Annotated in this window: 52 protein-coding genes and 1 riboswitch (1 of these 53 cut by a window edge); of the genes, 22 read left to right on the top strand and 30 right to left on the bottom strand. The window is 64.1% G+C overall.

Annotated features, from left to right (window positions below):
- Positions 1–120: 120 nt before the first annotated feature.
- Positions 121–1098 (top strand): Bug family tripartite tricarboxylate transporter substrate binding protein, encoded by a 978-nt coding sequence (locus HV753_RS09615; RefSeq protein WP_175174225.1) that lies wholly within the window; start codon positions 121–123, stop codon positions 1096–1098.
- The gene (locus HV753_RS09610) at positions 1095–2066 is read left to right on the top strand and encodes a BMP family ABC transporter substrate-binding protein (protein ID WP_175174224.1); all 972 of its coding nucleotides are present in this window, start codon (positions 1095–1097) and stop codon (positions 2064–2066) included. The genes HV753_RS09615 and HV753_RS09610 overlap by 4 nt, the downstream gene beginning before the upstream one ends.
- Here the strand turns inward: HV753_RS09610 and HV753_RS09605 are convergent.
- Entirely contained in the window at positions 2039–2536 is a 498-nt protein-coding gene (locus HV753_RS09605; RefSeq protein ID WP_175174223.1) for a GNAT family N-acetyltransferase, read from the bottom strand. The two genes, HV753_RS09610 and HV753_RS09605, sit on opposite strands and share 28 nt — an antisense overlap.
- 171 nt (positions 2537–2707) lie before the next feature.
- Here HV753_RS09605 and HV753_RS09600 point away from each other — a divergent pair, with 171 nt between their 5' ends.
- Entirely contained in the window at positions 2708–3511 is an 804-nt protein-coding gene (locus HV753_RS09600; protein ID WP_175174222.1) for an aspartate dehydrogenase, read from the top strand.
- Between the two features lie 49 nt (positions 3512–3560).
- Here HV753_RS09600 and HV753_RS09595 read toward each other — a convergent pair whose 3' ends face one another.
- Positions 3561–5393, bottom strand: a complete 1833-nt coding sequence (locus tag HV753_RS09595) for an ABC transporter ATP-binding protein/permease (protein WP_175174221.1) — start codon at positions 5391–5393, stop codon at positions 3561–3563.
- Between the two features lie 133 nt (positions 5394–5526).
- The gene (locus tag HV753_RS09590; protein ID WP_175174220.1) at positions 5527–6414 is read right to left on the bottom strand and encodes a LysR family transcriptional regulator; all 888 of its coding nucleotides are present in this window, start codon (positions 6412–6414) and stop codon (positions 5527–5529) included.
- A gap of 120 nt (positions 6415–6534) precedes the next feature.
- Between HV753_RS09590 and HV753_RS09585 the strand changes: the two genes are divergently transcribed.
- The 5 genes from HV753_RS09585 to HV753_RS09565 all read left to right on the top strand — a co-directional run bounded on the left by HV753_RS09585 (position 6535) and on the right by HV753_RS09565 (position 9659).
- Positions 6535–7371, top strand: a complete 837-nt coding sequence (locus HV753_RS09585; protein ID WP_175174219.1) for an amidohydrolase family protein — start codon at positions 6535–6537, stop codon at positions 7369–7371.
- Complete coding sequence (locus HV753_RS09580) at positions 7368–8357, top strand: tripartite tricarboxylate transporter substrate binding protein (RefSeq protein WP_175174218.1); 990 nt, start codon at positions 7368–7370, stop codon at positions 8355–8357. The genes HV753_RS09585 and HV753_RS09580 overlap by 4 nt, the downstream gene beginning before the upstream one ends.
- Positions 8358–8491: 134 nt before the next feature.
- Positions 8492–8872 carry an RNA-binding S4 domain-containing protein gene (locus HV753_RS09575; protein WP_175174217.1) on the top strand — a complete coding sequence of 127 codons (381 nt, stop codon included), beginning with the start codon at positions 8492–8494 and terminating at the stop codon, positions 8870–8872.
- A 57-nt stretch (positions 8873–8929) separates the two neighbouring features.
- Positions 8930–9289 carry a translation initiation factor Sui1 gene (locus tag HV753_RS09570; RefSeq protein ID WP_175174216.1) on the top strand — a complete coding sequence of 120 codons (360 nt, stop codon included), beginning with the start codon at positions 8930–8932 and terminating at the stop codon, positions 9287–9289.
- 16 nt (positions 9290–9305) lie between these two features.
- Positions 9306–9659, top strand: coding sequence for a DOPA 4,5-dioxygenase family protein (locus HV753_RS09565; RefSeq protein WP_175174215.1), 354 nt, complete (start codon positions 9306–9308; stop codon positions 9657–9659).
- 24 nt (positions 9660–9683) lie between these two features.
- Here HV753_RS09565 and ppk2 read toward each other — a convergent pair whose 3' ends face one another.
- Positions 9684–10901: a polyphosphate kinase 2 gene (ppk2, locus tag HV753_RS09560; RefSeq protein ID WP_175174214.1), complete on the bottom strand. Its 1218-nt coding sequence runs from the start codon at positions 10899–10901 to the stop codon at positions 9684–9686.
- A gap of 193 nt (positions 10902–11094) precedes the next feature.
- Between ppk2 and HV753_RS09555 the strand changes: the two genes are divergently transcribed.
- The gene (locus HV753_RS09555; RefSeq protein WP_175174213.1) at positions 11095–11565 is read left to right on the top strand and encodes a hypothetical protein; all 471 of its coding nucleotides are present in this window, start codon (positions 11095–11097) and stop codon (positions 11563–11565) included.
- Here HV753_RS09555 and HV753_RS09550 read toward each other — a convergent pair.
- Positions 11540–12730, bottom strand: a complete 1191-nt coding sequence (locus tag HV753_RS09550) for a trans-sulfuration enzyme family protein (protein WP_175174212.1) — start codon at positions 12728–12730, stop codon at positions 11540–11542. The two genes, HV753_RS09555 and HV753_RS09550, sit on opposite strands and share 26 nt — an antisense overlap.
- Before the next feature lie 95 nt (positions 12731–12825).
- Here HV753_RS09550 and HV753_RS09545 point away from each other — a divergent pair, with 95 nt between their 5' ends.
- Positions 12826–13632, top strand: a complete 807-nt coding sequence (locus tag HV753_RS09545; protein ID WP_175174211.1) for a hypothetical protein — start codon at positions 12826–12828, stop codon at positions 13630–13632.
- 37 nt (positions 13633–13669) lie between these two features.
- Here HV753_RS09545 and HV753_RS09540 read toward each other — a convergent pair whose 3' ends face one another.
- The 6 genes from HV753_RS09540 to HV753_RS09515 all read right to left on the bottom strand — a co-directional run bounded on the left by HV753_RS09540 (position 13670) and on the right by HV753_RS09515 (position 18946).
- Positions 13670–14326, bottom strand: coding sequence for a methionine ABC transporter permease (locus tag HV753_RS09540; protein WP_175174210.1), 657 nt, complete (start codon positions 14324–14326; stop codon positions 13670–13672).
- Positions 14307–15410, bottom strand: a complete 1104-nt coding sequence (locus HV753_RS09535; RefSeq protein WP_175174209.1) for a methionine ABC transporter ATP-binding protein — start codon at positions 15408–15410, stop codon at positions 14307–14309. Before HV753_RS09535 ends, HV753_RS09540 begins: the two co-directional genes overlap by 20 nt.
- A 1-nt stretch (position 15411) precedes the next feature.
- The gene (locus HV753_RS09530) at positions 15412–16173 is read right to left on the bottom strand and encodes a MetQ/NlpA family ABC transporter substrate-binding protein (RefSeq protein WP_246288239.1); all 762 of its coding nucleotides are present in this window, start codon (positions 16171–16173) and stop codon (positions 15412–15414) included.
- 259 nt (positions 16174–16432) lie between these two features.
- Positions 16433–16858, bottom strand: coding sequence for a CopD family protein (locus HV753_RS09525; protein WP_246288209.1), 426 nt, complete (start codon positions 16856–16858; stop codon positions 16433–16435).
- 78 nt (positions 16859–16936) lie between these two features.
- Positions 16937–17815 carry a DUF2242 domain-containing protein gene (locus HV753_RS09520; RefSeq protein WP_175174207.1) on the bottom strand — a complete coding sequence of 293 codons (879 nt, stop codon included), beginning with the start codon at positions 17813–17815 and terminating at the stop codon, positions 16937–16939.
- Between the two features lie 240 nt (positions 17816–18055).
- Complete coding sequence (locus tag HV753_RS09515; RefSeq protein ID WP_175174206.1) at positions 18056–18946, bottom strand: NmrA/HSCARG family protein; 891 nt, start codon at positions 18944–18946, stop codon at positions 18056–18058.
- A 106-nt stretch (positions 18947–19052) separates the two neighbouring features.
- Here HV753_RS09515 and HV753_RS09510 point away from each other — a divergent pair, with 106 nt between their 5' ends.
- Positions 19053–19943 (top strand): LysR family transcriptional regulator, encoded by an 891-nt coding sequence (locus tag HV753_RS09510; protein WP_175174205.1) that lies wholly within the window; start codon positions 19053–19055, stop codon positions 19941–19943.
- Positions 19944–19965: 22 nt separating this feature from the next.
- Here the strand turns inward: HV753_RS09510 and HV753_RS09505 are convergent, their stop codons facing one another.
- Positions 19966–21321: a spinster family MFS transporter gene (locus tag HV753_RS09505; RefSeq protein WP_175174204.1), complete on the bottom strand. Its 1356-nt coding sequence runs from the start codon at positions 21319–21321 to the stop codon at positions 19966–19968.
- 143 nt (positions 21322–21464) lie between these two features.
- Here HV753_RS09505 and HV753_RS09500 point away from each other — a divergent pair, with 143 nt between their 5' ends.
- From HV753_RS09500 to HV753_RS09490, 3 genes are all read left to right on the top strand, one after another.
- Positions 21465–22448, top strand: coding sequence for an AraC-like ligand-binding domain-containing protein (locus HV753_RS09500; RefSeq protein WP_175174203.1), 984 nt, complete (start codon positions 21465–21467; stop codon positions 22446–22448).
- Positions 22449–22552: 104 nt separating this feature from the next.
- Positions 22553–23650, top strand: a complete 1098-nt coding sequence (locus HV753_RS09495) for an NAD/NADP-dependent octopine/nopaline dehydrogenase family protein (protein WP_175174202.1) — start codon at positions 22553–22555, stop codon at positions 23648–23650.
- Positions 23644–24657 (top strand): 3-hydroxybutyryl-CoA dehydrogenase, encoded by a 1014-nt coding sequence (locus HV753_RS09490; protein ID WP_175174201.1) that lies wholly within the window; start codon positions 23644–23646, stop codon positions 24655–24657. The genes HV753_RS09495 and HV753_RS09490 overlap by 7 nt, the downstream gene beginning before the upstream one ends.
- On the opposite strand, the gene ampC is transcribed toward HV753_RS09490, so the two are convergent.
- Entirely contained in the window at positions 24654–25844 is a 1191-nt protein-coding gene (gene ampC / locus HV753_RS09485; RefSeq protein WP_175174200.1) for a class C beta-lactamase, read from the bottom strand. The genes HV753_RS09490 and ampC overlap by 4 nt on opposite strands.
- Before the next feature lie 106 nt (positions 25845–25950).
- Positions 25951–26041, top strand: a riboswitch (glycine riboswitch).
- 140 nt (positions 26042–26181) lie between these two features.
- Between ampC and HV753_RS09480 the strand changes: the two genes are divergently transcribed.
- Positions 26182–27411: a D-amino acid dehydrogenase gene (locus tag HV753_RS09480; protein ID WP_175174199.1), complete on the top strand. Its 1230-nt coding sequence runs from the start codon at positions 26182–26184 to the stop codon at positions 27409–27411.
- Positions 27412–27483: 72 nt separating this feature from the next.
- Here HV753_RS09480 and HV753_RS09475 read toward each other — a convergent pair whose 3' ends face one another.
- From HV753_RS09475 to HV753_RS09465, 3 genes are all read right to left on the bottom strand, one after another.
- Complete coding sequence (locus HV753_RS09475; RefSeq protein ID WP_175174198.1) at positions 27484–32211, bottom strand: autotransporter domain-containing protein; 4728 nt, start codon at positions 32209–32211, stop codon at positions 27484–27486.
- Between the two features lie 420 nt (positions 32212–32631).
- Positions 32632–34023, bottom strand: a complete 1392-nt coding sequence (locus tag HV753_RS09470) for a heavy metal sensor histidine kinase (protein WP_246288208.1) — start codon at positions 34021–34023, stop codon at positions 32632–32634.
- A 3-nt stretch (positions 34024–34026) separates the two neighbouring features.
- Positions 34027–34731 (bottom strand): heavy metal response regulator transcription factor, encoded by a 705-nt coding sequence (locus HV753_RS09465; protein WP_175174196.1) that lies wholly within the window; start codon positions 34729–34731, stop codon positions 34027–34029.
- A gap of 293 nt (positions 34732–35024) precedes the next feature.
- Between HV753_RS09465 and HV753_RS09460 the strand changes: the two genes are divergently transcribed.
- Complete coding sequence (locus HV753_RS09460) at positions 35025–36140, top strand: glycosyltransferase family 4 protein (RefSeq protein WP_175174195.1); 1116 nt, start codon at positions 35025–35027, stop codon at positions 36138–36140.
- 19 nt (positions 36141–36159) lie between these two features.
- Here HV753_RS09460 and HV753_RS09455 read toward each other — a convergent pair whose 3' ends face one another.
- The 3 genes from HV753_RS09455 to HV753_RS09445 are packed head-to-tail and all read right to left on the bottom strand — an operon-like array spanning position 36160 to position 41814.
- The gene (locus tag HV753_RS09455) at positions 36160–37512 is read right to left on the bottom strand and encodes an efflux transporter outer membrane subunit (RefSeq protein ID WP_175174194.1); all 1353 of its coding nucleotides are present in this window, start codon (positions 37510–37512) and stop codon (positions 36160–36162) included.
- A gap of 8 nt (positions 37513–37520) precedes the next feature.
- Complete coding sequence (locus HV753_RS09450; protein WP_175174193.1) at positions 37521–40622, bottom strand: efflux RND transporter permease subunit; 3102 nt, start codon at positions 40620–40622, stop codon at positions 37521–37523.
- Positions 40609–41814: an efflux RND transporter periplasmic adaptor subunit gene (locus HV753_RS09445; RefSeq protein ID WP_175174192.1), complete on the bottom strand. Its 1206-nt coding sequence runs from the start codon at positions 41812–41814 to the stop codon at positions 40609–40611. The genes HV753_RS09450 and HV753_RS09445 overlap by 14 nt, the downstream gene beginning before the upstream one ends.
- Before the next feature lie 319 nt (positions 41815–42133).
- Between HV753_RS09445 and HV753_RS09440 the strand changes: the two genes are divergently transcribed.
- Entirely contained in the window at positions 42134–42427 is a 294-nt protein-coding gene (locus HV753_RS09440; protein WP_175174191.1) for a DUF4148 domain-containing protein, read from the top strand.
- Positions 42428–42469: 42 nt separating this feature from the next.
- Here HV753_RS09440 and HV753_RS09435 read toward each other — a convergent pair whose 3' ends face one another.
- Positions 42470–43444, bottom strand: a complete 975-nt coding sequence (locus HV753_RS09435; RefSeq protein WP_175174190.1) for a GlxA family transcriptional regulator — start codon at positions 43442–43444, stop codon at positions 42470–42472.
- Positions 43445–43615: 171 nt separating this feature from the next.
- Between HV753_RS09435 and HV753_RS09430 the strand changes: the two genes are divergently transcribed.
- Positions 43616–43972: a DUF1428 domain-containing protein gene (locus HV753_RS09430; RefSeq protein ID WP_175174189.1), complete on the top strand. Its 357-nt coding sequence runs from the start codon at positions 43616–43618 to the stop codon at positions 43970–43972.
- Positions 43973–44098: 126 nt separating this feature from the next.
- A complete protein-coding gene (locus HV753_RS09425) occupies positions 44099–44605 on the top strand; it encodes a VOC family protein (RefSeq protein WP_175174188.1) in 507 nt (168 codons plus the stop codon).
- Between the two features lie 80 nt (positions 44606–44685).
- On the opposite strand, the gene HV753_RS09420 is transcribed toward HV753_RS09425, so the two are convergent.
- Together HV753_RS09420 and HV753_RS09415 are read right to left on the bottom strand one after the other, a co-directional pair.
- Entirely contained in the window at positions 44686–45198 is a 513-nt protein-coding gene (locus tag HV753_RS09420) for a DUF1993 domain-containing protein (protein WP_175174187.1), read from the bottom strand.
- Between the two features lie 142 nt (positions 45199–45340).
- On the bottom strand, positions 45341–46354 hold the full coding sequence (locus HV753_RS09415) for an extracellular catalytic domain type 1 short-chain-length polyhydroxyalkanoate depolymerase (RefSeq protein ID WP_246288207.1): 1014 nt from the start codon (positions 46352–46354) through the stop codon (positions 45341–45343).
- A gap of 265 nt (positions 46355–46619) precedes the next feature.
- Between HV753_RS09415 and HV753_RS09410 the strand changes: the two genes are divergently transcribed.
- Both HV753_RS09410 and trhA read left to right on the top strand, forming a co-directional pair.
- Entirely contained in the window at positions 46620–46949 is a 330-nt protein-coding gene (locus HV753_RS09410) for a hypothetical protein (RefSeq protein ID WP_175174185.1), read from the top strand.
- Between the two features lie 61 nt (positions 46950–47010).
- Positions 47011–47655 (top strand): PAQR family membrane homeostasis protein TrhA, encoded by a 645-nt coding sequence (gene trhA / locus HV753_RS09405; RefSeq protein ID WP_175174184.1) that lies wholly within the window; start codon positions 47011–47013, stop codon positions 47653–47655.
- Between the two features lie 37 nt (positions 47656–47692).
- On the opposite strand, the gene HV753_RS09400 is transcribed toward trhA, so the two are convergent.
- Positions 47693–48880 carry an FAD-dependent oxidoreductase gene (locus HV753_RS09400; protein ID WP_175174183.1) on the bottom strand — a complete coding sequence of 396 codons (1188 nt, stop codon included), beginning with the start codon at positions 48878–48880 and terminating at the stop codon, positions 47693–47695.
- 6 nt (positions 48881–48886) lie between these two features.
- Positions 48887–49654 (bottom strand): AraC family transcriptional regulator, encoded by a 768-nt coding sequence (locus HV753_RS09395; RefSeq protein WP_175174182.1) that lies wholly within the window; start codon positions 49652–49654, stop codon positions 48887–48889.
- A gap of 111 nt (positions 49655–49765) precedes the next feature.
- Between HV753_RS09395 and HV753_RS09390 the strand changes: the two genes are divergently transcribed.
- Positions 49766–50581, top strand: a complete 816-nt coding sequence (locus HV753_RS09390; protein WP_175174644.1) for a sulfite exporter TauE/SafE family protein — start codon at positions 49766–49768, stop codon at positions 50579–50581.
- Between the two features lie 33 nt (positions 50582–50614).
- Here HV753_RS09390 and HV753_RS09385 read toward each other — a convergent pair whose 3' ends face one another.
- From HV753_RS09385 to HV753_RS09360, 6 genes are all read right to left on the bottom strand, one after another.
- Positions 50615–51496: an alpha/beta hydrolase gene (locus tag HV753_RS09385; RefSeq protein WP_175174181.1), complete on the bottom strand. Its 882-nt coding sequence runs from the start codon at positions 51494–51496 to the stop codon at positions 50615–50617.
- Between the two features lie 8 nt (positions 51497–51504).
- On the bottom strand, positions 51505–52116 hold the full coding sequence (locus HV753_RS09380; RefSeq protein ID WP_175174180.1) for a LysE family translocator: 612 nt from the start codon (positions 52114–52116) through the stop codon (positions 51505–51507).
- A 10-nt stretch (positions 52117–52126) separates the two neighbouring features.
- Complete coding sequence (locus tag HV753_RS09375; protein ID WP_175174179.1) at positions 52127–53272, bottom strand: aromatic ring-hydroxylating oxygenase subunit alpha; 1146 nt, start codon at positions 53270–53272, stop codon at positions 52127–52129.
- 82 nt (positions 53273–53354) lie between these two features.
- Positions 53355–54167: an alpha/beta fold hydrolase gene (locus HV753_RS09370; RefSeq protein ID WP_246288206.1), complete on the bottom strand. Its 813-nt coding sequence runs from the start codon at positions 54165–54167 to the stop codon at positions 53355–53357.
- Between the two features lie 2 nt (positions 54168–54169).
- Positions 54170–55501, bottom strand: coding sequence for a hypothetical protein (locus HV753_RS09365; RefSeq protein ID WP_175174177.1), 1332 nt, complete (start codon positions 55499–55501; stop codon positions 54170–54172).
- Between the two features lie 93 nt (positions 55502–55594).
- Positions 55595–56021 carry the 3' end of a polyketide synthase gene (locus tag HV753_RS09360; protein WP_175174176.1) on the bottom strand. 11600 nt of this gene lie beyond the right edge of the window, so the window shows 427 of its 12027 coding nt (coding positions 11601–12027); its start codon lies beyond the right edge, outside the window; its stop codon occupies positions 55595–55597.

Below are 56021 nucleotides of genomic sequence, written 5' to 3'. Positions count from 1 at the left end.
CCCGCCGCGCAACGCGCGGCGGGCATAAGCAAACGGCTACAAATTCTTTGTCAGGCGTTGTCCGGTTTTCTACAGTACGCCCCTTTGCCGCCCGCGCGGCCGTCACGTAGAAGCCACGCCATGCCGCTTTCCCGCCGAAAATTCATGCTTACCAGTGCATTGGCGCTGCCGTTGGCGCGTCCGCGCGCCGCGCGTGCCGCCGCCTGGCCCGAGCGTCCGATCCGCCTGGTCGTCACGTTCCCGCCGGGAGGCGCCAGCGACATCGCCGCCCGCCTCATCGCGCCAGTGCTGGCCGAACGGATCGGTCAGCCGATCGTCATCGAAAACAAGCCTGGCGCGGGGTCCACCATCGGCGCCAGCCTGGTGGCGCACGCGCCGGCTGACGGCTACACCTTGCTGATGTCGAATTCGGCGCCCTTGTCGATTTCCCCCGCATTGATGCCGCAAGGCGGCTATGACGCTTTGGCCAGTTTCAGGCACGTCGCGTACATCGGCGCGGTGCCCACCGTCTTTGTCGTTCACCCATCGGTGCCCGTGTCCAGCTTCGCCGAACTGACCGCCTGGATCCGAGCTCAGGACAAGCCTGTCCAGTACGGCAGCGGCGGGCTGGCTTCCGTGGGCCAGATCGTGGGCGAACTGTATTCCCGGCAGGCTGGCGTCGCCTTGCAGCACATTCCCTACAAAGGGTCGGGCGCCATGCGCAACGACTTGCTGGGCGGACAGATCCGCTTTGCGGTGGATGCCTTGCCGCAGAACCTGCCCTTCCTACGCTCCGGCCAATTGCGCCTGCTGGCCGTCACTACCCAGCAACGGGTATCGCAGGCGCCCGATATTCCCGCCGTGGGCGAACTGGGCTATCCCGGATTGGTCGCCGAGAACTTCATCGGTTTGTCCGGCCCTGCCGGCCTGCCTGATGCGGTATCCCGTCGCTTGAACGACGATATCGCACAGGTGCTAGCAGAGCCGTTGCTGCGCGCCAAGCTGGAGGGACAAGGCTTTGTCCTGGCGCGAAAATCCCCCGCTGAATTCACTGAATTCGTCCGGCTCCAGGCCGAGGCCTGGGGACCGGTCGTGCAAGCCACCGGGGCCAGCCTGTGAACGCCCGCCGCATCCTTGTATTGTTCGGCCATCCTGGTCGGGGCGGCTTCAACGAAGCCGCCGTGCAAGGCGCCGAACGCGCCGCGCAAGCGGGCCACCCCTTGCAGCTGGAATGGATTGCCGCGAACGACGCCATGGCGCGCGCCGAGCGCATTGCGCAGTTGTGCGTCGCGGATCCGGATCTGGTCATCGTGCATGGCGGCCAGGGCGACGCGCCCATCGCCCTGGTGGCGCCGCGCTATCCGCGCACGCAATTCGTCATCACCCAAGGGCACCACACCGCCGCTAACGTCGCCTCATACGAAATCCTGCAAGAACACTCGGCCTTCCTGGCCGGCATCCTGGCTGGGCTGCGCGCCGGCAACGGCCGTGCAGCCCATCTATCTGGCGAACGTGTGCGGCCCGGGTTGAAAGGCCGCGCCGCTTTTGCCGACGGCGTGCGGCGCGTCTCGGGCCAAGATCCGCTGACCGCGTTTTGCGGCAACCAGCACGAACCGGAATTGGCCGCCGCGTGGACGCGGGCGCTGTCCGCCCGCGATGCCCGCGTGTTGTTCGCCATGATGGATGGCGGTCGTGACGGCGTGACGCGGGTATGCCGCGAGACCGGCGTGTGGCAGATCGGCAATGTGCTGGACTGGGTGGCCCGCGATCCGCAGGTTTATCTGGCGTCGGCCCTGGCGGATTCGGGCCTGTGCGTGCAACGCGCCGCCGCCGACCATGCCGCAGGGACGCTGGCCGTGGGCCGCGTCACCCGCTTCGGCCTGGAGGAAGCCGCATCGTTGCGCCTGGTGCTGGGCGCGAAGGTCGGCGTGGAAGAACGCCGCGTGCTGGATGAGTGGGCGGAACGGCTCGCGTCAGGAACCCTGGATATTGCGCCCGATTACGCAGGCGCGGAATTCTCGCTGCCGGAACCTTCCCGTCCTCATGCCGATCACGCCCGTCACGCGATCGCTTCAAACCCCTTGTGATACGCGACCTGGCCTTGCGCCGGCTGCGTGAACACCTGCGCCATGAAGTACTCGGGCGGCACGCCGGGATAAGTCAGCGCCGGCGTCTGGGCGAAACCGAAACGGGTGTAATACGACGGCTCGCCCATCACCACGCAGCCCGCCGCGCCTAGCGCCTTCAACCGTTCCAACCCTTCCTGGATCAGCGCCGCCCCGATGCCCTGGCCTTGCAGGCCGGGCAGCACGGCTACCGGCCCCAGTCCGTACCAATCCGTCGAACCGTCGCTGATCACCACCGGAGAGAACGCGATGTGTCCCGCGGCACGCCCATCAACCCACGCGACCAGCGACAGCGTCAGCGCGCCCGCCTCGCGCAGCGCGTTGTTGATGTAGCCCTCGGTTTGCTGGCTATGCGGGTGGTCCTTGAACGCCGCTTGGGTCAGCGCGAAAATCGCGTCACGGTCGTCGGGGGTTTCGGGAAGAATACGCATACCTGTTCTCCAATCAAATCAGAGGCGAAGTGTAGCGCTGCCCTGCGGCCATTCCGCATTGACGCCTGTCTGCACGGTGGATAAAGTGGCCGGCAGCCTTCTGGCCTTACCATTGACGCCTCTCTCTTTGTGATCTCCCCGCGGCCCCCCGCGACTCAACTCTGGACCCTTATGAACAGCTACCGCGTCGGCATCGCCGGCTTCGGCGCCATCGGCCAGGCCGTGGCGCAATCCCTGGATGCCGGCTTGCCCGGCCTGACCCTGGCCGCCGTCGCCGTGCGCGACCCCAAGGCCCCGCCCGCCTTCGCGTGGACGCAGCCGGCGCCCGCCTTCACCACCATCGATGCCTTGCACGAACATTGCGATGTGGTGGTGGAATGCGCGCCGGCCGCCGTGTTCCGCAACATCGCCGAACCCGTGCTGCGCAGCGGCAAGAAGATGGTGGTGCTGAGCTCTGGCGCCCTGCTGCGCCACGATGACCTGATTGAACTTGCGCGTCAGCATCATGGCCAGATCCTGGTGCCGTCAGGCGCCATCCTGGGCCTGGACGCCATCACGGCCGCCGCCGAAGGCATCATCCATTCCGTCACGATGATCACCCGCAAGCCCGTGCGCGGCCTGCTTGGCGCCCCTTACCTGACCGACAACAACATCGACATCGCTGACATCACCGAACCGCGCCTGATCTTCCGGGGTTCGCCGCGCGAGGCCGCGGTCGGCTTTCCCGCCAATCTGAACGTGGCGGTCAGCGTGTCGCTAGCCGGTATCGGCCCCGACCGCACCACGCTCGAAATCTGGGCCGACCCTTCTCTGGAACGCAATATCCATCGCGTCGAAGTCGTCTCCGATTCCGCGTCTTTCTCGATGGAAATCCAGAACATTCCGTCGGCCAATCCCAAGACCGGCCGCATCACCGCGCAAAGCGTGATCGCCGCGCTGCGCAAGCTGACGGGCCCGCTGCGCGTGGGCACCTGACGTCGTGCAGACACCCGGCGGCCGCCATCGGGCCGCCGGTCTGAATGCCTCAGGCCACGGCGCGCAATGCCGTTCCGGCAGCGGGCGGCGCCATCGGCCCCGCCGTCCAGTTGCCCTCGCCGTCCAACGCCAGCCGGTGCGTATGGAACGGATCCAGCGTGCTGCGATGGCCCACACTGACCAGCATGCAGTCCGGCAAAGCGCCGCGCAACAGGCCGTACAGCATGAATTCCAGCCCTTCATCCACGGCCGACGTGGCTTCGTCCAGGAAGACAATGGCCGGCCGGTTGAACAACACACGCGCAAACGCCACGCGCTGCTGTTCGCCCAGGGACAAGATGCGGGACCAATCCGCCACTTCATCCAGGCGATGGCTCAGGTGTCCAAGATTCACCTGGCGCAACACATCGGCCAGCCTCGCATCGTCTTCCGGCTGCGCCAGCTTTGGATAGGCCACCGCGCCGCGCAAATCGCCCAACGGCAGATAGGGTCGCTGCGACAGGAACAACGCCGACGCGCCCTGCGGCCGACGCACATGGCCTTCCACATAAGGCCACAGCCCGGCCAAGGCACGCAGCAACGTCGTCTTGCCACTGCCCGACGGCCCCTTGATCAACAAGGTCTGGCCGGGACGCATCTGCACATTCAGCTTGCGCAACAACACGCTGCCGTCGGGCCGCATCACGGTGACATCCCGAATCTCCATCGCGTCCGGCAGTGATTCCGTCTGCAAGGCCGGCAAGGCGCGTGCGGCCTCGTTGGCGTCCAGGAATCCGTTCAAGCGGTTCAAGGTGGCGCGGTATTGCGCGAAGGAATCGTAGGACGTGCGGAAGAATGACAGCGCATCCTGCACTTGGCCGAATGCCTGGGATGTCTGCATCACATCCCCCAGCTTGATCGCGCCGCTGAAAAATCGCGGCGCTTGCAGGATGAAGGGAAACACCACTGCCACCTGACTGACCGACAGGTTGAAGCCGTCAAACTTCAGTCCCCGATAGACCCGTGCCCACAGGTTCGCGATATAGGCGGTGAAACGTGTCCACAAGGTGGCGCGCTCCGCCGCTTCGCCCTGATAGAACGCCACGTTCTCGGCGTTTTCACGCAGGCGGACCAACGCATAGCGGAAGTTGGCGGTCAGCCGCTCCGACAGGAAATTCAGCTGAATCAATGGCCGGCCGATCTTGAAGGCGAACCACGTCGCGACGATGACATACAGGAAGACCACGAACACCATGGCGCGCGGAATCTCGAAGCCGGCCACCGACAGGGGGCCGGACAAGCCCCACAAGATGCCCGTGAACGCCACCAGCGACACGATCGCGCTGAGCGCGCCGATGGCCAGCGTGCGTGAACCGGTGACGAACATCGCGATGTCTTGTTCGATACGCTGATCGGGGTTGTCGACGGGCTCGTTCACGAAATGGCCGCGATAATACGCACCCGCGCCCAGCCAATCGCGCGTCAGGCGGTCATTGAGCCAGACGCGCCAATGGATATCAAAGGACTGGCCAACATAGCTATCGGCCAGCGAGCGCACGACATGAATACAGGCCAGCACCGAAAAGATGCCCAGGAAGCGCCAGAACGCGGAGGGGTCCAGCGCTTGCAGCGCGCTGTAGAAACCGTTGTACCAAAACGAGAACAGCACGGTCATGCGCACTGCGGCCATCGCCAGGACCAGCAGCAACAGCAGCGACAACAAGGGTCGCCAACTGCGCCTTGGCGTCAGGTACGGCCAGGCCAGGCGCCAGAATTTGCGGCCCCAATCGGTGGTCCGCGCCAACACGATCGCCGCCACGGCCGTCGTGGCGGCCGTGATCCCCACGGCGCACACAAGCCACAGCGCGCTTTCCGTCAATTGCTGCTGCCAGTTCAAATCCATGGCCAAGCCCCCCGAAAAACCGTTTCTGGTTAGACGGGGTGGGCGAGCCGGGTTCCGAAGAAAATGCCGTTTTAAGCCTGGCTTAAGCGTTCTGAAAGGACTTCTGAATGCGCAGTGAAAGACTGGGCCGAAATCAGCGTGGACCCAGATCCAGATTGGCGAACAGGTCGGCCAGCGTGGGCACGGAACGGGCGGGCCAGATGGCGCTTAAATCAAAACTGGGCAAGGTCTGGCCGTCGCGCACTTCACAAAAGCGCACGCCGCCAAAGTTCATCGTCCGAATCCAGCTGGGCAAGAGCGCCACGCCGCAGCCACCCGCCACGCAGGACAGCACGGTCAGCGTCCGGTTGGCCTCTTGCGCCACCTGGGCGTCGTGGCCGCCCTTGCGCATCGCGTCCAGAATGCCGGCGTAGAATGCCGGCAACTGCGCCTGCGGATACATCACCAGGCCCGCTTGCGCGATTTGCGCCATCGATACTTGCCCGTCTTCCGCCACGACGAATTCGTCCGGCACCGCTGCCACCAGCCGGTCGCGCAGCAATTGCCGTTCTCGCATGCGCCCGCCCACGGCAACCGGTGTGTGCATCAGGCCAATATCGATCTCACCCGTCTGCAAGGCTTCGGCCTGTTCGGCGTTGCTCATTTCACGCAGGATGATGCGCACGCCCGGCGCTTGCCGCCGCATCTCTCGCAACGCGCGCGGCAAGGTGTCGAACAGCGCCGACGACACCAGCCCCACGGTCAATTGCCCCGCGCTGCCCCGGCCGATCTCGCGCGCCCGCTGCGCGGCCGCATCGATGCGTGCAACGCTGGTCCGCACGTCCTCCAGAATGGCAAGCGCCGCTGGCGTGGGCGCGGCGCCCTGGCGCGAACGCTCGAACAGGCGCACGCCCAGGTCTTTCTCCATGCGGCCGAGCGCCTGGCTCAAGGCCGGCTGCGCAATGCCCAGCCATTCCGAAGCGCGGCTGACGCTGCCGTGGTCCACCACGGCCAGGAAATAACGTAGATGCCTGGTTTCCATATTGTTTTGATATATAAAAAGCCATTTTCAACAATAGAAAACTATACCCTGACTTCTTAGAATCCCGCCTTATAGAACAGCGCGGATTGAACGCATCGGCGCACAAGACAGGAGACCGCTTTGCCCCCGTTTGCGACCGCCGCCGCCGTCGACTCCCACGCTCACGTATTCCGGCAAGGCCTGGCGCTTGCGAACTCGCGCCGCCACACCCCCGACTACGACGCCACGCTGGATGACTACCTGGCCCTGTTGGACACGCACGGGCTCAGCCATGGCGTACTGGTGCAACCCAGCTTCCTGGGCACGGACAATAGCCACATGCTCTCCGCCCTGCGTGCTGCCCCCCATCGGCTGCGCGGCGTGGCGGTGGTCGCGCCCGGCATCCGCAATGCCGACTTGCAAACCCTGGCAGATGCCGGTGTGGTGGGCATCCGCTTGAACCTGATCGGGCTGCCCGTTCCCGACCTGGACACCCCGGACTGGCAGCGCCTGCTTGCCCGCGTGAATGCACTGGGCTGGCACGTTGAAGTCCATTTGCAGGCCGCCCGCTTGCCGGAGATCCTGCCTGCGCTGGCAACGGCAGGCTGCCGTGTGGTCGTCGACCACTTCGGCCGCCCCGATCCGGCGCTGGGCATCGCCGACCCTGGCTTTCAGTACCTGCTGCGCCAGGCCGCCAGCGGCCACGTATGGGTCAAGCTATCAGCGCCCTACCGCAACTGGCAACCCGCCGACTGCGCCCCGTCCGGCCGGCTGGCCACGCAACAACTGCTAGCCGCCTTCACCGCCGAACGCCTGATGTGGGGCAGTGACTGGCCCCATACCGAACATCGCCACCTGGCGTCCTACCCCGCCGCGACACAGTGGCTGGACGCCTGGATCGACGACCCCACGCAACGGCACGCCGTGCTTGCCGACACGCCGTTGCAGCTGTTCCAATTCCAAGGAGACAACCCATGACCCATCCGTTCAAACGCCTGGCACGCCGCGGCACCCTGCTCATTGCGGCCGGCCTGCTGGCCGGTGCCGCAGGCGCGGCAGCCGCCGCCTATCCCGAACGTGCCATCACGCTGGTCGTGACCTATCCGCCCGGCGGCACCGTGGATGTGGTGGCCCGCCTGATCGGCCCCAAGCTGGCCGCTGAACTGGGCCAGCCCGTCGTCATTGAAAACCGCGGAGGCGCCGGCGGCATGATCGGTGGCGCGGTCGTGGCCAAGGCGCAGCCTGACGGCTACACGCTGATGCTGGATGCCTCCAATCACGCACAAAACCCCGCGCTGCATCCCAAGATGCAGTTCGACACGCTGACCGCATTTGCGCCGGTCTCGTTGCTGCTGCGCGTGCCGAACGTGCTGGTCGTTACCCCGTCGTATGAAGTCAAGACGGTGGCTGACCTGATCAAGCTGGGCCAACCCGGCGCCAAGGATCACGTGTACTTCGCATCGGCCGGCCCGGGCTCCGCGCAACACCTGGCGGGCGAATTGTTCAACCTGCTGGCCAAGACGCAGTTGCAGCACGTGGCGTACAAGGGCGGCGGCCCGGCCATGATCGACGTCATGTCGGGCCAGGTTCCCGTCATGTTCGCCAGCATGGGCTCGGCGTGGCAGCACGTGAAGAACGGCAAGCTGCGCGCAGTGGCCGTCGGCGGCCTGGAACGCTCCAAGACCGCCCCCGACCTGCCCACCATCGCCGAATCAGGCGTGCCGGGCTACGAAAGCTACGAATGGAACGCCGTGTTCGCGCCCGCGGGCACCCCGCCTGCCATCCTCGACCAGGTGTCGCAAGCGCTGGCCAAGGTACTGAAGGATCCCGCCATCGCCGAACAGCTTGCCGGCATCGGTGCGGAAACGATCGGATCGACGCCCGCTGAATTGGACACTTTCCGTCGCGCCGAGATCGCCAAATGGCAGCGCGTGGTGAAGGAAGCCCATCTGAAACTGGATTGAGTACTGCCGGGCCGCCAGGCCCGGTCACCGGATTGCCGGTCTTGCGGCGCTCGAAAGAGCGCCGTTTTTTTTGGGCGTTCTTCGGGCGCAGCTATCATCACCTCTTGAAGCAGAACTCCGGACAGGCAGGCAAGATGGACAAGATTCGACTCGACAAATGGCTTTGGGCCGCCCGTTTCTACAAAACGCGCAGCCTGGCCGTGCAGGAAATCGGCAAAGGCCGCGTCTTTGTGAATGAGCAGCCCGCCAAGCCCTCGCGCGAAGTTGCCCCGGGGGATCTCGTCACCGTGCGCAAGGAAGATCCGGCGCTGCATGTCCGGGTCGTGGCGGTCAGCGGTGTGCGCGGCCCCGCACCGGTTGCGCGTCTGTTGTACGAAGAAACGCCAGAGAGCATCGCCGCCCGCGAACGCGCGGCGGAAATGCGGCGCCTGGCGCCAGAGCCCGCCTTGGGGATCGAAGCGGGCCGCCCGACCAAGCGTGACAGGCGTCTGATCGACCTGATGCGCGGCAAGTAAGGCCCGCAGGGCTGGCATAATCCCCGGCATACCCTTGATTCCTTCCGCAAGCCCATCATGAAACGCAGTTCAACCGGCGGTCTCGTCTATTCCACCGAAAGCGGCCGCATGTGCCCCGTTTGCCGCCAGGCGCTGGCGCAATGCCAATGCAAGTCATCCGCACCCGCGCCTGCCGGCGATGGCGTGGCTCGCGTCTCGCGCGAAACCAAGGGGCGCGGCGGCAAAAGCGTGACGCTTGTGCGCGGGCTGGCGCTGGATCCGGTGGCGCTCGGCGTGTTGGGCAAGCAGTTGCGCACGGCCTGCGGCTCGGGCGGAACGGTCAAGGATGGCGTGATCGAGGTGCAGGGAGACCACTGCGACCGGATCATCGACACGCTGACCAAAAGCGGCCATCGCGCCAAGCGCGCGGGCGGCTGAACCTGACGAGAAAATCATGACCGATATCGCCGTGAGTCGCGTTGCCAGCTGGCATGCCCATGTGTATTTCGACGAAACCAGCCGTGACGCCGCGTTCGCCTTGCGCGAGCGCGTGATGGCGCATTTCGACGGCAAGATGGAAATGGGGCGCTTCCATGAGCGCCCCGTCGGCCCGCATCCGCTGTGGAGCTACCAAATCGCGTTCACCCCGGCGCAATTCTCGGAGATCGCAACCTGGTTGACCTTGAACCACGGCGCGCTGGACGTCTTCATGCATCCGAACACCGGTGATTCGCTGCGTGACCATCGCGACTGCGCCGTGTGGATCGGAAACAGCCACGTCCTGAACCTGCCGGCACTGGGCGCCTGAGCGCGCCCGGTCAAGCTGGGGCGACTACAGCGCCCGGCCCACGATCAAGGGGTCCAGCGCCATGCCGGCGTCACCGCTCTTGCCCTCGTACGGCAAGCGGCTCAGCACATAGCGCATCGCATTCAGCCGTGCACGCTTCTTGCAGTCGGACTTCACCACGATCCACGGCGCATCGGCGGTGTCCGTATGCGCGAACATCGCTTCCTTGGCGCGCGTGTAATCGTCCCACTTATCCAGCGAGGCCAGATCCACGGGGCTCAGTTTCCACTGCTTCAGCGGATGCACCTTGCGTTGCAGGAAGCGGCGGCGCTGTTCTTCCTGGCTGACCGAGAACCAGAACTTGACCAGGTGGATGCCGCTGCTGACCAGATGACGCTCGAAGTCGGGCACCTGACGCAGAAAGTCCAGGTATTCCTGCTGCGAGCAAAAACCCATCACGCGCTCGACGCCTGCGCGGTTGTACCAGGACCGATCGAACATCACGATCTCGCCCGCAGTGGGCAGGTGCTGCACATAGCGCTGGAAGTACCACTGGCCCTTTTCGGTGTCGGACGGCTTTTCCAGTGCAACCACGCGCGCGCCGCGAGGATTCAGGTGTTCCATCATGCGCTTGATGGTGCCGCCCTTGCCTGCCGCGTCGCGCCCTTCAAACAGGATCACCACGCGCTGCCCAGTGGCCTTGACCCAGGCTTGCAGCTTCAGCAGCTCGACTTGCAGTTGGTACTTCTGCTTTTCATAATTGCGACGCAGCATGCGGTGGCGGTACGGATAGATGCCCTCGCGCCAATCGGTAGCCAGTTCCTCATCCGGATTGCGGCGTCCGATGGGCGCCTGCGCGTTCGCGTCCAGCAGGGCGCGATGCACGGCGCGCGCATCGTCCGGCGACAGCTCTTCAATGACTGAACGCAGGGCTTCGTGGGCCTGCGCTTCGGTTCCAACCGTATAGCGGCGCGCGATATCGCTCAGCACGGATACGGTTTCCTCGCGGGCGGCATCTTCGCGGGCAGCCACGCGCTTGCGCGCCTGGACCACCGGCTCGATGGCGGGTGCCGCCCCCTGTGCGGTCTGGGTGGCGTCGGTGGCCTGAGTGGCCTGAGTGGGCTGAGCGGGCTGAGCGGGTTTAGCCGACCGTGCGCGGCGCGTGCCCGTCGTGCGTTTGGCTGCGCCCTGCGCACCGCCCACACGCTTCTTGGGCGTGACGGCAACATCTTGTTCGGCGGCTTGCGGTGTCTTTTCTGTCATTGATCCTATCCTTGCTGCGCTTGTCGTCTGGTCTGCCTCGGCCGGCCAGTCGCCGGCGACCCGTCAGGCAAAAGCGCTACCCTAACCCGCGCGCACTGGCGCAGAATTGACGTGAATCAAAGGGTGTAACATTTTTTACACGCTTGGGGGCAGCTACACTGCACGATCCGCCCCTGATTCAATACTTGCTGCCATGTGGTCACGCATCAAGCGGTTCCTGAATGGTCCGCCTCCCCCAGAAGACCCCTTGCGCGAAACCGTGCGTTTCGATGACGCCGGCCTGACCCGCAGCAGCGAACTGGCGCGGGTGATGGGCTTGCAGGAATTCTGGCCCTGGAGCGACATTCACGAATTCGGATTCGTCTTCACCCAGGCGATGTACCCCGATCCCTGGATCGGGGACTACATGGAAAGCCTGTGGTTCGTTCGCGTGCCCACCGACGGCGGCGGATTGATGCGCATGGATCTGGATGAACACGTGTTGGATATCGACCATCTGCCACCTGCCCTTCTGCACCACCTGCCCGGGCTGGACATGGGGGTGCTGCGCGACGGGCTGGCGACAGCCCGCCGAGGCGTGCATTACGTCGAAGGAGCAGGCGAATGGGTGGCGTGGCGGCGCGCGCCACCCGACAGCCTCAAACCCGGTCCAGCCCCTGCTTGAGATCGGCCAGGATGTCTTCGGGCGTCTCCAGCCCCACCGACAAACGCAGCAACCCTTCGGACAGGCCGTACTTCTCGCGGTCTTCGGCGGAGTAGCTCGCATGCGTCATCGACGCGGGATGCTGGATCAATGTTTCCGGATCCCCCAGGCTGACCGCGATACGCGCCAGCTTCAGGCTATTGAGCAGATTGCGGCCTGCGGCTAGCCCGCCCTTCAACTCAAACGCCACCAGCCCGCCGCCCGCGGCCTGCTGACGCTGCGCAATATCCGCCCCGGCGGACCCTTCCAGTCCCGGATAGAACACGTCCGCCACCGCCCGGTGTGCGCGCAGCAACTTCGCCAACTTCAACGCCGATTCACTATGGCGCAGCACGCGCAGTTCCAGCGTCTTGATGCCGCGCAGCACCAGGAAGGCGGTAAAGGGCGACAAGGTGGCGCCCGTGAAGTAGCGCAGGCCTTGCAGGCGGATCGCATCGATGTGCTCCTTTCGGCCCACCACCGCCCCGGCCAGCAGGTCGCCATGGCCCCCCAGATATTTGGTGGCCGAGTGCAGCACGATATCCGCGCCATGCGCGATCGGACGTTGCAGCACCGGCGTGGCAAACGTGTTGTCCACGATGGTCAGCACGCCCTTGCCGCGCGCGATGGCGGACACGGCAGCGATATCGACCAGGCGCAGGTTGGGGTTGGCCGGCGTTTCAAAATAGATCGCGCGCGTTTTGGGGCCGATGGCAGCGGCGACTGTCTCAGGGCGCGTGAAATCGGCGAAGACGGCCCGCACGCCAAAGCGCGTCAGCCCTTGCGTGAACAAGGTGAAGGCGGTGCCGTAGACGATCTGGTCCACCACGATTTCATCGCCGCTTTGCAGCAGCGAAAACAAGGTGGCGGAAATGGCCGCCATGCCGGATGCCGTGACGACCCCGGCCTCGGCGCCTTCCAATGACGCCAGCCGTTCTTCCAACAGCGCCTGCGTCGGATTGCGCGTGCGGCCATAGACATAGCCTTGCTTGTCACCCAGACGGATCTGATCGAAGGTTTCGATGCTGTCCTGGGTGTAGGTGGACGTCAGGTACAACGGTGGCGACAAGGCGCCTTGCTCGTCCAGCGGGTCATAGCCCAGATGAATGGCGCGGGTGGCAAAACCTTGCTGCAAGGTATCGGACATATCTGAACTCCTGTTGTCGGCGATGGCAACGGCCTCATGCCCTTGCCAGAAAACTGCGTTACATTGAAAACTCTGTCCCCAGTTCTTGGAGCACCATGACTTCCCAAGACACGCCCCTGCGATCCACGCGAACGTGGCGAGGCTGGCCGCGCGTTGCGCTGATCGCCGGCCTGGGCGTGTTGGTGTCCCTGGTCCTGATCGGGCTGAACAACGCCAGCGAGCGGGCGCAGGAAAGGGTGGCCACCGCCGAGATCCGCAAAGTCGCGGACACCTTGCGCCTGATGGTCAACGGCGAAGTCGACGGCCCCGAGCCACTGCCGGTCATCGACCCCACGCCCAAGGCCACGGGCTTCTATGGCGAATTGGAACGTGTCATCAAAACGGTTGCCGGCGAACGGCTGGCGCAACACAAGGCCTACCTTCAGGATCTGAAGGACATCGGCATGCCCCGGCTGTTGGATGCGCACCGGCTGGCCCGGGATACCGGCCTGGTGGAAAGCCGGATGATTCTTGAGCAGGCCGAACATCTGGTGCCGAAGTACCAGCAACAAAGCATGCAGGTTCTGAAAGACATGCCCAGGCTGATTGGGTCGCTGGAGATTCGCGAGCCGGAAAAGCAAAAGATGCTGACCAGCCTGAACGCCTCGCTGCCGCGCCGCAGCGCCAGCCTGGAACAGGTCTGGTCCCTTGAGACGCGCATCCTGCATGAGTTCGGCCAGATGATCACGCTGCTTGACGACAACCGCTCGTATTGGTTCGCGGACCACGACGAACTGATGTTTGAACGCGACAGCGACCTGAAGCGCTTTCACCAGCACATGGCGGCGATCGGCAAGATGGCGTCCGAACAGGAACAGCTGGGCAAGCAGCAGTTGGCGAACATTTTCTCGGCGCTGCCCTGATCCGTCTTGCGCGCAAGTCCGCATGGCCGCCCCCGTCCTACCGCTTGTGGTCGGCCCGGCGCGACAGCCATTCGCCCGTGAACTGAACGATCGACACCAGCGCAATCAGAATCACGATCACCTCGAACATCACGCGGGTTTCATAGCGTTCGTAGCCATAGCGGATCGCCAGATCACCCAGGCCTCCCGCGCCCACCGCGCCCGCCATGGCCGATGCGTTGATCATGGCGATGACGCTGACGGTCATGCCACCGATGATGCCGGGCAAGGCCTCTGGCAACAGTACATGGCGCACGATGTGCCAACGCCGGCACCCCATGGCGCGCGCCGCTTCCACCAATCCGTGGTCCACATCATTCAAGCTGACCTGCGCGATGCGCGCGAAGAACGGCACCAGGTTGGCCGACAGCGGCACGATGGCCGCCCACGTGCCCAGCGTGGTGCCCACCAGGAATCGGGTGAACGGCAGCATGGCCACCAACAGGATGATGAAAGGGATGGCGCGGAACGTGTTCACCGTGATCGACAACGCCTTGTTCAAGCGTGGCTTCGGGTACAGGTTTCCGGGCGCGGTCACGGTCAACACGATGGCTAGCGTCAGGCCCAGTCCGATCGCGATGACGGCGGACACACTCACCATCGCCAGCGTTTGCAGAAAGGCCTGCAAGTATTTATCAAGCATTGGCAGCGACATATCCCAGCACCTTGATGTGATCAGCCAGCAGCGCGGCTCGCGTGGCCTCAACCTGTAATGCGCCCGCGGGCACCGACACCAGCAGGCTGCCCTGCGCATGGCCGCGCAAGCGGTCCAGTCCGCCATGCAGCAACGTCGCGCCTGACCCCAATGCGGCCAGCGCCTGCAACGGCACGCCATCGGGCCGCCCCTGCCCCGTGAAGCTCAACCGCAATACGGCAACGCCGTCGCGGCCGCCCAGGTCGGGCACCAATTGGGCCGCCAAATCCGCCGGCAATTCATGTTGCAACGGCCGCAGCAAGGCACGAGTTGCATCTGCCTGCGGGTTGCCGAATACGCGCCAGACTTCGCCGTGCTCCACCTTGCGCCCGCCGTCCAGCACCAGTACTTGATGGCAGACCTCTCGGATGACCGCCATATCGTGCGTGATCAGCACGACCGTCAGCCCAAGCTTGCGATTGATGTCCAGCAGCAGAGCCAGGATGGATTGCGTCGTTTCAGGGTCCAGCGCGCTGGTGGCTTCGTCGCAAAGCAGGATTTCCGGCTCGTGGACCAGCGCGCGCGCAATGCCCACCCGCTGCTTCTGGCCGCCTGACAGCTTCGACGGATAGACATCCGCCTTGTCGCGCAGCCCCACCATGTCCAGCAGCGCGTCGACCCGTGCCCGCGCGGCGGCGGGTTTCACGCCGGCCACGCGCAGCGGCAGCGCGACGTTCTCGGCCACCGTCTTGGCGGACAACAAATTGAAGTGCTGGAAAATCATGCCAATGCGCCGCCGCAACCCCACCAGCGCGTCTTCGTCCAGTTCGCCCACGTCCACATCATCGACCAACACCCGTCCGGCCGAAGGACGTTCCAGCATATTGATGGAACGCAGCAACGTGGACTTGCCCGCGCCACTGCGCCCGATGATGCCGAACACTTCACCGCGCGCCACCGCGAACGACACATCGGACAGCGCCGTCACCGTGCCCTGAGCGCTTTGATACCGTTTTTGCAGTCCCTCGAAGACAATGTGACGGTCAGGCTGCGGCGAGGCCTCGGCCGCAGTGATTGGCCGAGGAAGGGAAATTTCGTGTTGCATCTTAGAAAACCGGAATCACCGAGCCCTCGTACTTGCTCAGGATGAACTGGCGGACTTCCTCGGAGTGATAGGCCTTGACCAGTTCCGGCACCCACGGCGCGTTCTTGTCCTGTTCGCGTACCGCAATGATGTTCACGTAGGGATTGTTTTCTTTCTTTTCGACCGCGATGCCGTCGCGCGTGGCGATCAGGCCAGCCTGGTAGGCAAAGCTGTTGACGATCGCGGCGGTATCCACGTCCGGCAGCGACCGCGCCAGCACCACCGAAGCGCTTTCAACGAAATTCAGCTTCTTGGGATTGGAGGTCACATCGGCCAGCGTGGCCGTGCCGGTCGCGGGATCAAAGCCGGCCCGCAGGGTAATCAAACCCTGATCGCGCAATATCACCAGGGCGCGGGTCTGATTGCTGGGATCGTTCGGAATGCCCACCTTGGCGCCATCCGGCAGGTCGTTCAGCGATTTGTATTTCTTGGAATAGAAGGCAATGGGCGAGATCAGCGTATTCGCCACCGACACCAGCTTGTAGCCACGCTGTTTGATCTGATCGTTCAGGAATGGGATGTGCTGGAACGCATTGGCTTGCAGGTCGCCATTGTTCAGCGCTTCGTTGGGGCTGGCGGTGCCGGTGATGACCACCGGCTCGACGGCCAGCCCGTTCTTCTTGGCGACCTGCGCCACCACTTCCCAGATCTGCTCGTCCACCCCGCCGCGCACGCCCACTTTCAGGGGCTTGGGATCGGCCGAGAACGCGGGGCCATGGAACATCGCGGCGGAAGCCAGCACGGCGCCAACCAGCGCTTTGAGAATCAGGCGAGTCCGCTTGACGGGCCGGACATTGCCTTGCGCGGAGGTGGTCCCTAGAAAACGGGTAGTCATGATGGAATCGCCTCTAAGTCAATGCAGTTATGAGAGAGACGATTCTAGGGACGGCACCAGCGGCCGCGAACGAATACTTCGTTGAGTCCTTATTACAGCGATCTTTGGATATGGCCGGGCGATATAAGCGGCTGGCTGGCGCGCGGTGTCAGAACGGTTTGACCACGACCAGGGTCACGATGACCGCACAGCCCACGACCGTCAGCGGCGCATACAAATCCACCAGCGGCGGCGCTTTGGCGCTGCCGCCAGCCAGGCGACGCAACGCCGCGCTTTGAATGCCGAGCAAGGCGGACAATGCCAACGCGATGCCAACCTTGACCCAGAGCCAGCTCATGGCGAACCAGCCATAGGTCATGGCCAGATGCAGGCCGATCAGCCACGTGATGACCATGGCGGGCGTGGTCACCCACAGCGTCCAACGGCGCAAGACGCCCAGCATCTTGCGTTCCTTGGGGGCCTCGTCGCTGTCTTGCGGTGGCGACGACAGCAGGAACAGAGAGACGAACAGCGAGCCGCCAATCCAGGCGACCACGGCTGCCACGTGAACCATCTTCAATAGTTGGTAAGTCATGGCCGGCATTATCACCGGTTGCGGGCAAGCCGGGAATGCGTGCGTATGACCAATTTGCGCCAGAACAAACTAGCGGACTTAGTTACCCGTCGCCGGCGTGGGGGTTGTTGGCGTTGTCGCGGTGGTGGTGGAAGGTGCGGTGGTGGTGGCGGGTGCCGTCGTGGCCGCTGCGGGCGACGGCGCCGTCGGCGCGGCGCTGGATTCGGTATTGCTCGGCGATGACGTCGGCGCTGGCGCTGGCGCTGGCGCTGGCGCGGACGCCGGCGTGGGTTTGTCCGCCGGCGCGGAAGGACCATTGGCGGTCGCCGGATTCAGGGTATCCGCGGGCGCATCCGGCGACACCACCGGGTCCGCGGGCACCACGGGCGGCTTGGCTTGCTGTGCCCGCGTCTTGTTGGATGCCGGCACATGCGGGGCGGCCGCCGCTTCGGCATCCGGCAGGAATCCCTGCAAGAGCTGGAAGAAGCCTTCATAGAACTTGGGCCGCGACACCGTCTGACTGGCCGTTTTCACCAGCGAGTCGTCACTGGAACCGAACGGCATCGACACCTGCCCCAAGACGCTGACGCCAACGCTGGCGGAACTGCTGGTGCGCTTGATGGAATAGCGGTCCTGCACGGCATTGGCGAACACCGTCGCACGCTGGTTGGCGCTGCCATCCGAGGCGCAATCGATGTTGAAGTTGATCTGAGTGTGCAACCCGTCTTCGCCCTGGAAATTCTTGTGGCCGGACACACGCGCAGCGTCGAAGCGATCAATGTTGTAGCCCTGGCTCAGCAAGGCCCGGCGGCCCGCATCGCACGCTGTCGTGCTGGCGGTGGGAAAGCTACGCGAAAACACGTCGTTCTGCGTGAAATCCTCTCGTTCGTAGGCGGGCTTGGGTGCGGTGCATCCTGCAAGCGCGGCCAACAGGATGGCGAACAGCGGGAGGGGGAAACGACGAATAACGCGAGGCATAAAGGGGATCCGGCTTCAGGGCGACGGGGAATTATCTGTCAGGACAGGCATTCCAACGCCCCCGGCAAGCGGATGAAGTGATACGTTGAAACAGGTTTATAGCGCATCCCCGCCCCGCATGCTTTTACCGGAGGTTGCCGTTTCGACACACCGGTAACGCCCTGGCCGTCACCGGGCGCAGCCCTCGGGGTGCGGCCTCGTGGGTGCGGCCCCGTGGGTGCGGTCCTTAGGGCGCGTCCCTCAGGGCGCGGCGGGTGGCGTACCGCGCCCAGCCAACTCGAAGATGAAGTCCTTCAGCCCCCTGGGCTCGCGGCCCAGTGCCGCCGTCAAGGCCAGTGAGTTGCCCGGCAGGCCAGCCCGCGCGTAGTGCTCGAAAACCTTCTCGAACAGCGCCAGCTGCGCCGCATCGTAGGGAAGCTTGGCGCCGATTGCCCAGGCCTTGAAACCGGGCGCCTGCGGCACGATCCTGCGGCCCAGCGCTTCGCTCATCATGGCCGCGATTTCCTCGCGGTTGAACGCCCCGTCCGCGCACAATTCCAGGGTTGCGTAGGCAAGCCGGTCCTGCGTCAACGCAATAGCGGCCACTTCGGCCACATCACGGTAATCCACCCTGGCGATACGGGTATCCGTTGGGAAGGGTTCCGCGAACACGCCCTGCTCCCGCACCCTGGGCCACGTCCCCTTGATGTTCTGCATGAAATTCGCGGGGTGCAGCACGGTGTATTCCAGCCCTGACGAATACAGCGCGTTCTCCACGGGAATCTTGCTGGCGTGGTTGGCGAGGTCCGTCTGAGTGGGATGGATCACGGACGAAAAGACGAATTTGCGCACGCCTGCCGCCTGGGCGCTTTGCACCATGCGCACCCCCATCCCCGCTTCATCAGGGCTGAAGGCGGGTCCCAGGTAAAACACCCCGTCCGCGCCGCTTGCCGCCTCGCGCAAGCTGGCGCCGTCGCGCAGGTCTCCAATGACGGCCTCCTGGACGCCTGCCCGCCGCAGCGCCTCTGCTTCTTCGACGGAGCGCACCAAGGCGCGCACGCGGGCGCCGCGCGCCAGCAGCGCCGGCACGACCAGGCCGGCAAATTTGCCGGCAGCGCCGACGACCAATACGGTGGGGGAGTGAAGCGTCATGGCATTTCCGATGCAGAGTGGACCGAACCGCCAAGATATCGACTCCCGAAAATGCTGACAATTGCCTATTTTTAATATAATTTATCTCGATTTTGGAGATAATCGCATGAGCCGCATCCAGGATCTGGAAGCCTTTATCGCCATCATCGACCACGGCAGCCTGACAGCCGCCGCGCGCGAACTCGGCCGGCCCCTGCAATCCGTCAGCCGGTCGCTGGCCGCACTCGAAGCCTCGATGGGCGTCGAACTGATCCGCCGCACGACGCGCAGCGCGACGCACACCGACACGGGCCTGGCCTTCTACCAGCGTGTGAAGCCGGCGGTCGAGGAAATCCAGGGGGCCAGGCAGGAAGCGGCCAACCAGCGGCGCGAGCCCGCCGGCACACTGCGCATCGGCGCACCGGTGCTGTTCGCGCCTGAATTCGTGATGCCGGTCATCGCCGAATACATGCGCAGGTTTCCAAAAGTCCAAGTGGAACTGCTGATCTCGGACACCTTCGTCGACCTGAGCGCATCCGGCATTGACGTCATGGTCCGCATCGGCAACCTGCCCGACTCCAGCCTGCGCGCCAGGCGTCTGGGAGCCTTGCGGCGCGTGGTCTTCGGATCGCCTGCCTATTTCGCCGCGCACGGCCGGCCCATCCATCCTCAGGAATTGGCCGGGCATCAATGCCTGGTACGCACGGTGGCCGAGCGCACCGGGGAATGGATGTTCCAGATCGACGGCAAGGCCCGAGCGGTCAAGGTGTCGGGCGGCTTTCGCAGTGACGCGATGTCTGCCCTCTACGCGGGAGCCCGGCTGGGCCTGGGGTTGGGCTACTCCCCCTACTGGCAAGTGCAGGCATGGATCGAAGACGGCAGCCTGGAACTGGCGCTGGAAGATTTCGAGCCCACGCCAGTGCCCGTGCACGCACTATGGGTCGGCGCGAACCCATCGCGCAAAGTGCGCGAGATGATCGAACTGCTGCGCGCCACGCTACAGATCGGCGACGACTGACGCCACGCGCCATCCCTGCGCTTCACGCGGCGTTCACGCTTTGCGCTTCCCGATCCAGGCTGTGTCGATAGGCTGCGCATCCTTTCCACAGCAAGCCGATGCAAAGCAGCGTCGCCACGCCAACCAGGATGGACAGCGACTGCCCCACGGCCGAAGGTTGCTTGAACCAGCGGTCGGTCAACAGGGCAACCGCGGTGGTGCCCATGCCCAGGCCGATCAGATTGGAGATCAGCAGGAACAAGGCCGACACCTGGGCGCGGATCTGATTGGGCGGCAGGATCTGCATGGCCGCCGTCGAGGTGGGCATGGGAAAGGACGCGAAGAACATCGCCGGCAGCAGCAAGCCCACCGATAACCACAAGCTGTCCACATGCGTGAAGGCTACTGCCGGCAGGGCCATGCCGACCGCGCCGATCACGCCTGCGCGCAACGGGGCATCGCGATATCCCCGCTTGGCCAGCCAGTCCATCAGCCAGCCGCCACAGAACACGCCCGCGGTATTGGCCACCAATACCACCACGCCCAGCATGTAGCCCACGTCCGCCGGCAGCATGCCGAACTTGCGCATATAGAACGCGGGGGTCCAGCTGAGTAGCGCGAACAGCACCATGGCATAGAACGAGAAGCCCAGGTAATGGCAGAAGAACGTACCCCGGTGCTGCCCCAGAAAACGAAAGGTGTCCCGCAGCGTGGGCTTTTGCGCCTGCCCGGCCGCATTGCGGCGCAGGCCCAGCCGCTGCGGATCGCGTACGGTCAGCAGGATCAGCAAGGCCACCAACAGCCCGGGCAAGCCAACGATGAAGAACGTGACCTGCCAAGGCCGCATCGCGCCGATCCACGGCACCACCACGGTGTCCACGCTTTTCAGCAGGTTGATGACATACCCGCCAATCAGGAAAGCCATGCCTCCGCCGATGAACGAGCCGATCGAATAGATGCCCACGGCACGCCCCAGTTTTTCCCGGGGAAACATATCGCTAAGCATGGAATAGGTTGCGGGCGACAAGGCGGCCTCGCCCACGCCCACGCCAATGCGCGCCAGGAACATCTGCGCGAAGTTGCGCGACAAGCCACAGGCGGCCGTGGCCAGGCTCCAGAACGCCACGCCGATGGCGATGATCTTCGGCCGGGAATAGCGATCGGCCAACAAGGCGATGGGAATGCCCATGAAGGCATAGAACAACGAGAACGCCAAGCCGTGCAGCAGGCTGAACTGCGTGTCGGACAGTTGCAGGTCATGCTTGATCGGTTCGATCATCAGCGCCAGGATCTGTCTGTCGACGAAGGAAAATATGTACGCTAGCATGCATATCAGCACGACATACCACTCGTAGGCGTAGCTTCGTCCTGTCCCCTGCTGCCGAGCGGCGTCTGTCATGTTTTTCCCTTGGGTTGTACTGGGTTCGTCCCCTTTCCGCATCACGGATCGGGTTGCGTCCCACTTGTCCATCTGTTGTAGGTCTTTGCGCGAACTGACTCTATACGCAGGACGCAAAGACTATTCCCACTGCGCAGGAAAGCATGTTCAACGACACCTATCCGCTGAACCGTCATTGCTTGCTGAACTCGGGCAACGTCTCCGAGATCACGGATCAAGTCAGCCAACACCTGTGGTCGCATCGCATGTGCGTCGCCCAGGGAAAACCCTTGCGATCGCAGTTGTACGGCGTGTTCTTCGGCAGCGCGGCGCTGTTTGACTTGCACTACGGCGCAGAGGTCGAAATCGATGCCGGCGACATCGCCAGCTACTACCTGATCCGCATCACGCTGCAAGGCTCCGGCCAGGTCACGCTAGGCAACCGCCACGCCGTGATGCGCGAAGGCGGCCTGACGATTTCGTCGCCCTCCGAACCCAGCGTGATCAGCATCGGCCGAGATTGCCGCAACCTGATCCTGCGTGTGGAACGCCAGGCGCTGGAACATCAGCTGCAACGCCTGCTGGATCGGCCCCTGCGGCATGCCCTGGTGTTCGACCTGGAAGTGGATGCCGACGCCCCCGGTCTGGCCGCCGTGCGAGAAACGCTGGACTATCTGTGCCGGCTATACCAGCACCCCGCCATCAACGGCGTCACGCAGACGCTGGCGACAGGTTTCTCCGACTATCTGCTTGCGTTGCTGCTGACCCAGTTGCCCCATAACTATTCGGACCTGCTGCGCGCGGACCACCGGCAACCCCTCCCCCAGCACGTGCGCCGAGCACGCGACTACATCGAAACCCACGTCGACGAAACGATTTCGCTGGCGGATCTGGCCGCGCACTGCGGCGTGTCGATCCGCACACTGCAAAACGGCTTCGCGCAGTTCTTGAAGCAAAGCCCCAGCGATTACGTGCGCAATCAACGCCTGACGCTGGTGCATGCGGCGCTCGAAGCCGCACACACAGGCGACAGCGTCACCGACATCCTGCTGCGCCACGGCGTCACAAGCTTCGGCCATTTCGCCACGCACTACCGCAAGCGCTATGGCTGCCTGCCGTCGGACACCTTGCGCCGGCACCGCGGGTAGGCATGGCGCATTCCCTTGCCGGATCGGAATGACGCTTGCGCGTTTGGCGCAGCCCCTGCGCCGCGCCGCCGCTAGGATCAAGCTTCCATCGAAGGAGCTTGATCATGCGAATCAGCGTAATAGGCGGCGGCCACGGCTGCTATGCGGCAGCCGCCGAGCTGGCGGAAAACGGGCACGAAGTGCGCTGGTGGCGTCGTGACGGAACCGCGTTCCAGGGCCTGCGGGACGCGGGCGCGCTTACCGTCACCGACTACCGGGGCACGCGCCGCGTCCCATTGGGTACAGGCACGGGGCACCTGCAACTGACCCCAGCCCTGCAAGACGCGGTGGCCGACGCACAGGTGCTGGTCATCCCCCTGCCGTCCACCACGCACGAGGCGCTGGCGTCCGAGCTTGGGCCGTTGCTGCGCGACGGGCAGGTCGTGTTCCTGCCGCCTGGCACGTTTGGCAGCTATGTCTTCGCTCGCGCCCAGAAAGACGCTGGCAACCATGCCGAGGTGGCCTATGCGGAAACCGGCACCCTGCCCTATCTGGCCCGCAAGCACGGCAACACCGTCGTGATCAGCGGCTATGCCACCCGCCTGCCCACCGGCGTGTTCCCCAGCCGCCTGTCGAACAATGCATTGGCGATATTGGCGCAGGTCTACCCCGCGATCGAAGCGATTGAAAATGGCCTATCCGGCGCGTTGATGAACGCCGGCCCCATCATCCATCCGCCGCTCATCATGATGAATGCCGGCCCGCTGGAACACTTCGACAAGTGGGACATCCATAACGAAGGCACCCAGGCATCGATCCGCCGCGTGACGGACACCCTGGACGCCGAGCGCATCGCCATCCGCGAAGCGCTGGGTTACGCCGCGCCACACTTCCCGTTGGCCGACCATTACGCCAGCGAGGGCGATGAATGGATGTATGGCCGGGGTGCGCACGGCAAACTGACCGACAGCGGCGATTGGCGCGAAACCATCGACCTGCACACGCATCGCTACATGCTGGAAGACACGCGCCTGGGTCTGTCCTTCCTGGTATCGGCGGGCCGCTGGGCAGACGTGCCCACGCCGGTGGCGCAAGGCTTGCTTAGCGTCGCCAGCGCAATCACGGGGCGCGACCTGTATGCCGAAGGCCGCACCCTGGAACGCCTGGGCCTGGACCATCTGTCGCGTAGCGGCATGGCGGAACTGCTGGAACAAGGATGCTGACCATGAATGACAGAATCGGCATCATCGGCGCCGGCCGCATGGGTGAAGGCATCACCGTGTCCTACCTCCTGGCGGGACGGGACGTCACGCTGGTGGATATCAAACCCCGATCGCCCGACGCGCAAAAAGAGCTTCACGCGCGCGTGCTTGCCAACCTGCGGCGCGAGCTTGGCACGCTCTGCCAACTGGGTCTGCTGAACGCCGACCAGGCAGACGCCGCGATGCACCGCGTGCGCCTATGCCACCGCGATGAGGCCGCCGCCGACCTGCGGGCCGCGCGCGTCATTTTCGAGGCCGTGCCGGAACGGCTGGACGCCAAGCGCGATGCCTTCCAGTGGCTGGGGCAAACGTGCGCGCCGGACGGCATCATCGCCTCCACCACGTCCACCTTCCTTGTCACCGAACTGGCCGGACTGGTGCCGCACCCCGAACGTTTCCTGAACGCACACTGGCTGAACCCCGCCTATCTGATCCCGCTGGTGGAAGTCAGCCGGGGGCCCCGGACGGGCGACGCCGCCGTGCAGGAACTGCTGGACGTACTGCGTCAGGCCGGCAAGGTGCCGGTGCAATGTGCCCCGGCCGCAGGCTACATCGTGCCCCGCATCCAGGCCCTGGCCATGAACGAGGCCGCCCGGATGGTGGAAGAAGGCGTGGCCAGCGCCGAAGACATCGACACCGCCGTGCGGCTGGGCTTCGGGCTGCGCTTTTCGGTGTTGGGCCTGCTGGAATTCATCGACTGGGGCGGCGGCGACATTCTCTACTACGCCTCGCGCTACCTGTCGGAAGCCATCGCCCCCCGATTTGCCTCGCCCGAGGTCATTGCCAGCAATATGGAAAATGGCCGCAACGGCCTGCGGGACGGCCAGGGCTTTTACGACTACGCCGGCGTGGACGTGAACGCCTACAAGTTGGAACGGCTGAAGCAATTGTGCCAGCGGCTGGAGATGATGGGACGGCTTCCGCGCATTGACGCCGCCCGAACAGCGCCCCCCTCCGTCGCCCCTTAGCGCGCCAGTGCTTCCAGAATCTGATACGCCAACCGCACCCGGGCCTCGTTTGGATAGTTCTTGTTGGCCAGGATCACGATGCCCATCTTCCTGGCCGGCACGAACGCCACGTAGGCGCCGAAGCCGTTGGTGGAACCGGTCTTGTTGATCCATACCGCGTCTTGCGGCGCCAGCGGCGGATGCAACGTGGTGGCCGGATGGCTCTGACTGTTCAAGGTGCCCGCGTTGGCCACCAACAGCGCGTCCAAGGTGACCGGATAGGAAAGCTGCTCCCAGGCCAGGTCCTGCGTCATGTCGCCTATCTGGTAATAGCCCACATGCGTGCGTGCGATGGCGCGCTTGATGGCGGTGTCGCCCGCCGTATCCATATTGACCTCGACAAAGCGCAGCAGATCTCGCGCGCTGGTCTTCACGCCGTAGGCCTCCGCCGCCAGCACACCGGGATTCACGCGCACGGGCGCATCTTGCTTGGTGTAGCCCTGCGCGTAGTCCGCCATCATGGCGGCCGGCACGTTGATGAACGTGCGCGACAGGCCCAACTGGGGAAACAATGTCTTCTCCATGGCCTGCGTGAACGGCTGCTCCAGGCTCTTGGCGGCCACCATCCCCAGCATGCCGATGCTGGGATTGGCGTAGGTGCGCTGCGTGCCGGCCGGGTACTGGGGCTTCCAAGCCTTCAGATAGTCCATCAACTGCGCATCGTTGCGCACGGCGTCCGGCACCTGAAGGGGAAATCCGCCACCCGTGTGCGTGCCCAGATGGACCAGCGTCAGTTTCCCGAAATCCGATCCCTGCAAGGCGGGCACGAAACGCGCGGGGCTGTCATTCAAGGACAACTTTCCCAAGGCTTCCGCGTACGTCGCCAAGGTTGCGGTATAGGTCTTGCTGATCGAACCGACCTCGAACAGCGTGTCGCGGCTGACCTTGGCCTTTGTCTGACGCGACGCCACGCCGTAGGTGTGAAATTGCTGGCGGCCGTCGCGGGTGATGCCAATCGCCAGCCCGGGCACGCCATGTTCGCGCATGACGGCCTCTGCGGCTTCGTCGATCCGTCGCCCGGCCTCCAACGCGCCCGCCGGATCTGCCACCGCATCCGCCGCCGCGGCAAACGCCTGCGAGGCGCCTCCTGCCAGGGCAAAAGTAGCCAGTGCAAACAAGGTGGCCCGTCGCCGTCCGTCAAAACTCATTCTCATCGTCCTACCTTTCATCCGCTGGCCCGTGTGGCTTGCCCGACATAGTACTAACCCTGAATCCCACACGACAAGAAGTTGGCTATCCTAGCGCTCGTCGATTCAAAACTGCGTAGAAGAGACCGGCCCTTGCGGCTGGCGCCGACGGAGCAACCGCCCCGGAAACTCTCAGGCAACAGGACTGCGCAAGTCTAGACAATCTGGAGAGAGGCGCCATGCGCGCCCACCGAAGGGGAACCCCTGGCCACAAACGCCACGGGTGAAGCTCTCAGGTACCAAGACAGATGGGGTGCTGTGGCCATATTGGGTCGCGGCCACTCAATCTGGAGCCATCATGCCCCGCATCGCCATCATTGGCGCCGGTATCACCGGTGTCACGTCCGCCTATGCCTTGTCCAAGCTGGGATATCAGGTCACCGTCTATGACCGCCAGCGCTACCCCGCCATGGAAACGTCCTACGCCAACGGCGGCCAGCTATCGGCCAGCAATGCCGAAGTCTGGAACAGCACGGCCACCGTCCTTAAGGGATTGCGCTGGATGTGGCGCAAGAACGCCCCCTTGCTACTGAACCCGAAGTTCAGCTGGCACAAGTATTCGTGGCTGGCGCAGTTCATGGCGCAGATTCCCAACTACCGCGAGAACACCATTGCCACCACCCGCCTGGCGATCGAAGCGCGCCAGCATCTGTTCGACATGGCCGAAGCCGAAGGCATCGATTTCGACCTTGAGCGCCGGGGCATCCTGCACATCTATCACGACGCAGCCAGCTTCGAGGCTGCCCGCCGCGCCAACACCCTGCTGCAAGCCGGAGGCCTGGAACGCTACGCCGTGTCCGGCAGCGAGGCGCGCAACATCGAGCCCACGCTGCAAACGGATTGCCATGGCGGCTTCTATACGCCCTCGGACGCCACGGGAGACATCCACAAATTCACGAGCGGCCTGGCGCGCGCCTGCGAACGCCAAGGCGTCACCTTCGTGCAAGATGCCGAAATCGAGCAGATCAGCCGCGACGGGCGGCCCTATGTGCTGGACGTCCTGCGCAATGGCGGCACCCAACGCGAACGGCATGAAGCCAATGCCATCGTCATCTGCGCCGGCGCGGTCAGCCGCAAGTTCGCCCGGCAGATGGGCGATTCGCTGAACATCTATCCGGTCAAGGGCTATTCCATCAGCGTGCATCTGGACGACGCACAAAGCCAGGCGGGCGCACCCAGCGTCAGCCTGCTGGATGAAGCGGCCAAGATCGTCACCAGCCGCCTGGGCGATCGCTTCCGCGTGGCCGGCACGGCGGAGTTCAACGGCTTCAACATGGACATCCGCGCCGAGCGCGTGCAGCCGCTGGTCGATTGGACGCGCAAGCACTTCCCTCACATCAGAACGTCGCGCGTGGTGCCGTGGTGCGGCCTGCGTCCGATGACACCCAACATGATGCCGCGAGTGGGGCCCGGCAAGCGGCCGGGTGTGTTCTACAACACCGGGCACGGGCACTTGGGCTGGACCTTGTCGGCCGCCACCGCGCAGATGCTGGCGGCAAGCGTGGGGAAAGTCCTGCCGCTGCCTTGAAGGGAAATCGCTGCGGAAGGCCATGGGCCTTCCGCAGCGAAACCACCCTATCCGCGCATGGTCAACGCGCGATCAATAACGCCACGTCATGCCCACGGAGCCGGCATTCTCGCGATTGCCGCCGCCGTATTGGCCGCTATACGTGATGCCGATCGTGGCGGAACGAGACACCGCCAGGTCCACGCCCAGTTCGGTGAACGCCGCGTTGCGCGCCAGCGGAGCACCGGTCACGGTAAAGGGCTGGCTGCCGTCAAACGCCAGGCGCGTGCGGGACTCGACGTCGCCAAACGCATGACGCCACCCCGCCGCCGCACGCACGGCGCCTTCCGTCTTGCCGGCCGTGAACGCCGTCTTGCCGCGCAGGCCCAGCGTCGTCGTGGTCAGCGAGTTACGGTTGCTTTGACCGCTGAGCGCCGCGATGCCGCCCGACTCCTGGAAACCCCGAGTGCGCGTATCCGCCCAGGCCACGCCCGCAAACGGCTCCAGCTGCGAGCGCTCTGCCACCGGCAAGGCATAGCCCAGTTCAGTGAAGAGCTGACCCGTGCTGGCGCCATAATCCGCGGTCAGTTTTTCCTGTGCGCCCGCGACGGCGACGTTGCGCGTCGTTGAGACGTTGTGCCACGTATAGCCTGCGCCGACCAGCAGATTGATCTTGCCCGGGCCCGCCAGGAAAGCCTTGCCGCCGTAGATCGTGGCGCTGTAGCTATCCACATCCGCCTTGGACGAATTGGCATCGACGCGAATCCGGCTATCCGTATAGCCCAGCGCGCCACCCAGACGCCAGCCTGCGCCCACGGCATGGTCGGCGCCGACGAACACACCGCCGGTACGCTGATCCACACGCGACGCATTGCCGTCGCCATTCAAGGTCTGCCAATTGCCCACAAGCTCGGCCCAGGCGGGTTGTGCCTTGGAGCCAGGCAGCGCGGAAGCCGGCGTGATCCCGCCAGCTTGCGCGGTTGCAGCGCCCGGTTCCTGGCCTGCGTCCAGATTCGTGCGCAGGCTCTTGAACGGCAGATTGCGGGACAGGCCGCTGAGGTTGCTCAGGCCAGACGTCACGCTGGCGTGTGCCTCACCCGACAGGCTATTGAATACGCCCGCTGGCGCGCCTTCCGGCAGCGTCAGCACGTACTGGTACAGCGGATTGCTTGCGGACAAGCTGTCCAGCGCATTCGCCGTGGCGCGCTGATTCAACGTGCCTGCCGCGTCTGCGAAACGCATCGGGCGCGTCGGCACGGAAGGCTCGATGGGCGTCGAAGGATCAACGGGCACGACCTTGCGATCCAGCCGCAACGTGACCGCCTGCGCGTCATAGCCCAGGTTGGCGTCCAGATAGGCGAACGTGGACGATGCGGAAGCAAACGTGCCATTCACGCGGTTGGCGGTCAGGATCGTGTACGTGCGTTCTCCGGCCAGATTGCCATCGGGCCCCACGTGCACCACCGAACCACCCAGATTGGCCGTGCCGCTGACCGCGATGCGATCGCTGTTGTTGGTCAGCGGATCCGCTTCCACGCGATAGACGGATCCGGCGTCCAGCGTCAGATCGCCGGCCACGTTCAACGTGCCAATGGAATTTCCCGGCGCGATCGCACCACCGGACTGCACGATGGTCGTGCCGACGGTGCCGGTGCCTTGCAGCACCGCGTCACGGGCGACGGTGACCCGCCCACCCAACTTGCCTTGCCCGTTGGTGCCCACGGACAGAATGCCCTGATTCACCGTCGTCGTGCCAGCAAAGCCCGAACTGTCGCCCGTCAACGCCAGCATGCCCGCGCCGTTCTTGGCCAGCGCGCCCGTGCCCGACACCACACCGGTGAAGGTCGACGACTGCGGTGCATCCAGATGCAGCGAACCTGCCGCGCCCAGATCCACATTACCCGACATGGCATTGGCCGTTGCGGCCAGCGTGCCACCGGCAACGCGCCAGTTCTGCGCACTATGCCCCGTCAAGGTCAGCATGCCTGCGCCGGTCTTGGTGGACTCACCCGAGCCGGAGATGTCACCCGCGAAGATGCCATTGGCCGTTTGATCGAACACGACCGCAGCGTCGTTGCGCAAATTGCCGCGAATCGAATCCGTATTGCCGACCAATGTGCCGGCATCGACGCGCGTGTTGCCATAGGCGTTCGCGCCCGTCAGCACCAGCGTGCCTGCGCCCAGCTTGACGAGATCACCGGCACCCGACAGTGCCTGGCTGACCGCGAAGCGATTGCTCGTCGATGCAATATCGAAGGCCCCGCCCTGCGCGCTCCATTGCAGCCGGCGAGCGGTCTGCGCGAAGCTGTCACCCGTGATGCGCAAGGTTCCGCCGCTGAAAACCACGGCGCCCGCGCTGTCGCCCAGGCTGTCGTCCCGGGACACGCTCAACACGCCTTCGGACAAGCGGGTGCCGCCGGTGTAGCCGTTCACGCCATTCAGCACCAGCGTGCCGCCGCCCGTCTTGGTCACGGCACCCGCGCCCTGGATCGGCGCACCCACCGTCGCGGTCACGTCAGCCAGCACCCGCAGTTCGCTGCCACCGCTGGCCGTCTGCAAGCTACCGCCATCCGCATGCTGCGCAAGCTGCCAACCGTCGGTGACGAATTGCAGGCCGGTGAATGCCTGCGGGCCCAGAATGGAAACGGTCCCCGGCGCGTCTTTGAAGACGGCGTGCTGGGCACCCCAGGCGCCTGACCAGTTGGGCTGGCCTTCGGATTGCCATTGCAGACTATTGCCGTCCCAGGTCCCCGTGCCGCCGTTCCATACCAGCAAGGTATCTGGCGCAGCCCCTACCGGCGCCACGCGCAGATCCACGATGCCAGCGCGCGACGTATCGATCGAGAATTGATCGCGCGAATGCCCCGCAGGAATCCGATCCAGCGCCAGACCCGTTCCGCTCAGCGTGCCGCCGTAGGTGAACAGGCGGTAGTACCCCAGCGTGGGCTGCGCGTTATCCAGCACCTGAAGCTTGGCGTTCAGATCCAGGTTGCCCGTGACCCGCGTCACGCCGGTGGTGCCTGCGGTAGCGGCATCCGAACCAGGATCGCCCAAGTAATAGCGCACCGTGGACCCGTCCCTCAGGAACAAATCACCCGCCACTCGCAACCGGGTATAGCCAGAGCTGACCAGCATGCCGCCAGAAAGGACGTCGGTTGTGCCAACACGGCCCGTGCCCTGGAGGCGAGCGCCGCTTTTTACCGTCACCGCACCACCCAGCGAACCACCATTCGATAGCAACAGCTCTCCGGCCTCAATCACCGTGGCGCCCGTGAAGGCCGTTCCATCACCTGAGTACTGCCATCTAGCCGATCCGGTTTTTCTAACGACGCCTTCACCAGACAGGTTCTCCGACAGCAGCATGAGCTGACTGTTTTCAAACCCCAGCTCCGCACCGGCCGCGACATTGATCGCCCCCGGCATGATCATGGTCGGAGCGAAATGATTGACAAGCTGCAACGTGCCGTTCTCAACGCTGACCCGCGAATCAAAACCCGTTACTGAACTGGTCAAGGTCAGCTTGCCGCCTCCTTTCTTTACCAGCACGCCTTTTGAAAACCCTATGACGTTCGCGACCACGGTATCGTCGCTGCGGTTGAACACCAGCGTGCCCCCGTCGGCCGAATAGATCCGCCCCGCACCCACGGTACCGGACGTTCCGCCATCGCCCACTTCGAGCGTGCCGCCATTCGTGACGGAGGTTTCACCCGCGTACGAATTGTTGGCAGTCAACGTCAGCTTTCCCTGACCATTGTGAAGAAGCTCGCCCAATCCAGAAATTGTGTTGCCCACGCGCGTATCTGTATCGCGCTGAAAAGCTAGCCGGCCATTGTTAAGGACGGCACTGGTACCCAGGGCGTCTGCGGCACCCGGTATCGCGCGTGCGTCACCGGCAACGATAATCTGCGAATCCATGTCGATCGTCGTGGCGCCACTGTAGGTATTCGCGCCCACCAACCCGACGATCGTGCCTTCGGTGGCGCGAATGCTCCCGGTACCGGAGATATCCCCCGAAATTCCACCAGTGAAACCCTTCAACACGAGCGAAGCATTGTTGACGACCCTGCCGGCGCTTCCTGGGCTGCCATATGACCCGGAGCCGCTCAATTGCACCGTCCCCTCCGAGATCGTGATACGTCCCGGCTGGGCCGTACTTCCGGAAAGCTCCAGCGTTCCAGCCGAGACCTTCTCCAGACCGTCCCCCCCCCAGATCTCACCGGAAAACCTGCCTTGCTCCACGGTCAGGAATTCAGACGAGCCGAATCCGACATAGACCTTTCCCGAACCCTGAAGATTCTTGACGTAGGCCGTCGCACCCGCGAAATCAAGCGAGCCTTCCGCACCCAGGTAGGTTTGCGCCGCCTGACGGGTAATCGCGCCCAGGATATTTTGCCCAGGCGCATTTATTACTCGGCCGCCGTCAACATGTAATTCGGCTTGCGCTCCGACTACGACCGGACCATAGACGAGCTGAATGTCCCCCTCGTTACCGATGCTGCCGAAATGCGCGATTCCCTGAATATCCAGGCCGCCGCCCAGCGTCAATGTGTTGCCGCCCCACGCTGCCACGGTACTGCTTTTGCCAGCCACGAATACCAATTGCTGAAGCGGCGACAAGGTATGGTCCATCGTGGCAAGCAACGTGCCGCCAGACATATAAATCGCGCTGTTGTCCAACACTTCATTCGGCACGCTGCGCGTCGAGTACTCGTCGATCACCGTGGCGTGCGCCAAGGCCGACCCCAGCAACATCGCCCCGCCAATGGCCCATGCCGGGGCGCCACTGCGAGCAATCGCCGACGCCAACGGGCGCAGCGTCATGACAGGGAGTTTCTTGTTCGGGGAAATATCATCGTGTAGCGCGTTATTCGGGACGTTCTTGTTTCTTGTTTTCATACCGGATTTTTATAACTAGACTGTTATTCATTCAGGCAGGCGCCTGATCCCGTTGCCATTCAAGTTCCGCAGGCGACGGAATGATATCCCACAAAGAAACACATTAACTATTAAATTGATACATTTAGGTCGTCGCAGCTTTTCCACGACACAACGACAAGATTTGATAACAAGCAGCCCCGCCGGTTACTGGTAAAGCAGCCGTCGCTTGCCTTCCCCGTTTGTTTCTTATTGGTATTGGGGTGAAGGCAGACGATGTGTCAGGTGGCGAAAGGTGGATCCCAAGCGCTGCATCCGCCGTTGGCGGGCAGGCGGCCTCCAAGATGGCCGCGTCAGGCAACGCGGTTACGCCTGGTACCCGCCCGATCCCGGCCGGCACGCCATGGTGAATCCAAACGTGTTGACGCCGTTTTCGCTGCGCACGAAGACATCGCCCTGATGAATCGACGCGATGGCTTTGACGATGGACAAGCCCAAGCCATGATGCTTGTCGCTTTGCGTGCGCGCGGATTCGACTCTGAAGAAACGTTCAAACAGACGCGGGATGTGCTCCGCGTCGATGGGTTCGCCCACGTTGGAAACGCACACTTGCGCCATGCCCGTCCGTTCCTGCATCACGACCGCGACATCGGTGCCCGCCGTTGCATGGAAGGCGGCGTTCTCCAGCAGATTCGCCAGCGCGCGATGGAACAGCCGGCGGTCAATCAGCGCGTGCGCATCGCCGCTAAGCGTCACGGTCAATGCCTTGTCGCCGAACAACGGCTCGACGTACTCGGTCGTCTTGGCCGCCTCTTCGCGCAGCGACACATCGCTCAAGTCCATCGTCATCCGGCCGACTTGCGCATGCGACAGGAACAGCATGTCGTTGACGATCGACGTCATCCGCTCAAGCTCTTCCAGATTGGACTGAAGCAACTCCTTGAATTCATGCACGTCCTTGCCCACGGCCAAGCCCAACTGCGTCTGGCCCACCAGATTGGTAAGCGGCGTGCGCAGCTCGTGCGCGACATCAGCATTGAAACTCTCAAGCTGGCGCCATGCCACTTCTTGCCGTGCCAACACGCCATTGAAGGAGACCGCCATGTCCTTGATTTCAGCCGGCAGGTTCGCGGTGGCCAGACGTTGGCCGGTATCGCCTGGCACCAGGCCATGCGCCTGCGTGCTCAGACGCCTGACCGGGAACAGGCCCAGACGCGCAATGAAATAACCCAGCAGCGCGACGATCAAGGTGCCTGCAACGGACATGCCGATCAACGTATTGGTGAAGTCACCCAGGGTCTTCATGTAGGGCGTGGAGTCCAGCGCCACCACAAAGCGAACCTGCGGCCGGGTGCCTGATGGTTCCAGGGTCGTGATCAGCACGTTGAGCGGGCAACAGCTCCGTTGGGCTGGCAGTGTTGAATAGCCATCGGGAACGCTGTTCCAATTGATCCCCGGCGGGGCGTCGCCGCCATAGCTGAAATACGGATCATCGCTGACGACCCAATGTTGCGCGTCGGGGCCGTCATCTGGCGCCAGGGCGCTGAGCTTTTGGATGACTTTTGGCCAGGATTCCCGAGAATCGCGCGACATCAACAAGGGATCCAGGAATGAGTGGCGCAGTTCCAGCTCGTTGCGCATCTGCTGCTGCAAGGATTCCTTCAACGACCCATGCAGCAACACCGCGCACACCGAGACGATCAGCGCCACTGACAGACCGAACATCAACGCCAGGCGCGTTGAAATGGAGGCTCTCATCACTCAGTCGACCGTTTGCGCCGTGCTGGGCAGGTCTCGGCTTTCAAGCAGGTAGCCCATGCCCCGAACCGTATGCAGCAGTTTTCTCTCGTAGGGCGCGTCAACCTTGACCCGCAAGCGCCGCATGGCCACTTCGACCACGTTGGCGTCACTATCGAAATTCATGTCCCAGACCTGTTCGGCGATCATCAGCTTGGACAGGATTTCACCTTCATGCCGGGCCAACAGGCTGAGCAGCGCGAATTCCTTGGCCGTCAGGTCCAAGCGCTGTCCGCCGCGCATCGCCCTGCGCGCCATCATGTCGACCTGCAAGTCCGCCACTTGCAGCAATGTGGATTCTCCGACCGCGCCTGCGCCACGGCGCAGCAGCGCCTGAATACGCGCCACCAGTTCCGTGAACGAGAACGGCTTGGGCAGGTAATCATCGGCGCCTTTGCGCAGCCCTTTCACCCGCTCATCGACCGAACCTCGCGCCGACAGCATGAGCACCGGTGTCTGTTTACGCGCGCGCAGCAGTTCCAGGACCGTGTAGCCATCGTGGCCAGGCAGCATGACGTCCAGGATGATGCCGTCGTAATCCTGTTCCAGCGCCAGAAACAAGCCTTCGGTGCCGTCGTCGGCCACGTCCACGGTATACCCCAGACCGGTCAGGCCCCGTTTGATGTACGAGGCCGTTTTGGGCTCGTCTTCCAGAAGTAACAGGCGCATTTTCTCCGAGGGCCTTCTCAGTAGGTCTTGATTGAACACGACGACCGCCAGGTGAATCTGCCGGGATGCATGCATCCCGCCACCGACGGAAGGCGCACCGTGACTCTAGCCTGGCAACACCGTCAAGAACATGACTCGAACCTGACGTATTTGTCAGCAAGGTTTTTGTCAGTTTCATGTCGCTCTCGCGTCAGTAGCGGGTCACGCTTAGGTCAGTCGCACCTGACTAGAGTGCCAGGAATCCGAACCCTGAAGCAAGCGTCATTCGCCTTGCGGGTGCCGGCGCCGCGATCATGAAAATTCTCTATACCAATTATCACAAGGGCGATGGCGGTGGGCACACCACCTATCTCACCACCCTGATCCAGCATTTGAGACACGAGCATGGGGTGGTCCTGGCCGCGCCCGCCTCCAGCCGCCTGTACCAGGAATCCCATCAGGCCGGCCTGAGCGAGGCCGTTGCAGTGAACTATTCCAGCCGCCTCTGGCATACGCCTGCGGTGGTAGCACGGCTGGCCGGCATCTTGAAGGCAGGGAAATTCGATATCGTGCATGTGAATGGCTCGCTGGACCACCGCTGCGTGATGCTGGCCAGGATGAAACTGGCCGGACCACGGCCGCGAATTGTCTACACCAAGCACGACAACCACGAGATCTCCGGATTGGGGCCGTACCTGCGGGCGAACATGGCTACCGATCATGTCATTGCGGTCTGCGAAGACACGCGGCGCAAACTGCGAGAATCATCCTACGCGCACTGCCCCATCTCGACCGTGAAGAACGGCGTGGACACGGACAGGTTTCAGCCCTATGCGGCCACGGAGAGCGCCCGCCTGCGCAGCGCCTGGCCCGTCCGTCCCGAAGGCCGGTTGGTCATCGGCAGCAACGCGGGCACGGCCGCGTACAAGAACTGGCTGCATATGGTCGAAGCGGTTGCCCTGCTGCCCCAAGCGTTGCGCCAGCAGGTCCTGGTCGCGGTGGCGGGCGGCCCACCCAGCGTCGAACAACAGGCCCGCATCCTGGACCTGGGCATGGCCGACCAGGTCTATTACGCCGGCCAGTTATCCGATGTACGGCCATTCGTGGCGGCCTTGGACATCGGCTTTGTGCTGTCCACCCGGATCGAGACCATTTCCTTCGCTTGCCGCGAAATGATGGCGATGGGCAAGCCGGTGATGGTCAGCCGGTATGCAGGGCTGCCCGAGAACATCGATCACGAGGTCGACGGCTGGATCGTGGACCCTGGATCGCCGGCCAGCATCGCGCAATGCCTGGCGCGGATCATCCCGCAGCGCCAGCACTTGCCCGAGATGGGTCGCGCAGCGCGCGCGAAAAGCCTGGCTGAATTTGGCGTGCAGCGTTTCGTGGGTCAAACGCTGGACATCTACGACAGCCTGCTGGCCGCCTGAGGCGGAACACCCAGCGCCGTCATCCCTCCCGGATGACGGGCACATCGCTGTAGACCCCCAACGTCTGGTAGATCTCCACCCAGCGCAAGGCGACATCGATCTTGGCGCTGGAGAGCGAACGCTGGATATCGTAGGCGCTGCGTTCCGCGTCCAGCACTTCCAGCAGTGACACCATGCCCGCCTCGTACTGCCGACGCGCCAGGGTAACCGCCTGCTCGGCGGCCCTTGCGGCGGCTTCCAGCCGTGCTTCGCGGCGCATGGACTGGCCATAGCCGTGAATGCTGGTCTGGCTTTGCCGCACGGCCAGCCTCAGCGCCGATTCGTATGCCAACCGACTCTGCGCCAGCCTGGCGTCCGCGCCATCGATGCGCGCTTGAATTCTGCCGAAGTCGAACAATGGTTGCAGCAGTTGCATGCTGAGCGTCCAGGCGGGGCCGCTGACCCCCTGCTCGACGCCGCCCAGACTACCCAAGGTCAACTGCGGGAAACGCGCAGCGCGTTCGGCCGCCAGATTGCCGCCGGAGGCCGCCATGCGTCTTTCCGCCGCCCGCACATCGGGCCGCCAACGCAGCGAATCCACCGGCATCGCCAGCAACGCATCCAACGCGCCGCGATGCGGTACGCGCGGCTGCCCGGGGCCTTGCGCGAGCACGTCGTCGATGGCGGTCACGTCAGTGGCCAGCAGGTAGGCCAGCGCATGGCGGGCGGCGGTGACTTGCTGCTGCGCCAGTGGCACTTCCGCATACGTCGATTCATACTCAGCGATCATGCGCTCGGAATCCAGGCGGTTGGCCATGCCCAGGCGCCGGCGCGCATCCACCAGCGCGCTGGTCCGCCTGAGCACTTCGCCCGTGCTTTCCGCCAATAGCGCCTGCTGTTCGGCCAGACGCAATTGCAGATACGCCACCGCCACCTCGGCCATCAAGCTCAAGCGCAAGGCCTGGTAATCCTGCACGGTCGCCTGCAACTCGGCCTGCGACGCATCGCGTAGCGCACGTAACCGCCCGAACAGGTCGATCTCCCACGACAGATCCAGGCCGGCCCAGGACGCCGGTTCGACTGCCGCGGCCCGCTGCGCGCTGGCCCCCGCGTTCAGGACCGGAAACAAGGCGGCCCCGGACAATCGGCGCAGCGCACGCTGCTCGCGGATGCGTTCGGCTGCCGTGGCCAGGTCCAGGTTTGAGGCCAAGGCCAAGCCCAGCAATCGGTCCAGCGCGGGATCCTCGAAGCTCTCCCACCAGCGCAAAGGCATCCCTGACTGCTCAAGCAGCCCGTCCACCGATTGGTCCGGGGTCGGCCCTGCGGGTTCCGGCGGCACCGAGGAACACGCGGCCAACAACATCAATCCGACCAGGGCCGGCAACCGTTTCATGCGATTCATCATGCCGATCCGCTCTTCTTCAACTCTGGCTCCGCAGGCCTCGCGGCCCGGCGCTCCAGGAACAGGCGATTCAACGCCAGGAACACGACAGGCGTGGTCAACAGCGTCAGGATCTGGCTGACGGCCAGCCCCCCCACGATGGCAACGCCCAAGGGCTCGCGCAGTTCGGCGCCGGTGCCAAAGGCCATCATCAGCGGCACCGCGCCCAGCGCGGCCGCCAGTGTCGTCATGATGATGGGCCGGAACCGGGTCAGGCAGGCTTCCCGGATCGCCTCTTGCGCAGACAGTCCGCGTTCACGCTGGGCTTGCAGCGCAAAGTCCACCAGCAAGATGCCGTTCTTCTTGACGATGCCGATCAGCAGGATCAGCCCGATCAACGCCATGACCGAGAAATCCAGACGCCACAACCATAGGAAGAGAATGGCGCCCAGCCCCGCCGACGGCAACGTGGAGAGGATCGTCAACGGATGGACGAAGCTCTCGTAGAGCACACCCAGAATGATGTAGACCGCCAGCAAGGCCGCCAAGATCAGCCAGGGCTGGCTGGCCAGCGAGTCCTGGAACGCCTGGGCCGCACCTTGGAAGCTGCCGGTGACATTGGCCGGCATGTTCAGATTCGCGCGGATCTGCTCCAACCGGTCCACGGCGTCGCCCAGCGGCGCCCCCGGGGCCAGGTTGAACGACAGGTTGACCGCCGGCAGCAGCGCATCATGCACGATCACGGCCGGCCCCCTGACCGAAGGCTCGATGCGCACAAAGCTCAGCAAAGGCACCATGTCGCCAGTCAGCGGCGAACGCAGCTGGAAATACGCCAGGCTGTCCGCCGTTCCGCGCTGGTGCCGGTCAACTTCCAACACCACGTAGTACTGATTGGTCTCGGTCTGGATCTGGTTGATCTGGCGTTGTCCGAAAGCGTCGTACAGCGCATTGTCCACATCGCTTGCCGAGAATCCGTAGCGCGCCGCCTCGGCCCGGTCTATCGTCAGACGGGTGATCTGGGCGTCCCATTGCAGGTCGTGCGAGGCATCCCGGAACAAGGGGTCGCGCTGGAGTTCGGCCGTCAGTTTTTCCGCCCACTCGGCCAATTGCGCGCTGTCTTGCGCCCGCATCACGTACAGATACTGCGCACGCGGCTGCCCTGCGCCGATGTTGATGTCCTGCGCCGCCCGCAGAAACACCTGGATGCCGGGAATCTCCGCAAACTGCGGCCGCAGCCTGTCGATGATCTGACTGGCTGAGGCATCGCGGTCATCCGGATCGCTCAGCACCAGCCACAGGCGGCCGTTGCCGAGCGTCGCCGCACCGCCCACCGCGTGGTTGACGCCCACGACATCCGGGTCAGCCTGGACAATGGCCTCGATCCGTTTGTGCTTTTCCACCATGTCCTCGTACGAGATATCAGAGGCCGCGCGCGTCACGCCGATGATGAACCCGGTGTCCTGCAATGGGAAGAAGCCCTTGGGAATGGCGACGAAGCTGGCAATGCTGGCGAGCACGGTCGCCAGGAACACCAGCAAGGTCACGCGCTGACGAGCCAGCACCCAGTCCAGCGCCCGCTCGTATAGCTTCACCAAGCGGCCGGACGGGCCCGAAGGCGTGCCGGGCGGATGCGCTTGCGGCTTCATGAAGAGACTGGCCAGCGTGGGCGCCAGCGTCAGGCAGACCACCATGGACAACATGATCGCGGCGGTGGCCGTCAGCGCGAACTCGCTGAACAGACGGCCTACGATGCCGTCCATGAACAGCAGCGGTGTAAAGGCCGCCACCAACGACACGCTGATGGACATGACGGTGAACGCGATTTCGCGCGTGCCTTTCATCGCCGCTTCGCGCATGCCGGCGCCCGCTTCAAGATGCCGGTGGATATTCTCGATGACCACGATGGCGTCGTCCACGATGAAGCCCACCGCCACCACAATCGCCACCAAGGTCAGGTTGTTCAGGCTGAATCCGGCCAGCGACATCACCGCGAAGGTCGCCACCAGCGACACGCCCAGCACCGCGGACACGATCAGGGTGGCGGACACCTGCCGCAAGAATGCCGCCATCACGGCGATCACCAGCACGATGGCCACCGCCAGCGTCAACTGCACCTCATGCAGCGACGACCGGATGGTGCGCGTGCGGTCGTTATAGATTTCCACCGCCACGTCCGCCGGCAGTGCGGCTTGCAAGGCAGGCAAAGCCTCCAGAATGCGGTCTGCCGTTGCCACGATATTGGCCCCGGGCTGACGCCTGATGATCACCCCGACGCCCGGCTTTCCGTTGGGCCATACACCGGAGTAGTCATCTTCCGACCCGTGTTCCACGGTGGCCACGTCCTTCAGCAAGACGGGCTGGCCTTCGCGGTAGCCGATCACCAGGTCGCCGTAGTCCGCTGGGTCGAACAATTGATCGTTCACGTCCAGCGTCGCCACGCGGTCGGCACTGAACAACGCCCCTTTGGGCAGGTTCACGCTGCTGCGCTGAATGGCGTTGCGCACGTCTTCCAGGCTGCTGCGCGTGGCGGCCAGCGCCTCGGGATTGGCACGGATGCGTATCGCGGGCCGCCGCTGGCCGGTCAGCGAAATCTGACCCACCCCCTCCACCTGGCTCAACTGACGCGCCAGCACGGTTTCCGTGTGATCGCTCAGCTCTGTCAGTGACAGCGTCTCGGACGTCACGCTAAGAATCAGGATGGGGCTATCCGCCGGATTCACCTTGCGCCAGGTCGGCAGATTGGGCATGTCCGCGGGCAGGCGGCCGGCGGCGGTATTGATGGCGGCCTGAAGTTCCTGGGCCGCCACGTCGATGTCCTTGTCCAGCACAAACTGCAAGGTCAGCGTGGTGGCGCCGATGGAACTGGACGAGGTCATCTCGCTGACGCCAGGAATGGCGCTGAACTGAACCTCCAGCGGCGTGGCGACGGACGAGGCCATGGTCTGGGCGCTGGCGCCGGGCAGCCGGGCTTCGACCTGAATGGTAGGGAAGTCCACTTCGGGCAGCGGCGCCACGGGTAGCCTGGCATACGCCAGCGCGCCCAGCAGCACGACGGCGACGGTCAACAGCACCGTGCCCACCGGGTGCGCGATGCACCAGCCGTAAAGACTAGCGCGTTGCATCGGCAACCACCTTGCCCGCGATCGCGACGCCAGGTCGCTGCGCGTCACCGCCACTGGCCCCTTCCGTGCGCACCCGTGCCCCCGGATACAGCCGGGATGCACCGTCCACGACGACCGATGCGCCTTCATCCACTCCTGACACCACCGCCTGCGTATCGGTCTGATGCAACACGCTCACGTCCTGCGGCTGGGCCGTGCCATCCTGCACCCGCCACACGAACATGCGACCGTCTCCCCGCTGCAATGCCCGCGCGGGCACGACAAGCACGCCACGCATCATCTGCAATTGCACCGACGCCACCACAGACTGTCCCGGCCAGAGCCTCCCGTCAGGATTATCGAATAGTGCTTTCAGGCGGATGGTGCCGCTGGCGGTGGAGACCTGATTGTCGATGAGCGCCAGCCGGCCCTCACCCAGTACCGCCCCACCGTCGCTGGCGTAGGCCTGCACGGGAACATCGGACATGCCCGACAAGGCGTCCTGAATGCGTGGCAGCAGGGACTGCGGCACGGATACCTCGACCGCGATCGGATCCATCTGCATGATCGTGAACATCACCTGGGATTCGGCGGAGCGCAGCACGTTGCCCGCATGCAGCCGCAACAGGCCAACCCGGCCATTGAGCGGCGACCGGATCTCTGTATGCGACAGCAATACCTTCTGCGTCTGCACGGCGGCCTCCAGATTTCGCGTGGAGGCCTGCAATTCGTTGACGCGGGCGACCTGCTGCTCCAGGATCTGCGCGGAAACGGCCTCTTCCTTGCGCAGGCTGCGATAGCGCGCCAAGTCCAGGCGTGCCACCTGCAACTGCGCGGCCGCCATGCCGTGCTGCGCCTGGGCCTGGGCCAACTCGGATTCGATGATTCGGGGGTCGATGCGAGCCAGGACATCTCCGGCCCGTACCATCGCGCCCTCCTCGGCGGCGATTTCGTTCAACACGCCATCCACCTGCGTGCGCACATCGACGCTGCGCAACGAACGGACATCGCCCGGTGAACGCAAGAGCATTGGCATTTCGTCCTGCCGCTCCACCATCGTGATGCGCACCGGGACGGCAGGACGTTCGGGAGCAGTGGCCGCACCGGTATCGCGCGGCCACCATAGATAAGCCGCCGCCGTGACCGCCAGCGCGAAGAAGGACATGGACGCGATAAACCGCGGGCGCGTCAGGAATTGCGTGGAAGACATCATGGCTGCATCGCCCCGATAGACGTGAAGAGAATGCGGCCGGGCGGCATGGCAGCCACGCGGCATGGCGCAGGCTGTCGTCCCGCACGTGCCGTGCTGACCTGCCTACACTCTAAATTCCCGACACTGACCTGAGGGTGACGCCTTGCTGACGTGGAAATAACGAAACGGCATGCATCTGAAAATGCACGCCGCCGAAGCTGACAAAGATGTTAGGTGCGGGTCACGGTCTGGTCAGGCTCTCCTGTTCAGAATGGCGTCACGGATCGGACAACGCCGATTCCACCCAGCCGCTTCCATGCGGTCAACAGGAGATCTCAACATGACCATCAAATTCGCAACCGTCGCCGCAATGCTCGCCCTCGTGCTTGGCACGGGCAACGCTTTCGCCGCCGAAGAAACCGATGTGCCGCCCCCCAAGCCCAGCACCATGACGCAGGCCGACGTCAAAGCCGATCTGCGCGCATGGCGTGAGTCCGGACTGGCCGACCTCTCGCGCACGCAAGACACGCTGGACACCAACAGCACCGAATACCGACAGCGCTACGCGGAATACCTGCGGTTGCTGGGACGGGCGCCGCAAGGCTCGGTCCCGACGGCGGAACAACGCGGCTGACGCGCTGCGCTCATGCGCCGGGGCTGACGCCCCAGCGCTTATTCACTGATAGCGCTCGCGATAGCCCACAGGCGACATGCCGCAGTACTTGTTGAAAATATCGCGGAACGCCTTGGTGTCGTTGTAGCCCACTTCATACATGACCTCCGACACGCTTTTTCGGGATGTCTCCAGCCGCTTCTTCGCAGCCTCCACGCGGACCCGCTGCACGTATTCCACGATGCTGTTTCCCGTGGCCTGCCGAAACCGACGCTCCAGTGTGCGGCGGCCCATCGCGTGGCGATCGGCCAGATCTTCGACGGTGATCTTTTCCGTGTAGCGGCCTTCGATGTCGTTCTGCACCGCCCGTACCGCATCGTCGGCATGGGCCTTCTGGCCCATGAACACCGCGAAGGGCAGCTGGCTCTGCCGGCTCCAGTCCAGCTGGAAATACTTGGCGCACCAAATGGCGGTGTCGCGATCCGTGTACTTCTCGATCAGGTGCAACACCAGATGCGCCGCCGAAAACGCGCCGCCGCTGGTGTAGACGCCGTTGTCCGCCATGACGACCCGGTCACTGACCCACTGCACATTGGGAAACAAACTGGCGTACAGGTTCTGCGCGACCCAATGCACGACCGCTTGCTGGCCGTCCAGCACCCCACCCGCCGCCAGCAATGCAGCGCCCATGCACAGGCTGGCGACTTCGCCGCCCTCGCGGTGGTGCCGCGATAACCAGTCAATGAGCTCGCGGTTGGACAACACGGCGTCGGACACGGCGCCCAACAGAGGCGGCGCGATGCAAATGTCGATATCCGGCGCGTCGGCCAGCACCAGATCGGCTTGCACCTTGATGCGCCCATCGTCCAGGCTGACCTCGCGGGTCAGCGCCAGCGTGCGCACCCAAAACTGCGGTTCGCGGCCATGCGCGGCCAGATATTCATTGGCCACCAGAAAGCCGTGGCGCGCGGTTTCAAGGGAGGCAATATTGGCTCCCGTCGGTAGAAGAAAGGCGACGTTTTTCATGGCGTTAAGCATACGCCTGCGGACTGACGCAATCCACCCGCAAGAATGTCGCAAATCCCTATCTGAAAGTGCCTCCGATCCAGATAAAGTGACATCCGCTGGCTTCGATGCCAGACGGCGTCAAGCGTGACCAGCGGGCATGCCTGGCGCCGGATAGAACAACAAGGATCAAAGGAGTGTTTGATGGAAAAGTACATAGATGGTTACCTCCTCGCCGTGCCTCAGGCGAACCTGCCGGCATATCAGAAAATGGCGGAACTAGCCAAAGGCATCTGGCTGGAATTCGGCGCGCTGGACTACCGCGAATGCGTGGCGGACGACATCGACATGGAAGGCTTCGGCTCGTTCACGGCGGCGGCTGGCGCGCAAGAGGGGGAAACGGTCGTGTTCGCCTGGATTCTGTTTGAAAACAAGGCCGAACGCGACCGGATCAACGCCAAGGTCATGGCCGACCCCAGGCTGGCCAACATGTCTTGCGAAGGCGTGTTCGATTTCAAGCGCATGTGCATAGGCGGCTTCAAAACCTTGGTTGGCAAGTAAAGAAAAAGCGGGCGGCTTGTCGAAATTGGCACCGCCCGTTCGTCGTATGAATGGGAACCGCCTGCGTCGCCCTGCGTGCCAGCGTTCCGTCCCCGACAGCCCTATCAATGATTCTGGAGAAACACCATGGCTACGCCCGCAAAGAAACCCATCCCCGACGGCATGCACACGCTGACCGCGCACATCGTGTGCGAAGGCGCCTCGGATGCCATCGCCTTCTACAAGAAAGCCTTCAATGCCGAAGAGCTTGCGCGTTTACCCGGGCCGGGTGGCAAGATCATGCATGCCGCCATCCGCATCGGGGACTCCGTGATGATGCTGATGGACGACTTCCCCGAATGGGGCAGCCTGGGCGCCAAGGCGCTGAAGGGCTCGCCCGTGACGCTGCACCTGTACGTGACCGATGTGGATGCCGCGATGAAGCAGGCCGTGGCCGCCGGCGCCACCGTGACCATGCCCGTGGCGGACATGTTCTGGGGCGACCGCTACGGCCAGGTCGTGGACCCATTCGGCCACCGCTGGTCCATCGCCACGCATAAATTCGACTACTCGCCCGAGGAAATCCAGCAAAACATGGCCAAGATGGGCGACATGACCGGCTGCGGCGACGCTGCCGCCAAATCCAAGCAGTAGAACGCCACCTAAAAACGGCCCGTGGAAGGAGAGGGTTAAGCGCCCTGTCCCGCCACGGGCCTTTTTCGTTCGCCCGCGGCTTACCCCGTGTACGGGCCCAGGAAGTCCAATTTGCCGATTTTCACGCCCGCGTTGCGCAAGATCGCGTAGGCGGCCGTGACGTGGAAATAGAAATTCGGCAGCGCGAACGTCAGCAAGTAGTCATCGCCCTGAAACTCCGGCTTGAAGTCACCGAAGTTCACGACGACCTTGCGGCTTTCCGCGCCGTCCACTTGATCCGGCGTCACGCTCTGCAAATACGCAATGGTGTCGGCGATGCGTTGCTGCAACTGCGCAAAGGTTGTCTCTTCGTCCGGAAACTTGGGCGCTTGCCCCTGGGACAAGCGCTGGACGGCGAACTTGGCGGCGTCGCTGGCGCGCTGGATCTGGCCAGACAAGGGATACATGTCCGGCGCCAGGCGCGCGTTGACGAGCGCGGCGGGGTCCAGCCCTTCGGCATCGGCGTGGGCAGCGGCCTTTTCCAGCAAGTCGGCCAGCACGGTCATGCCGCGCACGAACAGAGGCACGGACGCTTGATAGATAGAGAGGGACATAGCGAGGATTTCCAAAAAGGCCTGCCTGGGCGGAACGCGCATTCCGCGTGGACCAGGAATGCGGCGATCTTACCGCCGCGCCGCCCTCTTTCGCCGTGGCCCGGCCTCGACAACTCCATTCCCAATTCGCGAACAATACCGCCTACCTGTCCGGCTGCCCAGCCCCCGCCCGGCGCAGCCCCTGAAAGAAGCGCCACACCAGCGCCGACGCATCCGGCCCGCCGCGCGCGTGGTACTTCACCGAGGCATCACCGCCGCTCCAGGCATGTTCCAGCCGTGTGATTTCGCATAGCCGCAGGATGGTCTTGCGTCCACGCAGCAGGTCGACCCGGCGGTACGCCTTGTCGGTGCCCAGGCCCAGCACACGCTCGACCGGCACGTCTTCCGGACGCAGGTCGTTCAAGGCGCGGAACTGTTCAAACAGCTGCTTGGCATTGCGCGGCGCCACCGCCGGGTCCAGTTGTCCTTGCAGGATCAGGGCCGGCATGCCCAACTGGAACACGGCAGGGTCAGACACGCTTTCCAATAGTGGCACCAACGGTTTCAGGCTGCCCCGGCGCATGGTGCCGATGCCGCCGGCGGCGCTATGGGCGTCGCCCACCACGGGACCGGAATGCATGGCCACCGCGGCGATCATCGAGGGATGCCGCAACGCCACCAACGCCGCCATGCCTGCCCCGGCGGACAAACCGGCAACATACACCCGTTCCGGGTCCAGACCGTGGCGCTCGACTTCCGATTGGATCAGCGCCGCGATCAGGTCCGCCTCGGCACCGCCATGCAGGGCATCGGGCTGAAACCAGCGCCAGCAACGCTGGACCTGCCGGGTCATGGATTGCTGGGGATACAACACCATGAAACTACCCGCATCGGCCCATTGGTTCATGCGCGTGCCGCGCGCAAACGCCAATGCCGTCTGCCGGCAACCATGCAGCATCACCACCAGCGGCATGCCCGAGCGTGGAGCGGAAACCGGGGTATAGCGCGCGAAGGTCAACTGACGCCCCGCGCTGTCGGAAAAACGCCGTGATGGTTCCCAGCGCCCACCGCCCAATGCAGGCGCCGCCGGCTGGCGGGGCGCCGTGACCGCCGGCGCGGGCCTGGCCGCCTTGCGTACGGGTGCCGCCCGCTTACCCGCGGTCTTGGGGGTCGCCATGCGCATGGCCGCGCGCTGAAGCTTGCTTAGTTTCTTTGCGGCTTTGAAAAACAGACTGGTAAAACTGCGCGCCATTGCTAGGCCTCGGCCAGTAAACCTTCTTGACTTCGCGTCGGCGTCTTGACGCCGCGGGGCCGCTTGCCACGGCACGCCGGCCATCGCGCCCGCAACGTCGCGGACGCCTGGATCTTAAAATCTTGCAGCTGGGCCGACGCCGCCTGTCAACAATTGCAGACAGGACATCAACGCGACGGCGATGGTCAGTATGGACAACACCCTGACCACCTTGCTGGAGTCGGGACGGGTCAACATGGCCGTCATCCGCGTGACGATGTACGCCCCAACCATAAGGCCAATTGCCGGAATCATCGGTGCCTCCCCTAAAAATGTCTGTTGCGGACGCTCGGACCTGCCATCGCAGCGCCGAACCCGGGAAAAGAACAATTGCCGCCTTCTACGGGCGGGTAGGTTTCTGCGTGAAATGTATCACAGGGTAACTTCCAAGCCGCGTATTTCCTTGCTCACGGCGCTTGTTGCATTTGCAGAAAATCAAGCCTTGCCGCATCTGCGCCGCCGCGCGCCGCCCAGCCCTTGAGCCAACAGCGTAAAGCGCCTATGGTGTAAATCTCGTATCGACAAGACGACAAGACGCATTCATGTTTCCTAACGACAGACCCCAGACCTTGGGCGAAGAAATCGCCAACACCATCAGCCATGGCGTGGGCGCGGCAGGCGCCGTCGCCGCCGCCCCCTTCCTGATCGTGGCCGCCGTGCGCCAAGGCGATGCCACTTTCATCGCGGGCGCGGCCGTTTTCGCCGCATCGATGTGCCTGCTGTATCTGGCATCCACCATCTATCACGCGCTGCCGCGTTGCCGCGCCAAGCAAATTTTCAATGTGCTGGACCATTCAGCCATCTATCTGCTGATCGCGGGCACCTATACGCCGTTTGCCCTGGGTGCGCTGCGCGGGCCCTGGGGCTGGACCTTGTTCGGTCTGGTCTGGGGGCTGGCGCTGCTGGGCGTGGGATTGAAAGCCAGCAAGCGCCTGAACCGGCCCGCCATTTCCACCGGGCTCTATCTGGCCATGGGCTGGCTGGTGATCATTGCGGCGAACCCATTGATCGAGCGCGTGCCGACGGGCGGGTTGTGGTGGCTGGTGGCGGGCGGCTTGGCTTACACAGGCGGCGTGGTGTTTTTCGTGTTCGACAACCGCTGGCGCTACAGCCATTTCATCTGGCATCTGTTCGTGCTGGCCGGCACGGTCTGCCATTTCTTCGCAGTGCTTTGGTATTCGGCCTGACGCCGCACTGATTGGCGGCGTTCAGGCCGCGTCGCGGCTATGGGCGGCGGGCCGCCTCCGCCTCGGGCATCGCCAGCAGCCCGCGCTTCATCAAGCTGCGCACACCGGGCACCAGCAGCGAACCACCGAACAACAGATCACGCCATAACCCCGGGCCCGACGCCTGGAAACAAGGCGTCAAGGCGCGGCTCAACGTCTGGTACATGCGCGACGGCAGCAGCCGGCTGCGCGCATAACGCGCCGGCCCCTCGACGGCGCCATGCCGTCTCAAGGCAGCCGCCAACGCCAGCGCGTCCAAGACCGCCAATGTCGTACCCAACCCCAGTTGCGGGCTCATCGCATGGCCCGCGTCCCCCACAGCGCAATACGGCCCGGTCGCCAGGCCGCGCGGCCATGTGTGACGATAGGTGGCCACGGCCAGGTCATCATGCCGGGACACCTGATCCAGCACCGGCGCGGCGTCAGGCCACAATGCCAGCAACTGATCCTTCCATTGTCCGATCGGCGCGGCACGCCACGCCGGCAAGGCGTCATGCCGAATGCTCCAGAACAGCGACAAGCGCACGCCCTGCGGCCCGATCTCGGTGGGCAACAAGCCCATCATCTGGCGCGTGCCCCGAAAGCGCTGCAACAGCTGCGTGGCGCCCGCCCAATCCTGTACCCAGAACTGCCCCCACAACGCGCCCCATTGGTAAACACGGGACTTGGCGGCCAACCCGACCTGTTCGCGCAATAGGGACGCCGCGCCGTCGGCCACCACGAACACGTCAAACGTCGACTCTGCCTGGACGCTGCCTTCGCCGTGCACCACGCGCGCCTTGCCATCCTGGCGGTCCAACGCCTGCACCGGGCAGCCGAACGAAAACGTGACCCCTGCACGCTGGCAGGCATCGAACAACACGCCGCCCAACGCCGCACGAGTCACCGCGCGGGCGCCATCGCCTACGTAGTCGATATCGACAATGCGCCAGCCGCGATGCGACAAGCCCAGCAAGCGGTCGATGGGCGCACCGACATTCAGCGCGGCCACGTCCACGCCGAGCGTGCGCAGTGCGCGTACCCCGGGCGGCTGTAGCAGCAGGCCCGCGCCCATCGTGGTGAAACCCTGATGCTTTTCAAAGACATGTACCTGATGGCCGGCCTGCGCCAGCGCCAGCGCCGTAGCCAGCCCGGCGCTGCCGGCTCCGGCAATACCAATGGAAAGCGGCAAATGCAAATTGGTCATCGTGTCCTAATCCTGGTGCAAATACGCCGTGGGCGGGCGCCCCAACACACGCCGGAACATGGTGGAGAAGGCCGCCGGGCTCTGGTAGCCGAAGTCCAGGGCAATCGCGGTGACGGAGGAACCTGCGGCCAACCGCGCCAACGCCAGAACCACGCAAGCCCGCTGCCGCCAGGCCGAAAACGCCATCCCGGTCTGCTGGTGGAAATAGCGGCTGAACGTGCGCAGGCTCATGTGCAGACGATCGGCCCAGGCCTGCGGCGGCACGCGGGCATCGGGCGCGGCGATGAACGCCCGGCAGAGCGGTGCCAGACGCCTGTCGCGCGGCAGTGGAATGTGCAGCGGCAGGACCGGTGCGCGCGCGACCTCATGCAGCAGCAGGTTCGCCAGCGCCCCGTCGCGCCCCGCCAATTCATATTCGGCGGGCATCTCCACGGCATCCATCAATAACTGCCGCAGCAATGGCGATACCTCGATCACTTCGCACGCCGTGCTACGCAAGCGCGCCGCACCGGGCTCGATGTAGGCGCTGCGGGTACTGACACCCAGCATGCGCACCTGGTGCGTGACGCCAGCGGGAATCCAGACGGCGCGTTGCGGCGGCACCACCCAATTGCCGTCGCGCGTCACCACGTGCATGACACCGGTGGCGCCATATAGCAGTTGAGCGCGGCGATGCGCGTGCGCGGGCAGCAGATGGCCAGGCGGGTAGTCGTTGCCGATGGCGACCAGCGCGCGATCCAGCGCGTCGTAGCGGTCGATATGGGTATTGCGCATGACGCGGCGGGCGCCTTTTTGGCCGAAACGCGAACATTATTGTCCAATCCTGGAAAGTAGGCCACTGCCAGCCGCCGTATCGTGGCGTCTTTGCGGATCGGGATGAACGGTATGTTGTATCTGGTATTGGCGTTGTTCGGTGCGCTAAGCGGCGTGACCACGGTGTTGTTCGGCTTTGGCGGCGGGTTCGTCGTGGTGCCGGTGTTGTATGGGATGCTGGCTGCCACGCACGGCACCCAGGACGCGATCGGACAGTCCGCCATGCATATCGCGGTGGCCACGTCCACTTGCGTGATGATCGTGAGTGCCGTGGCCGCTACCCGCAAGCACCGGCGCGCTGGCAATATCGTGCGCGCCCACATCTGGCCCTTGGCCGCCTTCATCGGCGTCGGCGCGTTGCTTGGGGCGCTGGCCGCCAGGCACGCCAGCGGCGAACTCGTGCGTTACGCCTTCATCGCCTATCTGGGCGTGACCATTCTTGATTGCCTGCTGCGCCAGGGCTTCATCGCTCGGAACGACGCGCAGGCTGTGCAGCCGCTGGGCCCGGGTTTGACGGTGGGCGGCGGCGTTGCCATCGGTGCGATCGCCACCTTTCTAGGTGTGGGGGGCAGCGTCATGACGGTGCCGCTGTTGCGCCGTCGCGGCCTGCCCATGACAAAAGCGGCGGCCATGGCCAACCCGCTGACCCTGCCCGTGGCGATCGTGGGCACGCTGGCTTACCTGGCGGCGGCGCGCGACCTGCCCGCGCCGCTGGCGCCATGGATCGTCGGCTACGTGGACCTGCTGGCCTTTGCCGCATTGGCACTGGGTTCATTGGCGGGCATCTGGATCGCCGCTCCCCTCATCCCCCGCATTCCCGACCGCCTGCATGCTCGCGTGTACGTCCTGCTGCTGGCGCTGGTGATGCTGGCCATGATGCTGGCCTAGCGCCCGGCAGAAACGCCGCCAGGGCGCCAGAAACTACTTCGCCAGGAACGCCACGGCCTGGGCAACCAGCGCCGGGTCGCGCAGCGCGCGCGTGTGTCCCATTTTTTCGGTGGAGACCAGTTCGGCGCCCGGCCACGCCGCCGCCAATACGGTCGCATCTTCGTAGGGGCTTTCACGATCGCCGCGATCATGGAGGATCAGCAGCGGCGCCGACATTCCGGGCGCCAGCCGCGCCGGTTCCATTTCAGGGAAGGTAATGCCGAGCCAGCCCTGGGCGTGCTTGACCACCAGCGGCATGACGGTCGCGGGCAGGTTCATCATGCGCCGGGAATATTCCCATACGCTGTCATAACGGCTGACAGGGCCCAGGAAGACCGCGCGCCCGGGGGAGAATCCCCGCGACATCGCAAACGTCACGGCAGCCGCGCCCAGGGAATGCGCCACCACGCCCTGGAACGGCCCATAGACCTCTGCGGCATTGGCGACGCAGGGCTCAAAATGCCTGACCGATGCACGCTTGCCAGACGATCTTCCATGCGCGGGCATGTCGATGGCCACCACCTGATACCCCTGCTGGCGCAAAGGTTCAACGTAAGCCGTCATCTGTGCGGCGTCGCCGCCCCAGCCGTGCACCAGCAGCACGCGCGGCCCGGCCTCGCCCCAAACGTAGTGGTAGACCGTCTGTCCATCAATGGTGTGCCGATCCACCCGGGCCTGCGCCAGAATGCCGCGTCCCGGCTCCGATGGTTTCAGACGAGTCGGCGAGAAGATCAGCCGCTGGACCAGCCGGGCGGTCAGATCGGGCGCCAGGGTGCCCGCGACCCCGAACGCGCCGCCGATGAGACTGGCGACGAACGGCTTCTTCCGAGGGCTTCTGGAGGCAACGGGCGCGGGCATCTTGTTTTCAGTTGTCATACGTCGATTCATCCTGGTAACAGTGATAAGCGAACGGCGGACCCGACAATCGATACAGAGAATACGCCTATCACCAGAGCCGCGGCACGCTGCAACTTTTCCGGGTTGATGAAACTGAAGCGCTGCCCTCCCAGGACCGCCCCGAACTTGATCCAGATGAAGGCGATGGGCACCAGCAGGCAGGCGAATTGCAATATGGAGCCCAGGTATGTCTGCATGCGCTCAAACGAATGCGCCGGAAACAGTGTCGAGGCAAACACCAGTGCCTTGGGATTGAGCAATGTGGCCATGAACAGCGCGTAAGGGCCGATAGGTTCCTTGCGCGTTGTCGCGTGCTCGCCTGCCGCGCACCAGATCTTGACCGCGACATAGGCCAGGTAGACGCTGCTTGCGACCCGAACCACGATGCCCACCCAAGGGTAGGCAGTTTGCGCGAAAGCCAGGAACAGCCCCCACGCCGTGATCCCGGTCAAATAGCCCGCCAGTTCAAAACCGACCAGGGGTGCCGCCTGCCGTACGCCCTTCGCCAAGCCTGCCGCCGCCAGCAGCGTGTTGGTCGGGCCCGGGGTCAGCAGGATCGCGGCGGTGCCCAGCAGAAAGACGGTATCGATACCGGCCATTGGAACGTCCTCAGACCAGAACGCGATCAATGTTGTGCTGGAACATGCCCAGCAGCCCTTCTTCCAGGCCCAGCGTATGGTGCGTATTGGCGCCGCTATGCAGGCCGGCCTGCACGCCTTCCACGATACCGAAGTCCTCGTGGTGGAAAACGGCATCGATATTGCCGAAGCGCTGCGCCAGCGTCGCCTGCCCCTCCTCGCCTGCGTAATCGGCCTCGCGGTACAGCATGTCGTGCGTCCAGATCGTCTTGTCTGGCGCAATGGGGTAGAAGGAATTCAGCGACACAATATTGGCGTGGTTGATCAGGAAAGTATTGGGAAAGAGCGTGTAGAACACCGAAGCGTAGTCCAGGATGCGCCACGATTCCGGATCGAGGCTGGCGGCGTCCATCAGGTTGGTCTTGGCCGCCGCGATGCGGATGTGCGGGCCATGTTCAAAGTGCGCGATCACGCCTTTCTCGAACACCGGGGCGATGGTGTTCTTGTGCAGGATCGGCACGTGATAGCGCTCCAGATACGTCTTCAGCAGCAGCTTCCAATTGGCGTTCAGGGTGCTGACCTTGCGGCCGTGCAAGCTCAAATCATCCAGCTTGAAGCCCTGGATCTCATCACTCATCTCGGCCCCCAGGCTGGCAGCCAGATCGATCTTCGCCCCCGGCGTCGGATGCAGCCAGACCAGCCCCATGTGCTCGGTCACCGTCAGTTCCACCAGATTGTGCTTCTGGCAGTCGAGGTCCGGAAAATTGTGCGGCTTGGTGACGCCTTTCAAGGCGCCGTCCAGGCCGTAGACCCATCCATGAAAAGGACAGGTGAAGAATTTCAGCTCTGTTTCCTTGCCGGATACCAGGCGCGCACCGCGATGGCGGCAGACGTTCAGGAATGCCCGCAATTCGCCAGTCTTGTCGCGCACCACCACGAAGGGCAGCTTGTCCCAGGGGCTGAGCAGGTAGGAGCCTGGTTGCCTTACTTGGGACGACGCCCCCACCACCAGCGGATAGTCGTGAAAGGCGGTTTCCAGTTCGCGTTCCAGAATGCCGTTGTCCATATACACGCGCGCAGGGACTTCCACCACCCTGCCCAGCATGTCCTCATCGCGGTCGACTTCACGCAGCTTGAACATTTTCCGCAGTGTTTCTACTTGAGTCGCGTGTTTCATCAGAGATCCCGAGTCGTGTGAAAAGCGTCTTGTGAAAGGCATGCCCCGGCCCCGCCCCGCAGGCGCCGGGGGGCACCGGGGGTCACGCTGGCGCAGCGGCGTGCTCCCGCAGGTCTTGCAAATACGTCCCGACCCGCCTGCCAACTTTGGACAAGCCCAGGATTTCGAAGTGGCCCGCACCATCAACGATCTCCAGCGTGGAACCCGGCCATGCCCGGTGCAGCTCGTCCGCATGCGCGGGCGGCACGAAATCGTCGCTGCCACCGTGGATGACCAGCCCCGGCATATCCAGGCCGCCCGCGATGTGCCGCGGCGAATAGTCCGTCCACAGGGTCGCGCCGTAGCGGCGTTGCAGCTCGTCGCACAGCGCGGTCTCCACGTCGTGTCCAAGCTGATTGAGCTGGACGAACTTCTCGACCAGGAACCGCGTGGTGGACGGGGTGGAGATCGAGACGAAGGCATCGGCGCGAAAGCCCTGGTGCATGGCCGACAACGCCCATAGCCCGCCCAGCGAGTGGCTGACGACGGCATGGACATTGCCCAGCCGCCCGCAGACCTTGCGGATGAAGTCCCGCACCTGGACGGGATCCGTGCCCGTGCCCGCCGCCTCGCCGTGCGCCGGCACGTCGAACAACACCACTTCATAGCCCAGGTCCAGCAGTTGTTCCGCGATGGGGACCATGCTGCCCAGATGGCTATGGATGCCATGCGCCAGCACCACCGTGGGCCCGACGCCACGGCGGTAGTACTTGTAGACGCCGTCGTTCACCTTCACGGAAAACGACTGGCAGCGCCGAAGGAACGCCCGGGTGAATTCGTCGTAAGGCACCCGGGTAATGGCAAAGTACTTTTCCAGAATGGCGGCAAAGGCCGGATCTTGGCTTGGGGAGGTCATGGTCAGTTCCCCGCCATGGCCGCCAGGCACTGCTTGGCCCGCTCTGGAAGCACGTATTCGCCGTCGCGCTCGATCTGTTCGTACAGACGCTCGACCCGCTCGTAGTGGGCGTCCAGGTTCTGATCCAGCAAGTGGTGCCGGGTCTTGTTGTAGACGCCGAACTGCAAATCGGTCAGCAGTTCAAACGGATTGATGTGACCGTAGGGCTTGCCAAAGATCATCTGCAAGAACTCGTCGATGTCGTGATAGCCCAAGGCCGTCAGCAGGAACTCGATGCCGGCGCGTTTGCGCTTGGTCTGGTAGGCGCGCTCTTTGGGATCCACGATGAAATCCAGCCCGCTCGTCATGCCCGCCGGGTACTCCACTTTGGAGAAGCAGCGGAAGTCGATCGTGACGCGGTCCTCGGTGGCTTGCGGCAACGTGCTGTCCGCATGCGCGCGGTAGTTGTCGAAGAACAGCGCCTGTCCCACCTTGGAATCGCAGAACCAGCCGGAAGCGGGCTTGTCGGCGTACTTCTTTTCCCAGTATTTGGCCATCAGGAAGTCCCGCACCGTAGGCAGGTCGATCTCCGACAGCAGCCCTTCCGCGTACAGGTACAGGGCCTTGTCGATGGCCGCCCTTTCGTCTGGGTCCAGATCCATATCCAGCATCTTCATGTAGACGAAGTTCAGGTTGGGCGCTTCGACCTCGGCATCTTCAAAGATCACGAAAGGCTGGCGGGTCAACGGCGTGGGCGTCAGGGCCGTGTGGAAGCTCTTGTAGTGCTTGGGAAAGCCCAACCCCTTCTTGACCAACGACGGAATCTGCAAGGCGATGCCGCTGGCCGAGTGCGTGCCGTAGGGCTTCTTGCCCTTGGGCACCACGAAGGCGTTGACCACGGTGGTGGCCGCCAACGGGAAGTGCTCCATCACCTTGTCTTGATTGCGGTCGTAAAAGCGCTTGGCCGAAGGGATGAACAAGGCGCTGTTCTCGAACATGGTCGACAAGGGAAAGTACGTACCCACCGACGTATCCGAGAAGCTGCCCGCCACCTTGGCTTGCAGGCGCAGTTCGCGGCGCAGTTTCACCGCCAGATCCGCGTCCACATTCATCGGGATGACCCGGGTGGGCTCGGTCTCGGGGTAGAAGCAGCACGTGTTCAGCGCGCGGTTGGGCGGCAGCCGGGACGCGACGGCGTCCTTGTCCACCGTGTAGCGGTCCAGCACGCGGACCAGGTGGCGGGCATGGACACCCGCCGCTTCATTCAGGAACGTGCCCGTCTTTTGCCAAATGCCCGTGCCTTGGGCTTCAGATGACGCGGCTGCCGGATGCTCTTGCAATTCGAGGGTAGTCATTCAAATCCTCCACGGATCGTGGGAAGGGGTCTGAGGATGCCGCCCGGCGGGCAGCGCCTGCACGGCGCTGGCCAGGCGGCATGTCTAACTCGCTCAAGCCGGTTGCGACACCGGGGACATCTCCTGCGCTTGCTGCCTGGCCGGCAAAGCGGCCACGATTCTTTCCACGTAGGGCTGGACGTGCTTGCCATCCACCGGCGGGCAGGCGTAGACCGCGCCACCGAACACGTCGTCGCCCACGGGGAAGCAATCAAACATCTGCTCCAGGTCGCTCTGCACGCCCAAGCCATCCAGCACGGCTGCGATCCGGGCGATCGAACTCTTGGGATGGGCCTGCGCGTAAGCCAGCGCCTCTTCCTTCCACTGGTCGAAAGGCACGCTGCCGACCTGCACGCCCGCGCCGCGGATATGCTGGACCAAGCTGTTGAACCCTGGCGCATTGGGATTGGCAAAGTCGTAGTCCTTGCCGATCCGCTCCTGATCGCGGGTCATCACCTGGGCGATCACCCGCGCCAGGTAG

Source organism: Achromobacter pestifer (assembly GCF_902859625.1).
GTDB classification, from domain to species: Bacteria; Pseudomonadota; Gammaproteobacteria; order Burkholderiales; family Burkholderiaceae_B; genus Achromobacter; species Achromobacter pestifer.
This window is presented reverse-complemented; position numbering and strand designations above follow the sequence as displayed.

What these genes read in the sequence shown, in the direction of transcription:
- HV753_RS09435 (WP_175174190.1), bottom strand. Translation starts at nt 43,444, where the DNA reads ATGCTTAACGCCATGAAAAACGTCGCCTTTCTTCTACCGACGGGAGCC.
- HV753_RS09375 (WP_175174179.1), bottom strand. Translation starts at nt 53,272, where the DNA reads ATGAAACACGCGACTCAAGTAGAAACACTGCGGAAAATGTTCAAGCTG.
- HV753_RS09440 (WP_175174191.1), top strand. Translation starts at nt 42,134, where the DNA reads ATGACCATCAAATTCGCAACCGTCGCCGCAATGCTCGCCCTCGTGCTT.
- HV753_RS09575 (WP_175174217.1), top strand. Translation starts at nt 8,492, where the DNA reads ATGGACAAGATTCGACTCGACAAATGGCTTTGGGCCGCCCGTTTCTAC.
- ppk2 (WP_175174214.1), bottom strand. Translation starts at nt 10,901, where the DNA reads ATGACAGAAAAGACACCGCAAGCCGCCGAACAAGATGTTGCCGTCACG.
- HV753_RS09445 (WP_175174192.1), bottom strand. Translation starts at nt 41,814, where the DNA reads ATGATGTCTTCCACGCAATTCCTGACGCGCCCGCGGTTTATCGCGTCC.
- HV753_RS09535 (WP_175174209.1), bottom strand. Translation starts at nt 15,410, where the DNA reads ATGCAACACGAAATTTCCCTTCCTCGGCCAATCACTGCGGCCGAGGCC.
- HV753_RS09500 (WP_175174203.1), top strand. Translation starts at nt 21,465, where the DNA reads ATGTTCAACGACACCTATCCGCTGAACCGTCATTGCTTGCTGAACTCG.
- HV753_RS09525 (WP_246288209.1), bottom strand. Translation starts at nt 16,858, where the DNA reads ATGACTTACCAACTATTGAAGATGGTTCACGTGGCAGCCGTGGTCGCC.
- HV753_RS09600 (WP_175174222.1), top strand. Translation starts at nt 2,708, where the DNA reads ATGAACAGCTACCGCGTCGGCATCGCCGGCTTCGGCGCCATCGGCCAG.
- ampC (WP_175174200.1), bottom strand. Translation starts at nt 25,844, where the DNA reads ATGAGTTTTGACGGACGGCGACGGGCCACCTTGTTTGCACTGGCTACT.
- HV753_RS09515 (WP_175174206.1), bottom strand. Translation starts at nt 18,946, where the DNA reads ATGACGCTTCACTCCCCCACCGTATTGGTCGTCGGCGCTGCCGGCAAA.
- HV753_RS09495 (WP_175174202.1), top strand. Translation starts at nt 22,553, where the DNA reads ATGCGAATCAGCGTAATAGGCGGCGGCCACGGCTGCTATGCGGCAGCC.
- HV753_RS09590 (WP_175174220.1), bottom strand. Translation starts at nt 6,414, where the DNA reads ATGGAAACCAGGCATCTACGTTATTTCCTGGCCGTGGTGGACCACGGC.
- HV753_RS09450 (WP_175174193.1), bottom strand. Translation starts at nt 40,622, where the DNA reads ATGCAACGCGCTAGTCTTTACGGCTGGTGCATCGCGCACCCGGTGGGC.
- HV753_RS09430 (WP_175174189.1), top strand. Translation starts at nt 43,616, where the DNA reads ATGGAAAAGTACATAGATGGTTACCTCCTCGCCGTGCCTCAGGCGAAC.
- HV753_RS09540 (WP_175174210.1), bottom strand. Translation starts at nt 14,326, where the DNA reads ATGTCGCTGCCAATGCTTGATAAATACTTGCAGGCCTTTCTGCAAACG.
- HV753_RS09530 (WP_246288239.1), bottom strand. Translation starts at nt 16,173, where the DNA reads ATGTTCCATGGCCCCGCGTTCTCGGCCGATCCCAAGCCCCTGAAAGTG.
- HV753_RS09365 (WP_175174177.1), bottom strand. Translation starts at nt 55,501, where the DNA reads ATGACTACCCTCGAATTGCAAGAGCATCCGGCAGCCGCGTCATCTGAA.
- HV753_RS09425 (WP_175174188.1), top strand. Translation starts at nt 44,099, where the DNA reads ATGGCTACGCCCGCAAAGAAACCCATCCCCGACGGCATGCACACGCTG.
- HV753_RS09565 (WP_175174215.1), top strand. Translation starts at nt 9,306, where the DNA reads ATGACCGATATCGCCGTGAGTCGCGTTGCCAGCTGGCATGCCCATGTG.
- HV753_RS09580 (WP_175174218.1), top strand. Translation starts at nt 7,368, where the DNA reads ATGACCCATCCGTTCAAACGCCTGGCACGCCGCGGCACCCTGCTCATT.
- HV753_RS09395 (WP_175174182.1), bottom strand. Translation starts at nt 49,654, where the DNA reads ATGCGCAATACCCATATCGACCGCTACGACGCGCTGGATCGCGCGCTG.
- HV753_RS09385 (WP_175174181.1), bottom strand. Translation starts at nt 51,496, where the DNA reads ATGACAACTGAAAACAAGATGCCCGCGCCCGTTGCCTCCAGAAGCCCT.
- HV753_RS09455 (WP_175174194.1), bottom strand. Translation starts at nt 37,512, where the DNA reads ATGAAACGGTTGCCGGCCCTGGTCGGATTGATGTTGTTGGCCGCGTGT.
- HV753_RS09505 (WP_175174204.1), bottom strand. Translation starts at nt 21,321, where the DNA reads ATGACAGACGCCGCTCGGCAGCAGGGGACAGGACGAAGCTACGCCTAC.
- HV753_RS09370 (WP_246288206.1), bottom strand. Translation starts at nt 54,167, where the DNA reads ATGACCTCCCCAAGCCAAGATCCGGCCTTTGCCGCCATTCTGGAAAAG.
- HV753_RS09550 (WP_175174212.1), bottom strand. Translation starts at nt 12,730, where the DNA reads ATGTCCGATACCTTGCAGCAAGGTTTTGCCACCCGCGCCATTCATCTG.
- HV753_RS09520 (WP_175174207.1), bottom strand. Translation starts at nt 17,815, where the DNA reads ATGCCTCGCGTTATTCGTCGTTTCCCCCTCCCGCTGTTCGCCATCCTG.
- HV753_RS09545 (WP_175174211.1), top strand. Translation starts at nt 12,826, where the DNA reads ATGACTTCCCAAGACACGCCCCTGCGATCCACGCGAACGTGGCGAGGC.
- HV753_RS09465 (WP_175174196.1), bottom strand. Translation starts at nt 34,731, where the DNA reads ATGCGCCTGTTACTTCTGGAAGACGAGCCCAAAACGGCCTCGTACATC.
- HV753_RS09475 (WP_175174198.1), bottom strand. Translation starts at nt 32,211, where the DNA reads ATGACGCTGCGCCCGTTGGCGTCGGCGATTGCTCGCAGTGGCGCCCCG.
- HV753_RS09605 (WP_175174223.1), bottom strand. Translation starts at nt 2,536, where the DNA reads ATGCGTATTCTTCCCGAAACCCCCGACGACCGTGACGCGATTTTCGCG.
- HV753_RS09400 (WP_175174183.1), bottom strand. Translation starts at nt 48,880, where the DNA reads ATGACCAATTTGCATTTGCCGCTTTCCATTGGTATTGCCGGAGCCGGC.
- HV753_RS09555 (WP_175174213.1), top strand. Translation starts at nt 11,095, where the DNA reads ATGTGGTCACGCATCAAGCGGTTCCTGAATGGTCCGCCTCCCCCAGAA.
- HV753_RS09420 (WP_175174187.1), bottom strand. Translation starts at nt 45,198, where the DNA reads ATGTCCCTCTCTATCTATCAAGCGTCCGTGCCTCTGTTCGTGCGCGGC.
- HV753_RS09460 (WP_175174195.1), top strand. Translation starts at nt 35,025, where the DNA reads ATGAAAATTCTCTATACCAATTATCACAAGGGCGATGGCGGTGGGCAC.
- HV753_RS09470 (WP_246288208.1), bottom strand. Translation starts at nt 34,023, where the DNA reads ATGAGAGCCTCCATTTCAACGCGCCTGGCGTTGATGTTCGGTCTGTCA.
- HV753_RS09570 (WP_175174216.1), top strand. Translation starts at nt 8,930, where the DNA reads ATGAAACGCAGTTCAACCGGCGGTCTCGTCTATTCCACCGAAAGCGGC.
- HV753_RS09615 (WP_175174225.1), top strand. Translation starts at nt 121, where the DNA reads ATGCCGCTTTCCCGCCGAAAATTCATGCTTACCAGTGCATTGGCGCTG.
- HV753_RS09410 (WP_175174185.1), top strand. Translation starts at nt 46,620, where the DNA reads ATGGACAACACCCTGACCACCTTGCTGGAGTCGGGACGGGTCAACATG.
- HV753_RS09390 (WP_175174644.1), top strand. Translation starts at nt 49,766, where the DNA reads ATGTTGTATCTGGTATTGGCGTTGTTCGGTGCGCTAAGCGGCGTGACC.
- HV753_RS09510 (WP_175174205.1), top strand. Translation starts at nt 19,053, where the DNA reads ATGAGCCGCATCCAGGATCTGGAAGCCTTTATCGCCATCATCGACCAC.
- trhA (WP_175174184.1), top strand. Translation starts at nt 47,011, where the DNA reads ATGTTTCCTAACGACAGACCCCAGACCTTGGGCGAAGAAATCGCCAAC.
- HV753_RS09415 (WP_246288207.1), bottom strand. Translation starts at nt 46,354, where the DNA reads ATGGCGACCCCCAAGACCGCGGGTAAGCGGGCGGCACCCGTACGCAAG.
- HV753_RS09480 (WP_175174199.1), top strand. Translation starts at nt 26,182, where the DNA reads ATGCCCCGCATCGCCATCATTGGCGCCGGTATCACCGGTGTCACGTCC.
- HV753_RS09490 (WP_175174201.1), top strand. Translation starts at nt 23,644, where the DNA reads ATGCTGACCATGAATGACAGAATCGGCATCATCGGCGCCGGCCGCATG.
- HV753_RS09595 (WP_175174221.1), bottom strand. Translation starts at nt 5,393, where the DNA reads ATGGATTTGAACTGGCAGCAGCAATTGACGGAAAGCGCGCTGTGGCTT.
- HV753_RS09380 (WP_175174180.1), bottom strand. Translation starts at nt 52,116, where the DNA reads ATGGCCGGTATCGATACCGTCTTTCTGCTGGGCACCGCCGCGATCCTG.